The sequence below is a fragment of the Kitasatospora sp. NPDC085895 genome, from assembly GCF_040702125.1.
Lineage (GTDB): Bacteria > Actinomycetota > Actinomycetes > Streptomycetales > Streptomycetaceae > Kitasatospora > Kitasatospora arboriphila.
The window spans coordinates 1-54,721 of the sequence record NZ_JBFBJY010000059.1 but is presented as its reverse complement, the minus strand read 5'-3'; the positions used below and the strand labels follow the sequence as shown (position 1 = coordinate 54,721).

43 protein-coding genes and 2 pseudogenes are annotated in these 54,721 nt (G+C 74.5%); 20 read left to right on the top strand and 25 right to left on the bottom strand.

Features of this window, described 5'->3' with window-relative positions; translation table 11 throughout:
• Positions 1-131: 131 nt before the first annotated feature.
• Positions 132-911, bottom strand: a complete 780-nt coding sequence (locus AB0442_RS29395) for a polysaccharide deacetylase family protein (RefSeq protein ID WP_366166615.1) — start codon at positions 909-911, stop codon at positions 132-134.
• Positions 912-1,124: 213 nt separating this feature from the next.
• Here AB0442_RS29395 and AB0442_RS29390 point away from each other — a divergent pair, with 213 nt between their 5' ends.
• A complete protein-coding gene (locus AB0442_RS29390; protein ID WP_366166614.1) occupies positions 1,125-1,568 on the top strand; it encodes a nitroreductase family deazaflavin-dependent oxidoreductase in 444 nt (147 codons plus the stop codon).
• 60 nt (positions 1,569-1,628) lie between these two features.
• On the opposite strand, the gene AB0442_RS29385 is transcribed toward AB0442_RS29390, so the two are convergent.
• Both AB0442_RS29385 and AB0442_RS29380 read right to left on the bottom strand, forming a co-directional pair.
• On the bottom strand, positions 1,629-2,633 hold the full coding sequence (locus tag AB0442_RS29385) for a YdcF family protein (protein WP_366166612.1): 1,005 nt from the start codon (positions 2,631-2,633) through the stop codon (positions 1,629-1,631).
• A gap of 112 nt (positions 2,634-2,745) precedes the next feature.
• Complete coding sequence (locus AB0442_RS29380) at positions 2,746-3,954, bottom strand: FAD-dependent monooxygenase (RefSeq protein WP_366166610.1); 1,209 nt, start codon at positions 3,952-3,954, stop codon at positions 2,746-2,748.
• 180 nt (positions 3,955-4,134) lie between these two features.
• Between AB0442_RS29380 and AB0442_RS29375 the strand changes: the two genes are divergently transcribed.
• Both AB0442_RS29375 and AB0442_RS29370 read left to right on the top strand, forming a co-directional pair.
• Complete coding sequence (locus AB0442_RS29375) at positions 4,135-5,133, top strand: TetR/AcrR family transcriptional regulator C-terminal domain-containing protein (protein WP_366166608.1); 999 nt, start codon at positions 4,135-4,137, stop codon at positions 5,131-5,133.
• A gap of 44 nt (positions 5,134-5,177) precedes the next feature.
• Positions 5,178-5,537, top strand: coding sequence for a cupin domain-containing protein (locus AB0442_RS29370; protein WP_366166620.1), 360 nt, complete (start codon positions 5,178-5,180; stop codon positions 5,535-5,537).
• A 13-nt stretch (positions 5,538-5,550) separates the two neighbouring features.
• Here AB0442_RS29370 and AB0442_RS29365 read toward each other — a convergent pair whose 3' ends face one another.
• The 11 genes and pseudogenes from AB0442_RS29365 to AB0442_RS29315 form a co-directional block, all read right to left on the bottom strand.
• Entirely contained in the window at positions 5,551-5,751 is a 201-nt protein-coding gene (locus tag AB0442_RS29365; protein ID WP_359984734.1) for a hypothetical protein, read from the bottom strand.
• Positions 5,752-6,020: 269 nt separating this feature from the next.
• Positions 6,021-6,704, bottom strand: coding sequence for a response regulator (locus AB0442_RS29360; RefSeq protein WP_366166607.1), 684 nt, complete (start codon positions 6,702-6,704; stop codon positions 6,021-6,023).
• A 66-nt stretch (positions 6,705-6,770) separates the two neighbouring features.
• Positions 6,771-9,323, bottom strand: a complete 2,553-nt coding sequence (locus AB0442_RS29355; RefSeq protein WP_366166605.1) for a sensor histidine kinase KdpD — start codon at positions 9,321-9,323, stop codon at positions 6,771-6,773.
• A gap of 185 nt (positions 9,324-9,508) precedes the next feature.
• On the bottom strand, positions 9,509-10,108 hold the full coding sequence (locus tag AB0442_RS29350) for a superoxide dismutase (RefSeq protein WP_366166604.1): 600 nt from the start codon (positions 10,106-10,108) through the stop codon (positions 9,509-9,511).
• A gap of 300 nt (positions 10,109-10,408) precedes the next feature.
• Positions 10,409-11,646: pseudogene (locus AB0442_RS29345) on the bottom strand (AbfB domain-containing protein); the annotation flags it as partial.
• A 43-nt stretch (positions 11,647-11,689) separates the two neighbouring features.
• Positions 11,690-12,748 carry an aldose epimerase family protein gene (locus tag AB0442_RS29340; protein WP_366166602.1) on the bottom strand — a complete coding sequence of 353 codons (1,059 nt, stop codon included), beginning with the start codon at positions 12,746-12,748 and terminating at the stop codon, positions 11,690-11,692.
• A 194-nt stretch (positions 12,749-12,942) separates the two neighbouring features.
• Positions 12,943-13,956: a LacI family DNA-binding transcriptional regulator gene (locus AB0442_RS29335; RefSeq protein WP_366166600.1), complete on the bottom strand. Its 1,014-nt coding sequence runs from the start codon at positions 13,954-13,956 to the stop codon at positions 12,943-12,945.
• 37 nt (positions 13,957-13,993) lie between these two features.
• Complete coding sequence (locus AB0442_RS29330) at positions 13,994-15,052, bottom strand: ABC transporter permease (protein WP_366166598.1); 1,059 nt, start codon at positions 15,050-15,052, stop codon at positions 13,994-13,996.
• Positions 15,049-16,017 carry an ABC transporter permease gene (locus AB0442_RS29325; protein WP_366166596.1) on the bottom strand — a complete coding sequence of 323 codons (969 nt, stop codon included), beginning with the start codon at positions 16,015-16,017 and terminating at the stop codon, positions 15,049-15,051. Before AB0442_RS29325 ends, AB0442_RS29330 begins: the two co-directional genes overlap by 4 nt.
• Positions 16,014-17,660 (bottom strand): sugar ABC transporter ATP-binding protein, encoded by a 1,647-nt coding sequence (locus tag AB0442_RS29320; RefSeq protein ID WP_366166594.1) that lies wholly within the window; start codon positions 17,658-17,660, stop codon positions 16,014-16,016. The genes AB0442_RS29325 and AB0442_RS29320 overlap by 4 nt, the downstream gene beginning before the upstream one ends.
• 180 nt (positions 17,661-17,840) lie before the next feature.
• Positions 17,841-18,932: an ABC transporter substrate-binding protein gene (locus AB0442_RS29315; RefSeq protein WP_366166592.1), complete on the bottom strand. Its 1,092-nt coding sequence runs from the start codon at positions 18,930-18,932 to the stop codon at positions 17,841-17,843.
• A 412-nt stretch (positions 18,933-19,344) separates the two neighbouring features.
• Here AB0442_RS29315 and mutA point away from each other — a divergent pair, with 412 nt between their 5' ends.
• The 4 genes from mutA (at position 19,345) to AB0442_RS29295 (ending at position 24,860) form a co-directional block, all read left to right on the top strand.
• Positions 19,345-21,228: a methylmalonyl-CoA mutase small subunit gene (mutA, locus tag AB0442_RS29310; RefSeq protein ID WP_366166590.1), complete on the top strand. Its 1,884-nt coding sequence runs from the start codon at positions 19,345-19,347 to the stop codon at positions 21,226-21,228.
• Positions 21,225-23,423, top strand: a complete 2,199-nt coding sequence (scpA, locus tag AB0442_RS29305) for a methylmalonyl-CoA mutase (protein ID WP_366166588.1) — start codon at positions 21,225-21,227, stop codon at positions 23,421-23,423. The genes mutA and scpA overlap by 4 nt, the downstream gene beginning before the upstream one ends.
• A gap of 11 nt (positions 23,424-23,434) precedes the next feature.
• Positions 23,435-24,424 (top strand): methylmalonyl Co-A mutase-associated GTPase MeaB, encoded by a 990-nt coding sequence (meaB, locus tag AB0442_RS29300; protein ID WP_363541521.1) that lies wholly within the window; start codon positions 23,435-23,437, stop codon positions 24,422-24,424.
• 220 nt (positions 24,425-24,644) lie between these two features.
• Positions 24,645-24,860, top strand: coding sequence for a heavy-metal-associated domain-containing protein (locus tag AB0442_RS29295; protein ID WP_363541520.1), 216 nt, complete (start codon positions 24,645-24,647; stop codon positions 24,858-24,860).
• A gap of 91 nt (positions 24,861-24,951) precedes the next feature.
• On the opposite strand, the gene AB0442_RS29290 is transcribed toward AB0442_RS29295, so the two are convergent.
• A complete protein-coding gene (locus AB0442_RS29290) occupies positions 24,952-26,613 on the bottom strand; it encodes a protein kinase (RefSeq protein WP_366166585.1) in 1,662 nt (553 codons plus the stop codon).
• Positions 26,614-26,743: 130 nt separating this feature from the next.
• Between AB0442_RS29290 and AB0442_RS29285 the strand changes: the two genes are divergently transcribed.
• Complete coding sequence (locus AB0442_RS29285) at positions 26,744-27,313, top strand: Uma2 family endonuclease (RefSeq protein WP_366166583.1); 570 nt, start codon at positions 26,744-26,746, stop codon at positions 27,311-27,313.
• On the opposite strand, the gene AB0442_RS29280 is transcribed toward AB0442_RS29285, so the two are convergent.
• From AB0442_RS29280 to AB0442_RS29270, 3 genes and pseudogenes are all read right to left on the bottom strand, one after another.
• Positions 27,301-29,598 (bottom strand): molybdopterin dinucleotide binding domain-containing protein, encoded by a 2,298-nt coding sequence (locus tag AB0442_RS29280; protein ID WP_366166581.1) that lies wholly within the window; start codon positions 29,596-29,598, stop codon positions 27,301-27,303. The two genes, AB0442_RS29285 and AB0442_RS29280, sit on opposite strands and share 13 nt — an antisense overlap.
• Before the next feature lie 156 nt (positions 29,599-29,754).
• The gene (locus AB0442_RS29275) at positions 29,755-30,360 is read right to left on the bottom strand and encodes a TetR/AcrR family transcriptional regulator (RefSeq protein WP_366166580.1); all 606 of its coding nucleotides are present in this window, start codon (positions 30,358-30,360) and stop codon (positions 29,755-29,757) included.
• Positions 30,361-30,420: 60 nt separating this feature from the next.
• Positions 30,421-30,792: pseudogene (locus AB0442_RS29270) on the bottom strand (molybdopterin cofactor-binding domain-containing protein); the annotation flags it as partial.
• Positions 30,793-31,046: 254 nt separating this feature from the next.
• Here AB0442_RS29270 and modA point away from each other — a divergent pair.
• The gene (gene modA / locus AB0442_RS29265) at positions 31,047-31,856 is read left to right on the top strand and encodes a molybdate ABC transporter substrate-binding protein (protein WP_366166578.1); all 810 of its coding nucleotides are present in this window, start codon (positions 31,047-31,049) and stop codon (positions 31,854-31,856) included.
• Between the two features lie 212 nt (positions 31,857-32,068).
• Here the strand turns inward: modA and AB0442_RS29260 are convergent, their stop codons facing one another.
• Complete coding sequence (locus AB0442_RS29260; protein WP_366166577.1) at positions 32,069-34,288, bottom strand: NADP-dependent isocitrate dehydrogenase; 2,220 nt, start codon at positions 34,286-34,288, stop codon at positions 32,069-32,071.
• A gap of 234 nt (positions 34,289-34,522) precedes the next feature.
• On the opposite strand from AB0442_RS29260, the gene AB0442_RS29255 reads away from it, so the two are divergent.
• Positions 34,523-35,854 carry a diacylglycerol kinase family protein gene (locus tag AB0442_RS29255; RefSeq protein WP_366166575.1) on the top strand — a complete coding sequence of 444 codons (1,332 nt, stop codon included), beginning with the start codon at positions 34,523-34,525 and terminating at the stop codon, positions 35,852-35,854.
• A 55-nt stretch (positions 35,855-35,909) separates the two neighbouring features.
• Here the strand turns inward: AB0442_RS29255 and AB0442_RS29250 are convergent, their stop codons facing one another.
• The gene (locus AB0442_RS29250; RefSeq protein ID WP_366166618.1) at positions 35,910-36,443 is read right to left on the bottom strand and encodes a hypothetical protein; all 534 of its coding nucleotides are present in this window, start codon (positions 36,441-36,443) and stop codon (positions 35,910-35,912) included.
• 311 nt (positions 36,444-36,754) lie between these two features.
• Positions 36,755-37,150 carry an SgcJ/EcaC family oxidoreductase gene (locus tag AB0442_RS29245; RefSeq protein WP_366166573.1) on the bottom strand — a complete coding sequence of 132 codons (396 nt, stop codon included), beginning with the start codon at positions 37,148-37,150 and terminating at the stop codon, positions 36,755-36,757.
• Positions 37,151-37,277: 127 nt separating this feature from the next.
• On the opposite strand from AB0442_RS29245, the gene AB0442_RS29240 reads away from it, so the two are divergent.
• The 3 genes from AB0442_RS29240 (at position 37,278) to AB0442_RS29230 (ending at position 41,065) form a co-directional block, all read left to right on the top strand.
• Positions 37,278-38,165: a LysR family transcriptional regulator gene (locus AB0442_RS29240; protein ID WP_366166571.1), complete on the top strand. Its 888-nt coding sequence runs from the start codon at positions 37,278-37,280 to the stop codon at positions 38,163-38,165.
• A 205-nt stretch (positions 38,166-38,370) separates the two neighbouring features.
• Positions 38,371-39,042 carry an enoyl-CoA hydratase-related protein gene (locus AB0442_RS29235; RefSeq protein WP_366166569.1) on the top strand — a complete coding sequence of 224 codons (672 nt, stop codon included), beginning with the start codon at positions 38,371-38,373 and terminating at the stop codon, positions 39,040-39,042.
• A 1,201-nt stretch (positions 39,043-40,243) separates the two neighbouring features.
• On the top strand, positions 40,244-41,065 hold the full coding sequence (locus AB0442_RS29230; RefSeq protein WP_366166567.1) for a class I SAM-dependent methyltransferase: 822 nt from the start codon (positions 40,244-40,246) through the stop codon (positions 41,063-41,065).
• On the opposite strand, the gene AB0442_RS29225 is transcribed toward AB0442_RS29230, so the two are convergent.
• The gene (locus AB0442_RS29225; RefSeq protein WP_366166566.1) at positions 40,999-41,706 is read right to left on the bottom strand and encodes a TetR/AcrR family transcriptional regulator; all 708 of its coding nucleotides are present in this window, start codon (positions 41,704-41,706) and stop codon (positions 40,999-41,001) included. The genes AB0442_RS29230 and AB0442_RS29225 overlap by 67 nt on opposite strands.
• Before the next feature lie 214 nt (positions 41,707-41,920).
• Between AB0442_RS29225 and AB0442_RS29220 the strand changes: the two genes are divergently transcribed.
• From AB0442_RS29220 to AB0442_RS29190, 7 genes are all read left to right on the top strand, one after another.
• Positions 41,921-43,375, top strand: coding sequence for an APC family permease (locus tag AB0442_RS29220; protein ID WP_366166616.1), 1,455 nt, complete (start codon positions 41,921-41,923; stop codon positions 43,373-43,375).
• A gap of 90 nt (positions 43,376-43,465) precedes the next feature.
• A complete protein-coding gene (locus AB0442_RS29215) occupies positions 43,466-45,103 on the top strand; it encodes an amidohydrolase (RefSeq protein WP_366166564.1) in 1,638 nt (545 codons plus the stop codon).
• A gap of 119 nt (positions 45,104-45,222) precedes the next feature.
• On the top strand, positions 45,223-45,720 hold the full coding sequence (locus AB0442_RS29210; protein WP_366166562.1) for a hypothetical protein: 498 nt from the start codon (positions 45,223-45,225) through the stop codon (positions 45,718-45,720).
• The gene (locus tag AB0442_RS29205; RefSeq protein WP_366166561.1) at positions 45,687-47,108 is read left to right on the top strand and encodes a hypothetical protein; all 1,422 of its coding nucleotides are present in this window, start codon (positions 45,687-45,689) and stop codon (positions 47,106-47,108) included. The genes AB0442_RS29210 and AB0442_RS29205 overlap by 34 nt, the downstream gene beginning before the upstream one ends.
• Positions 47,105-48,481, top strand: a complete 1,377-nt coding sequence (locus AB0442_RS29200) for a VWA domain-containing protein (protein ID WP_366166559.1) — start codon at positions 47,105-47,107, stop codon at positions 48,479-48,481. The genes AB0442_RS29205 and AB0442_RS29200 overlap by 4 nt, the downstream gene beginning before the upstream one ends.
• Positions 48,482-48,528: 47 nt before the next feature.
• Entirely contained in the window at positions 48,529-49,641 is a 1,113-nt protein-coding gene (locus AB0442_RS29195) for an AAA family ATPase (protein ID WP_366166558.1), read from the top strand.
• Positions 49,638-52,448 (top strand): hypothetical protein, encoded by a 2,811-nt coding sequence (locus AB0442_RS29190; RefSeq protein ID WP_366166556.1) that lies wholly within the window; start codon positions 49,638-49,640, stop codon positions 52,446-52,448. Before AB0442_RS29195 ends, AB0442_RS29190 begins: the two co-directional genes overlap by 4 nt.
• A 70-nt stretch (positions 52,449-52,518) precedes the next feature.
• Here AB0442_RS29190 and AB0442_RS29185 read toward each other — a convergent pair whose 3' ends face one another.
• The 3 genes from AB0442_RS29185 to AB0442_RS29175 all read right to left on the bottom strand — a co-directional run.
• Positions 52,519-53,505: a tellurite resistance/C4-dicarboxylate transporter family protein gene (locus AB0442_RS29185; RefSeq protein WP_366166555.1), complete on the bottom strand. Its 987-nt coding sequence runs from the start codon at positions 53,503-53,505 to the stop codon at positions 52,519-52,521.
• A gap of 162 nt (positions 53,506-53,667) precedes the next feature.
• Positions 53,668-53,907: a hypothetical protein gene (locus AB0442_RS29180; protein WP_366166554.1), complete on the bottom strand. Its 240-nt coding sequence runs from the start codon at positions 53,905-53,907 to the stop codon at positions 53,668-53,670.
• Positions 53,908-54,484: 577 nt separating this feature from the next.
• A partial coding sequence (locus AB0442_RS29175) for a hypothetical protein (protein ID WP_366166553.1) occupies positions 54,485-54,721 on the bottom strand: 237 nt, incomplete at its 5' end.

Below are 54,721 nucleotides of genomic sequence, written 5' to 3'. Positions count from 1 at the left end.
GCCGGCTGAGCGCGGCGGGTCGGGTCGGCCGGGGTCGGCGAGGCCCAGCGGGTCGTCCACCCTGCCAGGCCCGGCCGCCCACGGCGGGCAACCTGCCGGATCCCGTGCCGCCGGGGCGGATCGACGGTGCGTCAGACGAGCGAGGCCAGGTCGATGACGGTGTAGCCGCGGGACTCCACGGCGTCGACGACGGCGGGCAGGGCGCGGGAGTCGACGTTCGGCCCCGAGGTCTCGGTGGAGCCGAGGTGCATCTGGAGGATCGTGCCGGGCCGGATCGCCCGGACGGCGCGGTCCACCGCGTCCTGGACGCTCACGCCGCCACCCTCGCCGAGGTAGCCGAGGGTGTCGTCGGTGAACTCGATGTCGGCGTAGCCGAGCGCGTTGACCTGGGCGATCGCGGACGGGCTGGTCTCGCTGTAGGGGAAGCGGTAGAAGGGCAGCGGGTCGGTGCCGGTGGCCCCGCGGATCGCCTCGGCGGCGCGCTCCACCTGCTCGCGCAGGCCGGCCGCGTCGAGGTCGGAGAGTTCGGGGTGGTCGTAGGAGTGGCCGGCGACGCCGTGCTCGGCCGCGATGGCTGCGGCCGCCTCCGGGTCGGCCTCCGCGAACTGCCCGGTCAGGAAGAAGGTGGCGGGGACGCCGCGGCCGCGCAGCTCGTCGAGGACGGCGTCGATGCCGTCCTCGTTCCAGGCGGCGTTGAAGGTGAGGGCCACCACCGGGTCGTCGGTGGGGATCAGCCGGATCTCCTCACCGAAGAGGTCGGCCAGTCCGCGGCGGGCCGGGAGCGGCCGGGGCCGGTCCGGGCCGGGACCGGCGGGACGCCGGAAGTCCGCCGGGCTGCCGAGCGGGAGGACGAGGGCGGCGCCCGCGGCGAGGAACGTCCGCCGCCGGAGCGGCTGCTGAGGGTGCGTCATCAGCGCAGTATCCGGCCGTTCCGGGACGCCCGGCGCCCGACACGCCTGTGTGGCGGGCGGGCCGTCCGCCGGTGGGGTGCGACACGCTCGGCGGGTGGGCGGGGCGTGACTCGCCGTGCGGCGGGTGATAGGCCGGAGGCTGTGCGGGGAGGCGCTCCCCGCCCGGGCGGCGTCCGACGGCGCCCGGGTGCGACGGCAGACGGGATGGTGGGCATGCCTCTGGAGGGCGAGTACGAGCCGAGTCCGGAGCAGTGGGTGCGGGACCAGGTGGAGCTGTACGAGAGCTCGGGCGGCACGCGGGGCACCACCCTGCGGGGCATGCCGGTGGTCCTCCTCACCACGCTCGGCGCACGCAGCGGCAAGATCCGCAAGACCCCGCTGATGCGGGTCGAGCACGACGGCAGGTACGCGGTCGTCGCCTCGATGGGCGGGTCACCGCGCCACCCGGTCTGGTACCACAACGTGGTGGCGAACCCGCTGGTCGAGCTGCAGGACGGGCCCGTCCGGCAGGAGATGTCCGCCCGTGAGCTCGGCGGCGCGGAGAAGGCCGAGTGGTGGGAGCGCGCCGTGGCGGCCTTCCCCGACTACGCGGCGTACCAGAAGCGGACGGATCGGGAGATCCCGGTCTTCGTGCTGGAGCCCGTCGGCGGTGGCTGACCGCTCGGCGGCTGACCGGTCAGGTGCCGCCGACCGGTCGGCGCGCGGCGGGGACGGACGTCAGGGCCGCCAGCCGGCGGTGGCGCCGAGGACGACGAGCAGCAGCACCGCGCCCGCGTTCGTCCGCGGGTAGCAGAGCAGCAACGCGCCGAACTCCCGCAGGACGGCACCGGGCCAGAGCACTCCGGCCGTCGGCGCGCCGACCACCTGCCCGGACACGCCGGCCCGCCGGGCCTCGACGGCGGTGCGCAGCACGTGGAAGTTGCTGGTGACCACGGTGCACCGGTAGTCGGACCGGTGGTCTCGCATCAGCCGGTCGCTGAACCGCAGGTTCTCCGCGGTGTTGCGGGAGCGGTCCTCCCGCAGCACCGCGGCGGCGGGCACGCCCCGGTCGGCGGCGTACCGGGCCATCGCCTCGGCCTCGCTGAGCTGCTCGTCGGTGCCCTTGCCGCCGGAGACCACCAGGACGGGCGCCGGCGGCCCGTGGCGCTCCTGCTCGGCGCGGAGTCCGAGGGCGCGGTCTAGCCGGGCGGCGAGCAGCGGCGACACCCGGTCGTCGTCCAGTCCGGCGCCGAGCGCCACCACGAAGTCGACCTGCCGGGGCGGCGGGATCCGGCCGTACAGCGCCGAGTACCCGAGGCAGCACAGCAACAGGAACGCCAGGTAGCCGGCGACCAGCAGGGCGGCCGCGGCGGCCGCGTGCAGCGGCCGGGAGTCGACCCGGGCCGCCGTCCACAGCACCCCGATCAGCACCAGCCCGGCCGACCCGGCGAGCAGCGGCAGCAGGTGGACGGGGCTGCCGCCCGCCCGGCGCACCATCAGCACCCCGTTGCCGACCAGCAGCACGGCCACGGCCAGCGCGGCGAGCAGGGTGGCGACCGGCAGTGCGTCGGCGACGGCCCGGGCCGTGCCCGGCGGCAGCCGGTCCAGCTCGCCCAGCAGACCGGCGGCCGCGGCCGCCACGGCCAGCCCGAGCAGCACCGCGTTGCTCAGCCGCCGCAGGTCCCGCGCGGCGCCGATCACGAAGAGGACCAGCAGAACGGCGGCGAGCAGGAAGGCGACCATGCCGCGATGGTAGGCGCCCGCACCCGAACGGCGGCACGGCCGGGACCCAGGAGAGGTCTCTTCAGCGGCGGGCTCAGGTGTGTGGCATCCCGTACGCCTTCGAAGACACGTCCTAGCGGGCGGCCGGGAGACCGTACTCGGGCAGGGCGATGTCGCCGGCCTTGGCGAACTGGGCGGCCAGCAGCTGCCGCATCGGCCAGCGGTTCATCGACCGCATCGACATCGTGCGCAGCCGGATCGCCAGCGCGCTGTTCGGGGCGAATCCGCCGGCGCCGCCGGGCGGCAGCTCCTGGGCCTTGGTGACGTACGGCCGCATCACCCGGTCGTAGCGCCGGAACGCGGCGGCGAGGTCGCCGTCGGCGGCGGCCGCCTCGCCGGCCAGGACGTAGGCGCCGACCAGGGCGAGGCTGGTGCCGAGGCCGGTGAGCGGCGAGGGGCAGTGGCCCGCGTCGCCGAGCAGCGCGACCCGGCCGCGGGACCAGGTGTCCAGGTGGACCTGGCCGAGCGAGTCCAGGTGGAAGTCGGTGGAGCGGCGCATCGCGTCCAGCAGCCTCGGCGTCTCCCAGCCGACGCCGGCGAACCGCCGTGCCACGAGCTCCTGCTGGGCGGCGGTGTCCCGGCGGTCGAACTCCAGCGGTCCCGAACGGAAGCCGAAGCCCGCCTTGACCTCGCCGGGCAGGCGGCCGGGGCGCACCGAGGCGACCAGGCCGCCCGGCGCGTTGTGCATCAGGTACCAGCCGTCCAGGTCGAGCTCGGTCTCGGCGGTGAACCAGGCGAGGTAGAGGTCGAGCGGCCGCACGCACTGCGACTCCGGGCCGAAGGCCAGGCCGCGGACCACCGAGTGCATGCCGTCGGCGCCGATGACGGCGGCGTAGCGCCGCGTCCCGGCCCGTTCGAAGTCGACGGTGACGCCGTCGGCGTCCTGGGCGAGCGCGGTGACGGTGTCGTCGAAGAGGTACTCGGTGTAGGGCGCGGTGTCCTCGTACAGCAGGCCGGCGAGGTCGCCGCGGAGGATCTCGATCTCGGAGACGATGCCCTCGCCGCCGAAGGCGTCGGCGGGCAGCCGGGAGGTGATCCGGCCCGCCGCGTCGACGGTGGCGATGCCCTTCTGGTCGAGGCTCAGTTCGCGGGCCCGCTCCATCAGGCCCATCCGCGAGATGACGGTGCGTCCGGCGCCGCGGAGGTCGACGGTCTGGCCGCCCGGGCGCGGCGCGGGTGCGCGCTCCACGACGGTCACCGTGAAGCCGGCCGCGTGCAGCCAGTGGGCGAGGGCCGGACCGGCGATGCCGCCGCCGGAGATCAGGATGTCTGTGTTCCCCATGCCGTCGAATGTACGATGTACGCATCACGCCACGCAAGCCTGAAATCGCCTTCCCAACAGGGCATTTACCCCTGGTGCACTAGTGCTCCTGACGGGTGGTGCACTGCTCTCGGGCGGTCCGGGCGCAGGTGTGGCTAGGCTGACCGGCAGAGCAAGGTGCACTAGTGCGGAGGGGACGGCATGGACCGGACCGACGGATCGCGGTACCGCAGGATCGTCGATGAGCTGCGGGCCAGGATCGAACAGGGCGAACTGGCCCCGGGCGACCGGGTGCCCTCCACCCGGGAGATCACCCGGCAGTGGGGCGTCGCCATGGCGACCGCGACCAAGGCGCTCACCGAACTCCGCCGGACGGGGCTGGTCCGCGCCGTCCCGGGCATCGGCACCGTCGTGGCCGCGCCGCAGGCACCGTCCCCGGCCGGTCCTCCCCCGGCGGCCCCTCTCCCGGCCCCCGTGAAGGCTCCCCGCACCGGCGCCACCGACCCCCGCGGCAGCCGGGACGCCGCCCTGACGGCGGACCGGATCGTGGCCGCCGCAACGGCGGTCGCCGACGCGGAGGGCCTCGCCGCACTCTCCATGCGGCGCGTCGCCGCCGAACTCGGCGTCGCCACCATGTCGCTCTACCGGCACGTGGCCGACAAGGACGACCTGCTGCTGCGGATGCTCGACACCGCCCTCGCCGAGTTCGGCTTCCCCGACGAACGGCCCGACGGCTGGCGCGAACCGCTCGCCCTCGCCGCCCGGATGCTCTGGGACACCTGCCGCCGCCACCCCTGGCTCGCACCCGCGCTCTCCATGACGCGGCCCCAGATCGTCCCCTCCGCCATGCCGTTCACCGAATGGGTGCTCGGCGCCCTCGACGGCCGCGGCCTCGACCCGTGGACGGTCTTCACCACCCACCTCACGCTCTTCAACTACGTCCGCGGCACCGCCGTCAACGTCGAGTCGGAGAGCACCGCCATGGCCGACAGCGGCCTCGACGCCGACGAGTGGATGGCCACCCAGGAACCGGCCCTGCTGGCCCTGATGGACACCGGCCGCTTCCCCCTCCTGCAACGACACGTCACCGACGGCTACGACTTCGACCTCGACCGCCTCTTCGAGTTCGGCCTGCAACGCCTCCTCGACGGCATCGCCGCCCTGGTCGACGGCCCGCGCCCCGGCCCGGCCACCGCGTAGCATCGGCCCGTCCGCTGTAGGAGGCTCAGGAGGCCGTCGTGGAGATGTTCCGGTTCGACCGCGCGGAGACGGTCGTCGACCGGTTCGGCAGCACGGGCACCGCAGCCACCGGCGTCGCGGCGGGCGAGGGGGCGGTGCGGCTGACCTGCCTGACGATCGCACCCGGCGGCGTCCTCGGCGCCCATCCGGCCCCGGTGGAGCAACTGTTCCTGGTCGTGGCCGGCGAGGGCCGGGTCGCCGGCCCGGACGGCACCCGGGTGCCCGTCTCCGCCGGGGACGCCGTGCACTGGGCCACCGGCGAGGAGCACGGCTCCGGCAGCACGACCGGGCTCACCGCCCTTGCGCTGGAAGGGCCGTCGGTGCGGCACCTCGCCCCGGCGGCGGGTGGGCCTGCGGCGGGGTGAGGGCGGGTGGGGATCAGGCGGTCGGCTCGGAGAAGGTGAGGCCGCCGGCGGCGAGGGGGCGGCGGTCCGCGGCGGTCGGGGCCTCCTGGCCGGGCGGGGGCAGGAAGAGGGCACGGTCGATCGGCGGCAGCGGCCGCCGGTCGGGGACGCCCGGCGCGTCGGTGTGCGGGGCGGAGAAGACGGGCAGGCCCAGCGGGCGGCGATCATCGGTCACGAGCGGCAGCCTGTCCCATCGGCCCCCTCCCGGGCAACGGGATTCCCCCGGGAGTCCGCGCAGATGCTGTGAAGACCCACCGGACGGAAGGCGGATCAGGGGCGCGTGGGGGCACCTCCCGGCCGAAGGCCGGGGAGAGCTGCGCAACCCGGATGCGGCTCAACGATGGACTCGGGCCGAGCCTGGTCCTGTACGGAAACCCACCCCCGGACTGCGCAGTTCCCCGCGCCCCTGATGGCGGTGCCGCTGGTCCGCTGCCCCTGGGGGCCTCACGGCTCGAAGCGGTAGCCCATGCCGGGTTCGGTGACGAAGTGGCGGGGGCTGGAGGGGTCGTCCTCGAGTTTGCGGCGGAGTTGGGCCATGTAGACCCGCAGGTAGTTGGTCTCGGTGCGGTAGGCCGGCCCCCACACCTCCTGCAGCAGTTGCTTCTGGCTGACGAGGCGGCCGGCGTTGCGCGCGAGCACCTCCAGCAGGTGCCACTCGGTGGGCGTCAGGCGGACGTCGGTGCCGCCGCGGTGGACCTTCTTGGCGGCGAGGTCGACGGTGAAGGACCCGGTGGTGAGCACGGCCTCGGCGCCGCCGGCGGTCACCGGTTCGGCGCGGCGGACGGCGGCCCGCAGCCGGGCCAGGAACTCGTCCATGCCGAAGGGCTTGGTGACGTAGTCGTCGGCTCCGGCGTCGAGCGCCTCGACCTTCTCGTCGGAGGCCTGCCGGGCGGAGAGCACGATGATCGGGACGCGGGTCCAGCCGCGCAGGCCGCGGATCACCTCCGTGCCGTCCATGTCGGGCAGGCCGAGGTCGAGGACGACGACGTCCGGGGGCCTGGCGGCGGCCGCGGCGAGGGCGGAGGCGCCGTCGTGGGCGGCGTCCACCTCGTACTTCCGTGCCTTGAGGTTGATCACCAGGGCGCGGACGAGCTGGGGTTCGTCGTCCACCACGAGGACCCGGGTCATGGGGTGTGCGCCGCCTTTCTGCGGTTGGCTGTGCTGTGCCCCGGCGGTGGCCGGGGCACGGGTGGTTCAGGAGGTGCTGGGGGTGGGTTCGCGGGGTACGCGCGCGGTGCGGGCGGCGGCCAGCGAGACCACCATGGTGAGTCCGCCGCCGGGGGTGTCCTCGGCGGTGATGCTGCCGCCCATGGCTTCGGCGAAACCGCGGGCGACGGCGAGGCCGAGTCCGACGCCGTTGCCGCGCGGGGCGTCGCCGTGCCGCTGGAAGGGCGCGAAGATCCGTTCCCGGGCCTCTTCGGGGACGCCGGGGCCGCGGTCGGCGACGCGCAGTTCGACGCGGTCGCCGCCGGGCAGCCGGAGGGCGTCGGCCCGGACGGTGACGGGCAGGTCGGGCGGGCTGTACTTGACGGCGTTCTCGACCAGGTTGGCGACGACCCGTTCCAGCAGTCCGGAGTCGGCGCGCACCAGCGGCAGGTCCTCCGCGACGTCGAGCCGGACGGCGCCGGCGGGCACTCCGGCGAGGGCGAGCGGGACGACCTCGTCGAGGTCGACGTCGCGCTGCAGCGGGGTGACGCTGCCGGTCTGCAGCCGGCTCATGTCGAGCAGGTTGTTGATCAGCTGGTTGAGCCGGTCGGCGCCCTCCTCGATGCCGGCGAGCAGTTCGGCCTCGTCCTCGGGGCTCCAGGCGACGTCCTCGGAGCGCAGTGAGGTGACGGCGGCCTTGATGCCGGCGAGCGGGGTGCGCAGGTCGTGCGAGACGGCGGCGAGCAGCGCGGTGCGGATCCGGTTGTTGTCGGCGAGCCGGCGGGCCTCTGCGGCCTCCTCGGCGAGCCGTTGCCGTTCGAGGACGGCGACGGCCTGGGCGGCGAAGGCGCCGAGCATCCGGCGGTCGCCGGCGGGCAGCACCCGGCCGGTGAGGACGAGGGCGAGCCGGTCGCCGACGGGGACGTCGACGGTGGCGTCCTCGGGACGGGCGGCCGGGCGGTGGCCGACGGCGGCGCGGGTCTGCCAGGAGCCGCGGTCGCCGGGGCGTTCCAGCAGGGCGACGGACTCCATCTGGAAGGTCTCCCGGACGCGTTCGAGCAGGTTCTCGGGTCCGTCCTGGCCGCGCAGCGCGCTGCCGGCGAGGAAGGCGAGGGTCTCGGCCTCGGCCCGGCTGCGGGCGGCCTGCTGGGAGCGACGGGCGGCGAGGTCGACCACCGAGGCGACGGCGATGCCGACGCCGACGAAGACGCCGAGGGCGAGGATGTTGGCCCGGTCGGTGATGGTGAAGGTGTGGGTGGGCGGGGCGAAGTAGTAGTTCAGCAGCGCCGAGCCGACCAGGGCGGAGGCGATCGCCGGGAAGACGCCGCCGGCCAGGGCGGCGCCGACGGTGAGGGTGAGGAAGAGCAGGACGGCGGTGGGCAGCCCGACGCCGGGGCCGAGGGCGAGCAGCAGCAGGGTGAGCAGGACGGGGCCGAGGCAGCCGAGCAGCCAGCCCGCGACGGTGCGCAGCCGGCCGAGTTTGACGGGGAGTCGGCCGGGCAGGCCGGGTCGGCCGCGGGCGGCGTGTTCGTGGGTGACGACGTGCACGTCGACGTCGCCGGACTCGCGGATGACGGTGGCGCCGACGCCGGGGTAGAGCAGGGAGCGCCAGGCGCGGCGGCGGCTGGTGCCGATGACGACCTGGGTGGCGTTGACGCCGCGGGCGAAGTCGAGCAGGCCGGCGGGGACGTCCTCGGCGAGCACGGCGTGGTAGCTGCCGCCGAGTTCCTCCACGAGGCGGCGCTGGGCGGCGAGTTCGCCGGGGGCGGCGGGGGCGGCGGGGCCTTCGGGGCGGACGATGTGCACGGCGAGCAGTTCGCTGCCGGAGCCGCGGGCGGCGATCCGGGCGGCGCGGCGGATCAGGGTGCCGCCCTCGGGGCCGCCGGTGAGGCCGACGACGATGCGTTCGCGGGCGGGCCAAGTGGCGGCGATGCCCTGTTCGGTGCGGTAGCGCTGGAGGTACTCGTCGACCCGGTCGGCCGTCCAGAGCAGGGCGAGTTCGCGCAGGGCGGTGAGGTTGCCCGGGCGGAAGTAGTGCGAGAGGGCGGCGTCGACGCGGTCGGGCGGGTAGACGTTGCCGTGGGCGAGGCGGCGCCGGAGCGCTTCGGGGGACATGTCGACCAGTTCGATCTGGTCGGCGCGGCGGACGGTCTCGTCGGGCACGGTCTCGCGCTGGCGGACGCCGGTGATGCCCTCGACGACGTCGCCGAGGGATTCGAGGTGCTGGATGTTGACGGTGGAGACGACGTCGATGCCGGCGGCGAGGAGTGCCTCGACGTCCTCCCAGCGCTTGGCGTTGCGGCTGCCGGGGACGTTGGTGTGGGCGAGTTCGTCGACCAGGGCGACGTCGGGGCGGCGGGCGAGCACCGCATCGAGGTCCATCTCGGTGAAGCGGGCGCCGCGGTGTTCGACGGTGCGGCGGGGGACGGTCTCCAGGCCGGTGGCGAGTTCGGCGGTGCGGGCGCGGCCGTGGTCCTCGACGAGGGCGACGACGACGTCGGTGCCGCGGGCGGCCCTGCGGTGGGCCTCGCCGAGCATGGCGTACGTCTTCCCGACCCCGGGGGCCGCCCCGAGGTAGATCCGAAGCCTGCCGCGCGCCATGTGCACCATTCTCGTTCCGCCGCGGCGCCCGCCGTGGGTCCGGACGCCTGTTCGCGCCTCCGAGCCTAGGTCCACCGGTGGGCGCGGCACCCGGTTTGTCCGGTTCGCCGGGTGGATCCTGGCGTTTTCTTGACGCGTACGGCGGCATGCCGCCGTACGCGTCACGAGTGCCCCCGCGCCGCGGGTCAGCCCTGCGCGGCGGCGAACCGGGCGGCGACGTCCTGCCAGTTCACGACGGACCACAGCCGCTCGACGTAGTCGGGGCGGACGTTGCGGTACTGCAGGTAGTAGGCGTGCTCCCAGGCGTCGAAGGCGAGCAGCGGGGCGGTGCCCTGGCCGACGTTGCCGTGGTGGTCGTAGACCTGCTCGACGATCAGGCGCCGACCGAGCGGCTCCCAGGAGAGGACGCCCCAGCCGCTGCCCTGGACGCCGACGGTGGCGGTGGTCAGCTGCTTGCGGAGGGCCTCGAAGGAGCCGAAGTGCTCGGCGATCGCGTCGCCGAGGGCGCCGTCGGGGCGGTCGCCGCCCTCCGGGGAGAGGTTCTGCCAGAACAGCGAGTGCAGGACGTGGCCGGAGAGGTGGAAGGCGAGCGTCTTCTGCAGGCCGACGAGGCCGCCGTACTGCTCCTTGTCTCGCGCCTCGGCGAGCTGTTCGAGGGTGTCGTTGGCGCCCTTGACGTAGGCGGCGTGGTGCTTGGAGTGGTGCAGCTCCAGGATCTCGGCGGACATCGCGCGCTCGAGGGCGGAGTAGTCGTACGGCAGGTCGGGAAGCGAGTAGGCGCCCATGGCGGGACACGGCCCCTTTCGACGGACGGTGGTGATCGTGCGGGGCCACACTATTGCGCATATCTTGCAAGAGCGAATCTTATGCTTCAGCATGTTGAGTGCGAGGTCGGCCGGTCGGCCGTCCGGGGCGCCGTGCGCCCTTCCTGACCGACGATCGTCTTCCCGACCGGCGCCCGCCGGGACGCGGCCGACCCCGCGTCACGGCGTGCGCCCGGGAGCGCACGCCCCGCAGCCGCCGGCCGGCGGGTGCCCACGGGTGGGTGGGTCCGCCGGCCGGCTTCCGTGCGGTCGCGCCTCCGGTCAGGGCGCCCAGGGCACGTCGACGGACCGGGTGGTGTCGGCGACGAAGCTCGGCGTGTTGCCGTCCCAGGCGTTCGGCCCCCCGTAGGCGGCGATCCAGACCTGCGAGTCGATGTGCCGCAGGTAGCGGTCCGGGTAGTTGCAGGCGGTGAACCGGACGCCGCCGCTGCCGGGCCGGGCGCAGAAGGTCGCGTCGGCCTGGAAGAGCGCGCCGCTGCCGGCCTCCCGGTACACCCGGCTGTCGCGGTGCCGCAGGTACTGCCCCGGGTAGTTGCGCGACTCGAAGGAGTAGCAGCTGCCGTCGGCCGGGCCCGGGACGACCCTCCAGGTGGCGTCGGCCTTCAGCAGGGCGCTGCTGCCCGCGTCGACCGGGTCGGTGTCGGCGAGGCCGTCGTGGTACCGCAGCGGGTGGTGCAGCACGGGGTGGTGACCCGCAGCGACGTGTAGGCGCCCGTCTGCAGCACCGGGTTGCCGGGGGTCGTCCGGGGCGCCTCGATCAGCGCCAGGTTGGCGCTGCGCACGCGGTCCCGGTCGACCTTGACCACCTGACGGTCGTAGCCGAGCAGGCCGTTGGCCTCGTTCTCCACGTCGGTGATCCCGGTGTGGACCGAGGCGGAGAGGCCGGCCGGCATCCGGTTGAGCCGGATCGGGTCGAGCAGGCCGGTGAAGCGGTCGTTCAGCGCCGCGGTGCTCGGCTGGTCCTCGTAGCTGAACCCGCCGCCGGGGAACCACTCGTGGCCGGCGACGCGCCGGCCCAGGCCGCCGTACTCCCCGAGGACGGCGGCGCGGGTGGCGGTGGTCCGGGTCGCGCCGGGGCCGACGTGGACGCGGTTGTCGACCACGTCGCCGTTGCCGCCGTCCACCGAGCCGCAGCAGTTGACGCCGCTCACGTTGTCGACCAGCCGGGACGGGTCGCAGGCCTTCACGTCGTCGGCGATCCGGGCCTGGTCGTACCGGCCCCGGCCCTCGTTCTCGTCCACCCACTGGATCAGTGCGGGCGGGCTGCGGTGCCGGTCGACGATCCGGCGGTACTCGGTCTCCCCCTGGGTGCGGCGGCGGCGTCCGGGGCGCGGGTGTCCATCGCCGGCACGTCCCGCCGGATCAGCAGGCCGAGCCGGTCGGCCCAGTAGAACCAGCGCTGCGGCTCGACCTTGATGCGCTTGCGGACCGTTCAGCACCGGCCGCTTGACGCCGTTGACGGTGGCGACGGCGATCGAGCGCATGCCGGTGCAACTGCCGACCGGGTCCCTGTCCAGACCTCCGACAGCATCTGACGATTCGTCAATTCTTCGTGCTGAAGCGGAACTCGGTGCGGCTGTGGAAGATCCGGCCGGGTCGCAGCACCGTGCTCGGGTACTCGGGACGGTTGGGCGAGTCCGGCAGGTGCTGGGTCTCCAGGCAGATCCCGGCGTGCTGCGGCAGCGGCCGGCCGTCCGCGCCCGGCAGGGTGCCGTCGAGGTTGTTGCCGGTGTAGACCTGCACGCCGGGCTCGGTCGTCCAGACCTCCATCCGGCGGCCGGCCGAGGGCTCGGCGAGGGTCGCGGCGTGCCGCAGCTCCCCCCGTTCGGCGGCCCGCAGCACCCAGCAGTGGTCGAGCCCGCCCGCGGCCCTGACCTGCGGGTGCCCGTCGGCGATCCGCCCGCCGAGCCGGACGGGCCGCCCGAAGTCGAAGGGCGTGCCCGCCACCGGTTCGGGCGGGCCGTACGGGATGCCGTCGGTGGTGACCGGCAGGTAGTGGTCGGCGGACACCTCCAGCAGGTGGTCGTGGACGGTGCCGTGCCCGGCCAGGTTGAAGTACGCGTGGTTGGTCGGATTGACCACCGTCGGGCGGTCGGTGACGGCCCGGTAGTCGACCGCCAGCGTGCCCGGGCCGGCCAGCCGGTAGGTGGCGGTGAGGTCGAGCGCGCCGGGGAAGCCCATGTCGCCGTGCGGGCTGTGCAGGCTCAGCTCGACCCCGGTGCCGTCGGCGGTCGGCGCGGCCCGCCAGACGCGGCGGTGGAAGCCGTCCGGCCCGCCGTGCAGGGCGTGGCCGCGGTCGTTCGCCGGGACGCGGTGCTCCGTCCCGTCCAGGGTGAAGCGGCCGTGCGCGATGCGGTTGGCGTACCGGCCGACCACCGGGCCGAGGTACGGGTGGTCCCCGGCCCGGACGCTCAACGAGGGCAGGCCGAGCACCACCGGGCCCGGCGACGCGCGCGGGGCGGGGGCGGTCAGTGCGGCCAGCGAGGCGCCGAGGGTGAGGACGGTGGCCCGCAGGCCGCCGGTGGCCTCCAGCGTCCAGGCGTGCACCGCCCGGCCGTCGGGGGTGGTGCCGTACGCGTCCTGCCGGACGGTGGGTGACATTGCCTCGCTCCTGCAACTGATGGACGGATGAGGGCAGGCATCCCAGGGGCGGGGGAACTGCGCAATTCGGGTGCGGGCCACCGAATGAACCGGGGGTCGGCGATCCTGCACGACACCCACTCCCGGACTGCGCGGTTCTCCCCCGGCCTTCGGCCGGGAGGTGCCCCCACCCGCCCCTGAGGTGACCACCGCTCCTAGCGGGTCCGCCCGACGGTGGAGTCGCGCACGACCAGGCGGTGGCCGGGGCGGGCGCGGCGTGGTTCGGTCGCGGCGGTGCCGGCCAGCCGGTCGACCAGGCAGTCGACGGCGAGCCGGGCGATCGCCTCCTTGTCGGGGGCGATGGTGGTGAGCGGGGTGTGGGCGAACCGGCTCTCGTCGATGTCGTCGAAGCCGACGACGGCGACGTCCTCGGGCACCCGCAGCCCGCGGTCGGCGAGGGTGCGCAGCGCGCCGACCGCCATGGTGTCGTTGTAGGCGAACACGGCGTCCGGGCGGGGGCCGCGGTCGAGCAGGGCGGCCATCGCCCGGGCGCCGTCCTCCCGCCCGTACGCCTCGGTGGCGACGACCAGGTCGTCGCCGGCCGGCAGTCCGGCCGCGTCGAGCTCTTCCCGCCAGCCGCGCAGGCGCAGGTGGGCGGGGCGCCGGGCGCTCTCCTCGCGGGCGCCGAGGAAGGCGATCCGGCGGCGGCCGGTGTCGACGAGGTGGCGGACGGCGAGTCTCGCCGCGGCGACGTTGTCGATCGCGATGTGGTCGTACGGCGCGTCGTACTCCCGCTCACCGAGCAGCACGAGCGGGGAGGTGTCGGTGCGGGCGAGCAGGTCCTCGGACTCCAGCTCGATGGGGCTGAGGATGAGCCCGTCCATGACGTGCGCCCGGAAGCCCTGGCAGACGAGCAGCTCCTGGTCGCGCCGGCCGCCGGTGTGGTCGAGCAGGACGGTGTAGTCGTGCCGGGCTGCGGCGTCGATCACCGCCCCGGCGAGCTCGGCGAAGTACGGGTTGCCGAGCTCGGGGACGGCCAGCGCGATGATGCCGGTGCGGCCCTTGCGCAGGTGGCGCGCCGTCAGGTTGGGCCGGTAGCCCAGCTCGTCGATGGCGCGCTGGACGCGTTCGCGCATCGCCGGGGTGACGTGCTGGTAGCCGTTCACCACGTTGGAGACTGTCTTGATCGACACTCCGGCGCGCTGTGCGACGTCCTTCAGACTGACCACGGTGTTCCCTCTCGACCGACGGTTTCTCGGGTCATTTCTACGGGGTTGGACGCGCGCGGAAGAGGTACCGCTGCGCGAGGACGACCACGATCAGGAAACCGCCGCTCACCACGGACTGGTAGGAGGAGTTCAGCGAGCCGATCTGGTTGATGAGGTTCTGGATGACGGCGAGCAGCAGGACGCCCCACAGGGTGCCGCCGACGGTGCCGGCGCCGCCGGTCAGCAGGGTGCCGCCGATCACCACCGCGGCGATCGCGTCGAGCTCCATGCCGACGCCGACGATGGTGACGCCGGAGGAGAGCCGGGCCGCGCTGAGCGCGCCGGCCAACCCGGCGAGCAGACTGCTCAGCAGGTAGACCAGGACCCGGGTGCGGGCGACGGGCAGGCCCATCAGGGTGGCGGCGTCGCTGCTGCCGCCGATCGCGAAGACGCTCTGGCCGAAGGGGGTGCGCTGGAGCAGCACGCCGCCGAGTCCGAAGAGGGCGAGTGCGATCAGCACCGGGTGGCCGAAGCCCCGGACCGTGCCCTGGCCGAGTTCGGCGAAGGCGGAGCCGCGGGGCACCAGGTAGGTGGTGGCGCCCTCGTGGGTGACGGCGAGCAGCAGGCCGCGGGCGGCGAGCAGGGTGGCCAGGGTGACGATGAACGGCGCCATCCCGGCCCGGGCGACCAGCAGTCCGTTGATCGCGCCGATCGCGCCGCAGACCGCGAGCGGCAGCAGCAGCGCCGGGACGATCCCCCACGGGGAGGCCCAGGCGGCCAGCACGCCGCCGAGCGCGAAGACCGAGCCCACGGAGAGGTCGATGCCGCCGGTGAGGATGACCAGGGTCATGCCGAGGGCGACGATCGCGAGGAAGGAGGTCTGCACGGTGATGCTGCGGGCGTTGTCGAGCGTCCCGAAGGAGGGGAACAGCATCGAGGAGACCAGCACCAGCAGGCCGAGCACGGCGGGCACGGCCTGGCGCTGGAGCCGGCCGAGCAGCCGGGCGGCGAGGGCACCGCCCTCGGTGGCGGGGCGGGTGGCGGTGGCGGCGGGTGCGGGACGGGGCCCGGCGGGCGCGGCGGCCGGCACGGGTGTGAGCAGGGCGGGCTTCTTCATCGCGACCGGCGCTCCCGGGCGGTGTAGACGGCGGCCAGGATGATGGCCGCCTGGGCGATCTGGGCGGTGGAGTCGGGCAGGTCGTGCTTGACGAGGGTGGCGCGCAGCAGCTGCATCAGCAGGGCGCCGGTGACGGTGCCGAGGACGCGGACCGAGCCGCCGGTGAGCGGGGTGCCGCCGACCACCACCGCGGTGATGGCGGACAGCTCCATCAGGGTTCCCAGGGCCGACGGGTCGCTGGCGGTGAGCCGGGCGGTGGCCAGCACGCCGGCGAGGGCGGCGAACACCCCGCAGATCACGTACACCCCGCACAGGATCCGGCGGACGGGCAGGCCGGCCAGTCCGGCGGCGGTGCGGTTGCCGCCGACGGCGACCAGGCGGCGGCCGAAGGTGGTGCGGTGGACGAGCCCGGCGACGAGCAGCGCGAGCGCCCCGGCGATCAGCACCGTCCACGGCACGCCGAGCAGGCTGCCGGAGCCGAGGGCGAGCAGGTCGGGGTTGACGATCTGCTTGAGCCGGCCGTCGGCGACGACCAGGGCGAGGCCGCGGCCGCCGACGAACAGGGCGAGCGTGGCGACGATCGGCTGCAGTCCGACGACGGACACCAGGGTGCCGTTGACCAGGCCGACGGCGATTCCGGCGAGCAGGGCGATCAGCAGGGCCGGGACGAGCCCGTAGCCGAGGTAGAGCGGCAGGAGCGCACTGGCGAGGGCCATGGTGGAGCCGACCGACAGGTCGACGCCCTCGGTGCCGATGACCAGGGCCGTGCCGAGCGCGACGATCACCACGGGGGCGACCTGGACGAGCTGGGTGCGCAGGTTGTCGGCGGTCAGGAAGTGCTCGGTGAACAGGGCGTTGAACAGCAGCAGGACGGCGACGGCGAGGTACACGCCGTACTTCTGCAGCCAGGCGGCGTCGGGCAGCCGCAGCGCGGCGGGGCGCCCGGCGAGGGCGGGCGGGGTCATCGCTTCTCCTCGGGGGCGGGCTCCGCGGCCGGGCCGTCGGCCGCAACGGGCTCGGCGCTCTCGGCGCTCTCGGCGCTGTCGGCGCTGTCGGCGCTGTCGGCGAGCAGGGCCAGCAGTTCGGACTCGGTGACGTGCTCGCCGGTGAGTTCGCCCGCGACGGCGCCGGCGTGCAGCACGGTGATCCGGTCGGCGCCCTCGACGAGCTCCTCGATGTCGGAGGAGATCAGCAGCACCGCCAGCCCTTCGCGGGCGAGCTCGTCGATCAGCGCCTGCACCTCGGCCTTGGCGCCGACGTCGATGCCGCGGGTGGGCTCGTCGAGCAGCAGCACCCGGGGCTCCAGACAGAGCCAGCGGGCGAGCAGCACCTTCTGCTGGTTGCCGCCGGAGAGTTCGCCGACCTTCTGCTCGGGGCTGGACGCCTTGATCCGCAGCCGCTTCATGAAGACCTCGACCAGCCGGTCCTGGCGGCGCCGGGAGACCAGGCCGAAGCGGGAGAGCCGGGGCATCGCGGCGAGCACGATGTTCTCCCGGACGGACAGCTCCGGGACGATCCCCTCGGCCTTGCGGTCCTCCGGCAGCAGGCTGATGCCGGCCCGGATCGCGGCGGCCGGGGAGCGCCGGGCGAGCGGGCGGCCGGCCACCTCGACGGCGCCGGAGTCCAGCGGCAGCGCGCCGGCGAGCGCCTTGGCGGTCTCGCTGCGGCCGGAGCCCAGCAGTCCGCCGAGGCCGAGCACCTCGCCGGGGCGCAGTTCCAGGCCGACCCCGTGCAGCTGGTGGCGCCTGGTCAGGCCGCGGGCGGTGAGGACGGGTTCGCGGTCGGCGCGGTGGCCGTCGCCGAAGCCGGTGACCCCGTGCCGGCGGACCTCGGCGACGTCCCGGCCGAGCATCATCGAGACCAGGTCGAGCCGGTCCAGTCCGGCCAGTTCGCCGGTGTGCACCAGGCGGCCGTCCCGCAGCACGGTGACCCGGTCGCAGAGCCGGTACAGCTCGTCCATCCGGTGGCTGACGTAGAGGATCGCGATGCCCTGCGCGTGCAGGTCGCCGACCACCCGGAAGAGCGTCTCCACCTCGCGCGGTTCCAGGGCGGAGGTGGGTTCGTCCATCACGACCACCCGGGCGTCGACGGAGACCGCGCGGGCGAGGGCGACCATCTGCTGGGCGCCGATGCCGAGGGCGTGCAGCGGGCGGCGCGGGTCGACGGTGACGCCGAGGCCGGCCAGCAGTTCGGCGCTCTCCGCGTGCATCCGGGCGAAGTCGATCAGGCCGAAGCGGGTGCGCGGCTCGCGGCCGAGGAAGACGTTGCGGGCCACGCTCATCAGCGGGACGAGGTTGACCTCCTGGTAGATCGTCGAGACTCCGGCCTGCTGGGCGTCGAACGGCCGGTGCAGGGTGACCGGACGGCCGGCGATCCGCAGTTCGCCGGCGTCGGGGCGGTGCACGCCGGTGAGCACCTTGATCAGGGTGGACTTGCCGGCGCCGTTCTCCCCCACCAGGGCGTGGATCTCGCCGGGTCGCAGGGTGAGCGAGACGTCGTCGAGGGCGACGACGCCGGGGAAGCGCTTGGCCACGCCGACGGCCTCCAGCGCGGGCGGCGCGGCGGCTCCGTCCTCGGGCGGGGCGGCCGCCTGGGCGGGTGGGGCCATGGGTGGGACCTCCGGGGCATACGGGGTGTACGGGGGCGCACAGGTGCGGGGCGGGGGAAGGGCGGGAGGGCTGGTCCGGGGCGCGCGGGGCGTGAGGACGTGTCTTCAAGGGCGTACGGATGCCACACAGGGACGCGTGGGGGCACCACCCGAGCGCCCTTTGAGGACCGCTCCTAGTGCTCAGTACGCGCCGGCGACCGAGGCCGCGGCGTTGCCCGGCTCGTAGGCGCGGTCGGTGATGATCACGCTGTCGGCGATGGGCTCCCCGGCGAGGAACTTCTGCAGGGTCTCGAAGGCCAGCGGGCCGAACCGCGGGTTGGACTCGATGACGCCGTTGTAGTCGCCGGCGGCGAGCGCCTGGACGGCGTTGCGGGTGCCGTCGATGGAGACGATCTTGACGTCCTTGCCGGGCTTGCGGTTGGCGCTCTTGAGGGCGGTGACGGCGCCGAGGCCCATCTCGTCGTTCTCCGCGTACACCGCGGTGATCTCCGGCTTGGACTGGATCAGTTGCTCCATCACCTGCTGGCCCTTGTCCCGGGCGAACTCGCCGGTCTGCTGGGCGACGATCTCCATGCCGGGCGCCTTGGTCTTCAGCTGCTCGACGAAGCCGTTGGTGCGGTCGGTGGTGACGTTGTTGCCGGAGGAGCCGAGCAGGATGGCGACCTTGCCGGTGCCGCCGGTGGCCTGGATCAGCGCGTCGGCGGCCCGCTTGCCCTGCTCGACGAAGTTGGAGCCGATGAAGGTCAGGTAGTCCTTGCAGGCGGTGGCGTTGACCTTGCGGTCGATGGTGATCACCGGGACGTGCTTGGCGGCCGCGGCGGCGAGCGCCGGCTGCAGGCCGTCGGAGTTCAGCGGCGCGACGACGAGCAGCTGCGCGCCCTGGTTGAGCATGTCCTGGATGTCGCTGATCTGCTTCGAGAGCTGGGACTGCGCGTTGGTGGTGATCAGCTTCTTGACGCCGAGCCTGGCGGCCTCGTCCTTGATCGACTGGGTCTCGGCGATGCGGAAGGGGTTGGCCTCCTTCTCCGACTGGGAGAAGCCGACGACCGCGCCCTTCAGGTCGATCTTGGGGGTGCCGGTGCCCTGCAGGGTGCAGCCCGCGCCGGCGGCCGGGGCGGAGGCGGCCGCGCCGGTGGCGGCCTGGGCGGCCTGGCCGTCGCCGGAGCCGGCGGCCGGGGTCTCCTCCTTGGCGCAGCCGGTGAGGACGAGGGCGGCGGAGGCGAGCAGCGCGGCGGAGGCGAGCAGGCTGCGGGATCTGCGGATGCTGGTCATGCGAGGACGCTCCTTGACGGGTGGGACGGCGCCGGCCGGGGGGTTCCGGGCGTGCCGGGGCAGTCCGGGACGCGCCGGTGGCGGGCCGGTTCGGGGGAGGCGGGGGAAGACTTCGCTGACGTGCAGGACGAGCGGCCCGGCGGGGAGATCGCGCTCTCCGTCGGGCGTTTACAACGTTATACAACCGGCGTTGCAGGGCCGACAAGAGTCACGGCACGCCCTGTCGAATCCGTTGCCGCACGCGTCCCGGGCCGAGTTGACGGGACGGCAGCCGCCCCGGGCCGACCCCCGGGGGCGGTTCCCGACCCGCCGCCCGGGACCGCTGCACTCCCCGTCACCTGGAGTGCAGCGAGGGAAAGGTCACACTGGATTGATCTGCTGCCGGCCTGCTAACGGGCACTAACCTGCACTCATGACGGTCCAGCCCGAAGGGCTTCCCCTGGCCGCCGAGTTCCCGGATGCGACCCGCGAGCAGTGGCAGCGCCTCGTCGAAGGCGTGCTGCGCAAGTCGGGTGTGCAGGACGCGAGCGGCGTTCAGGCGGAGGAAGCGCTCACCACCAAGCTCCAGGACGGGCTCAGCGCCCGCCCGCTGTACACCGCCGAGGACGCGCCGGCCGACGCCGGCCTCCCCGGCTTCGCCCCGTACGTGCGGGGCGGCCGGCCGCACGGCTCCGCCGTGTCCGGCTGGGACGTACGGCAGCGCCACGCCGACCCGGACGCGGCACGCGCCAACGAGGCGGTCCTCGCCGACCTCGAGAACGGCGTGACCTCGCTCTGGCTGACCGTCGGCGACGGCGGCCTGCCGGTGGCCGCGCTGCCCGCCGTGCTGCAGGGCGTGTACCTCGACCTCGCTGCCGTCGTCCTCGACGCGGGCGCCGAATTCCGGCCCGCCGCCGAGCAGTTGTTCGCGCTGCTGGCCGAGCGCGCGGTGCCCGCCGACGTCGCCTCCGGCAACCTCGGCGCCGACCCGCTGGGCCTGCTCGCCCGCACCGGCGACGACTCCGCCACCACCGCGCAGCTCGCCGAGGCCGCCGACCTGGCCGCGCACTGCGGCCGCACCTACCCGAACGTCCGCGCCCTGGCCGTCGACGCCCTCGTCTTCCACGACGCCGGCGCCTCGGCCGCCCAGGAGCTCGGCTGCTCGCTGGCCGCCGGCGTCGCCTACCTGCGCGCGCTGACCGCCGCCGGGCTCACCGCCGAGGAGGCCGCCGGCCAGCTGGAGTTCCGCTACGCGGCCACCGAGGACCAGTTCCTCGGCATCGCCAAGTTCCGCGCCGCCCGGCGCCTGTGGGCCCGCGTCGCCGAGGTCTCCGGGGTGACCGGCCCGGCCGCCGCGCAGCGCCAGCACGCCGTCACCTCCTCGGTGATGATGACCGCCCGCGACCCGTGGGTGAACATGCTGCGCACCACCGTCGCCTGCCTGGCCGCCGGTGTCGGCGGCGCCGACGCCGTCACCGTGCAGCCCTTCGACGCCGAGGCCGGCCTGTCCGACGCCTTCGCCCGCCGGATCGCCCGCAACACCCAGGCGATCCTGCTGGAGGAGTCCAACCTGGCGAAGGTCGTCGACCCGGCCGGCGGCTCCTGGTACGTCGAGGCGCTCACCGACGAGCTCGCCCGGGCCGCCTGGGCCTTCTTCCAGGAGATCGAGCGGGCCGGCGGCCTGCGCGCGGCCCTCGCCTCCGGCCTGGTCGGCGAGCGGATCGCCGCGACCTGGGCGGAGCGCACCGCGAAGATCGCCAAGCGTCGCGAGCCGGTCACCGGCGTCAGCGAGTTCCCGAACCTGGGCGAGCAGCCGCTCGTCCGCGAGCCCGCGCCCGCCCGCCGCGGCGGCGGCCTGCCGCAGGTCCGCCGCGCCGAGGCGTACGAGGCGCTGCGCGACCGCTCGGACGCGCACCTGGCCGCCACCGGCGCCCGGCCGAAGCTGTTCCTGGCCTCGATCGGCACCGCCGCCGCGCACACCGCGCGCACCACCTTCGCCGCCAACCTCTTCCAGGCCGGCGGCATCGAGACCGCCGCCCTCGAAGGTACCGACCCGGCCGCGCTGGCCGAGGCGTTCGCGGCGAGCGGCGCCACCGTCGCCTGCCTGTGCTCCGGCGACGCGCAGTACGCGGAGCACGGCGAGACCGTCGCGAAGGCGCTGAAGACCGCGGGCGCCGCGAAGGTGCTGCTGGCCGGACGCCCCGGCGAGCTGCGCGAGGCGCTGGAGCGCGCCGGCGTGGACGCCTACGTGTTCGCCGGCTGCAACGCCGTCGAGGTCCTGACCTCCCTCCTGGACGAGATCGGAGTGGCCCGATGATCCCCGACTTCACCACCATCGGGCTGGGCTCCGGCACGCCCGCCGGCGACGGCGGCCAGTGGCGCGACGCCTGGCAGCAGGCGACCGGCAAGGACGTCGACGAGCAGGTCTGGGAGACCCCGGAGGGCATCGGCGTCAAGCCGCTGTACACCGCGGAGGACCTGGCCGGCCTGGACTTCCTCGGCACCTACCCGGGCATGGCGCCGTTCCTGCGCGGCCCCTACCCGACCATGTACGTCAACCAGCCGTGGACGGTCCGCCAGTACGCGGGCTTCTCCACCGCCGAGGAGTCCAACGCCTTCTACCGCCGCAACCTCGCGGCCGGCCAGAAGGGCCTCTCGGTCGCCTTCGACCTGCCGACCCACCGCGGCTACGACAGCGACCACCCGCGGGTCACCGGCGACGTCGGCATGGCCGGCGTGGCCATCGACTCCATCTACGACATGCGCCAGCTCTTCGACGGCATCCCGCTGGACCGGATGTCGGTGTCGATGACCATGAACGGCGCGGTGCTGCCCGTGCTGGCGCTGTACATCGTGGCCGCCGAGGAGCAGGGGGTGCCGCCCGAGAAGCTGGCGGGGACCATCCAGAACGACATCCTCAAGGAGTTCATGGTCCGCAACACGTACATCTACCCGCCGCAGCCCTCGATGCGGATCATCTCGGACATCTTCGCGTACACCTCGCAGAGGATGCCGCGGTACAACTCGATCTCCATCTCGGGCTACCACATCCAGGAGGCCGGAGCCACGGCCGACCTGGAGCTGGCGTACACCCTCGCGGACGGTGTGGAGTACCTGCGGGCCGGCCTCGGCGCCGGACTCGACGTGGACGCCTTCGCGCCGCGGCTGTCGTTCTTCTGGGCGATCGGCATGAACTTCTTCATGGAGGTCGCCAAGCTGCGCGCGGCCCGGCTGCTGTGGGCCAAGCTGGTCAAGCAGTTCGACCCGCAGAACGCCAAGTCGCTGTCGCTGCGCACCCATTCGCAGACCTCCGGCTGGTCGCTCACCGCGCAGGACGTGTTCAACAACGTCACCCGCACCTGCGTGGAGGCGATGGCGGCGACCCAGGGCCACACCCAGTCGCTGCACACCAACGCCCTCGACGAGGCACTCGCCCTGCCGACCGACTTCTCGGCCCGGATCGCCCGCAACACCCAGCTGATGCTGCAGCAGGAGTCCGGCACCTGCCGGGTCATCGACCCGTGGGGCGGCTCGGCGTACGTCGAGAAGCTCACCCACGACCTGGCCCGCCGCGCCTGGCAGCACATCCAGGAGGTCGAGGCGGCCGGCGGCATGGCCAAGGCGATCGACGCGGGCATCCCCAAGCTGCGCGTCGAGGAGGCCGCCGCCCGCACCCAGGCGCGGATCGACTCCGGCCGCCAGCCGGTGATCGGCGTCAACAAGTACCGGGTCGCCAACGACGAGCAGATCGACGTCCTCAAGGTCGACAACTCCTCGGTGCGCGCCCAGCAGATCGAGAAGCTCCGCCGGCTGCGCGCCGAGCGCGACGAGCAGGTCTGCCAGGACGCCCTGCACGCGCTCACCCGGGCCGCCGAGGCCGGCCCGCAGGGCGCCTCGCTGGACGGCAACCTGCTGGCGCTCGCGGTGAACGCCGCCCGCGCCAAGGCCACCGTCGGCGAGATCTCCGACGCACTCGAGAAGGTGTACGGCCGGCACTCCGGGCAGATCCGTACCATCTCCGGTGTGTACCGAGACGAAGCAGGCCCCTCCACCTCGCTGCAGCGCACCCGCGACCTCGTCGAGCGCTTCGAGGAGGCCGAGGGCCGCCGCCCCCGCATCCTGGTCGCCAAGATGGGCCAGGACGGCCACGACCGCGGCCAGAAGGTGATCGCCACCGCCTTCGCCGACCTCGGCTTCACCGTCGACGTCGGCCCGCTGTTCCAGACCCCCGCGGAGGTCGCCCGGCAGGCCGTCGAGGCCGACGTGCACATCGTCGGCGTCTCCTCGCTGGCGGCCGGCCACCTCACCCTGGTGCCGGCGCTGAAGGCCGAACTCGCCGAGGCCGGACGCGAGGACATCACCATCGTGGTCGGCGGCGTGATCCCGCCGCAGGACATCCCGACGCTCCTGGAGATGGGCGCCGCCGCGGTCTTCCCGCCCGGCACCGTGATCCCGGACGCCGCCCACGACCTGCTCACCTCGCTCGCCGCCGACCTCGGCCACGAGCTGTGAGCCGCTGAGCCGTGGCCCGGACGATCGACCTCGACCAGTACCGGCAGGGTGTCCTGGACGGCTCGCGTGCCTGGATCGCGCGGGCCATCACCCTCGTCGAGTCCATCCGGCCCGACCACCGCGAGCTCGCCCAGCGGCTGCTGGTCGACCTGCTGCCGCACTCCGGCCGGGCCGTCCGGGTCGGCATCACCGGTGTCCCCGGTGTGGGCAAGTCGACCTTCATCGAGGCCCTCGGCACCATGCTCACCGGCATGGGGCACAAGGTCGCGGTGCTCGCCGTCGACCCGACGTCCAGCCGGACGGGCGGCTCCATCCTCGGCGACAAGACGCGGATGGAGAAGCTCTCCGTCGACCCGAACGCCTTCGTCCGGCCCTCCCCCACCTCCGGGACGCTCGGCGGCGTGGCCCGCGCCACCCGCGAGTCCATGGTGGTGATGGAGGCCGCCGGCTACGACGTCGTCCTGGTGGAGACGGTCGGCGTCGGGCAGTCGGAGACCACCGTGGCGGGCATGGTGGACTCCTTCCTGCTGCTCACCCTCGCGCGCACCGGCGATCAGCTCCAGGGCATCAAGAAGGGGGTCCTGGAGCTGGCCGACCTGGTCGCCGTCAACAAGGCGGACGGCCCGCACGAGCGGGACGCCAAGGCCGCCGCGCGCGAACTGGCCGGCGCCCTGCGGCTGCTCCAGCCGCCGGACGCCGCCTGGACACCGCCGGTGCTCACCTGCAGCGGCCTCGGCGGCCTCGGGCTGGACGTCCTCTGGGACCGCCTCCAGCAGCACCGCAGCCTGCTCGACGCCACCGGCGCCCTGGACGCCAAGCGGCGCGACCAGCAGGTCGACTGGACGTGGGCGATGGTCCACGACCAGTTGCTCGCCCGGCTCCGCGAGCACCCCGAGGTGCGGCGGCTCGTCCCCGTCGTGGAGGAGCAGGTCCGGCAGGGCACCCTGACCGCCACCCTGGCCGCCCAGCGCATCCTGGACGGCTTCGGCACGGCGAACTGACCCCGCGGCAACGGCCGGTGGGAGCGCGGCACGCGCCCCGCCGGCCGTTGCCGTCCGGGGGCGCGCCGGCGGGGCGCACGGCACTCCGTTCGGGGCGGAACCACTCGAAGGGGGCACATCCGCGGCGTGTCCCCGGCACGTCCGGCTCCGGCTGCGCTGTCCTGGTCGGCACCGAGGGCGGCACACCGCCGCCGACCCGTCCGTTCCCGGAGGTTCCCCCATGTCCACGACCGCCGTCTTCAGTGTCGAAGGCATGAGCTGCGGCCACTGCGAGCGGACCGTCACCGCGGGCCTCGCCGCCCTGCCCGGCGTCACCGACGTCAACGCCCACGCCGCCACCGGCCGGGTCACCGTGGAGTCGGCCGGCGACCTCGACGAGTCCCTGGTGCGCAGCGCGGTCGGCGAGGCCGGCTTCACCCTCGTCGGCCGGGTCTGAGGCACGGCCGTACCGGCGTTCCCCGACCGGCGTTCCCCGACCGGCGTTCCCCGACCCGCGTTCCCCGACCGGCGTGTTCAGGCGGGCGTGTTCAGGCGGGCGTGTTCAGCGCATCGGGGGCCGGTTCCGGTCCGGCGGCGCGGCCGGGGAGCAGTGGCGTCAGCACCGCCGCCAGGCCGCACCAGGTCAGCAGGCCGAGCCCGTTGGCCTTCAACACGCCGAGGCCGGCGGCCTCGACGTAGAACCCGGTCGCGACGGCCGCGTTCACCAGGGCCGCGCTGACCGCCATCTGTGCCTCGGCCTCGTGGCGGCCGAACACCCGGCCGAGGCCGCGGGCCAGCGGCTTCTGCAGCACCAGCAGGACGGGGCACATCGCCACCGTCATGATCAGGGCCACCCACCAGGCCGTCCGCGAGGAGAACAGCAGCAGGACACCGGAGAACAGGGTGACCACCACCGCGGCGAAGAGCCCGCCGGTGCCCCGGTCGAGCTGCGGCGAGGGCTTGTCGATCCACAGCAGGGCGGCCACCACGAGGAAGGCACCGACCCCGGCCAGCGCGGCGGCCCACGGCGTCCAGGAGTCGAAGGCGGCCAGCTGAACGGCGACGGCGACGCTGCCCGCGAGGGCGCTGCGGAGCAGCGCGGAGGTCCGGGCGGTCATCGGCCGTCCCGGCTCGGCGGGCAGGCCGGCCGGGTCCCCGGTGGGCGGGATCCCGGCGGGCCGGGCGGGGTGCGGCGTCGCGGGTGCGTCCGTGTACGGGGTCGGGCCGGCGGTGGCGGCCGGCCCGGTGGTCGGGGCCACGGGTGCGTGGACCCGGCTCGGGGAGCCGTCGAGGGCCGTCGACGGGTGCGGAACCGACGGGGACGGGCGCCCCGCGCCACCGCCCGGACCGGCGGGGGCGGGCTGACCGCCGGGGGCGGGCCGGGCGGCGAGCAGCGCGCCGATGATGTCGGCGACCTGCTCGGCGCTGCCGGGCCGCTGCGCCGGTTCCTTGGCCAGCAGCGCGAGGACCAGGGCGTCGACCTCGGCCGGGACCTCGGGCCGCACTCCGCCGGGCGCCTCGGGCTGCCGGGTGAGGTGCTGGTGGAGGACGGCCAGGGGCGCGCCGGTGAACGGCGGACGGCCCGTCAGGAGGGTGTGCAGCAGGCAGCCGACGGCGTAGAGGTCCGCGGCCGGGCCGATGCCGCGGTCCCCGCGGGCCTGTTCGGGCGCCATGTAGGCGGCGGTGCCGATGGCATGGCCGGTGCCGGTGAGCGAGAGGTCCTCGTACAGGTGCTTGACGATGCCGAAGTCGAGGATCTTGACCGTGCCGTCGGGCAGCAGCATGGCATTGGCGGGCTTGATGTCGCGGTGGACGAGGCCGGCCCGGTGGGCGGCGGCCAGGCCTGTGCAGACCTGCCGCGTCCAGTCGAGGGCCAGGGCGACCGGTGGCAGCGGTCCCTCGGCGAGGACGTCCTCCAGGGCCCGGCCGTCGAGGTGCTCCATGACGAGGAAGGGCGCGCCGCCGTGCGCGGGCCCGGCCCGGCCGAAGTCGTGGACGGTGACGATGTGCGGGCTGCTGAGGTTGCCGGCGGCCCGGGCCTCGGCAGCGAACCGCTCGACGCCGGAGGTGCTGGTGTCGGCACCCGTGAGCAGCTTCACCGCGACGGGCCGGCCGACCCGTTCGTCGAAGGCCCGCCACACCTGGCCCATCCCGCCGGACCCCAGTACCGCCTCCAGCCGGTACCGGCCGTCCAGTTGCTCGCCCTGCATGCCCACCCCCGTCGTGCCCGGGGCGCGACTCGTACGGACACCCCCCACCGCCCCGGCACTCTACCGGGCCACCCACCCCGCCCGGGGCGCCGTCGACCGGACGCACGGCCCGGGATGGAAGGATGGCGGCATGTCCGACTTCGAGATCCCCGAACGTCACGCCCAGTTGCTCGAGTACGCGCAGAGCCTGACCCCGCCGTCGGGATGGAAGATCGAAGTGTCCGGGGACGAGATCATCATGATGGCCGGTCCGTCGGTGATCCACCAACGCAATCTCCTGGTCGTCCGCGAGCAGTTCGACGCCCACCGCCCGGCCGGGCTGATGCCGAGCGAGAACACCGACCTCGCCTCGCCGAACGTCGGCAAGCTGCGCAATCCGGACCTCACCTACATCCCGTTCTCCGTGGTGGAGCTGGGCGGCAGCGAGGTACCCGCGGAGCTCGCCGAAATCGCGGTGGAGGTGGTCTCGCCCTCCAATCCCGAGAACGACCTGGTCGGCAAGGTCCGCGACTACCCGCTCATGCGGATCCCGCTGTACCTGCTGATCGATCCGCGCGAGGGCACGATCGTGCTGTTCTCGGAGCCGGACGACGGCGTCTACCACCGGCAGTGGCGTGGGAAGTTCGGCGACCCCGTGCCCGTTCCGGCGCCCTTCTCGTTCGAGCTGGCGACCGGTGAGCTGATCCGCTACCCCGCCTGAGCGGACGTCAGGGCGGGCCCGGCGGCCGCTTCGACGGCGCTCACGGGGACGGTCGCGGGGGTGGGTCCGGGTGCCGGGCGGACCCGGACCGGGACGCCGTTGAGGATGGCGGTGCCGGAGAGCGGGTCGAGGGCGTCGGGGTCGGTGAGCCGGTTGACGTTGACGCCGGGATCGCCGGCGGCGGTGCGCAGCCGGGTACCGGGCCGGTCGTGGCCCCAGCCGTGCGGCAGGCTGACGACGCCGGGCATGACGTCCTCGGTGATCTCGACGGGGGCGGTGAGCTCGCCGGTGCGGCTGCTGACGAGGGCGCTGCCGCCGTCGGCGAGCCCGAGGGCGGCGGCGTCCGCGGGGTGGACGTGCAGGGTGCACCGGTTGCTGCCGCGGGTCAGTGCGGGCAGGTTGTGCAGCCAGCTGTTGTTGGAGCGCAGGTGGCGGCGGCCGACCAGGACGAGGCCGTCACGGCGCTCGGCGAGGGCGGCGCGCAGCCGGTCGAGGTCGGCGGCGAGCGGTGCGGGGCAGAGTTCGACGGTGCCGGAGGGGGTGCGCAGCACCTCGGGCAGCCGGGGTTCGAGCGGGCCGAGGTCGATGCCGTGCGGTGCGGCGAGCAGCCGGGCCAGGGTGAGGCCGTCCGGGTCGGCGCCGAAGCCGTCGCCGTAGGCGCCGAGGCGGAGCATCAGGTCGACCTGGCGTTCGCTGCCGCTGTCGCCGTGCAGGGCGGCGGCGAGTTCGGCCGGGTCGCGGCCGTGGACGGGCGAGGACGGGTCGGCGACGGCCTTGGCGAGGACGCCGGCGATCACCGTGTCGTCGAGGGCGTACGGGTTCGCGGCGGCCGCGGCGCCGCGGCCGGCGGCGATCATGGTGAGCCGGGAGAGGATGCGGCACTCGTCGAGTTCGCCGTCCTCCGGCGGGAGGGGTGCCGGGGACCAGCGGGCGGTGTTGCGGATCGCGAGGTCGCCGAAGGCCAGGTCGAAGTGCGGGGAGCGGCCGGGCGGCGGGGGCGGCAGGACGACGTGGGCGTGCCGGGTGGTCTCGTTGAGGTAGGGGTCGACGCTGACCATGAAGTCGAGGCCGGTGAGGGCCTCGTCGAGGCGGTGGCCGCCGGGGGTGGAGAGCACCGGGTTGCCGGCGACGGTGATCAGGGCGCGGACCTGCCCGTCGCCCGGGGTGGTGATCTCCTCGGCGAGGGTGACGGCGGGCAGTTCGCCCTTGATCTCGGGCAGGCCGCGGACCCGGCTGTGCCAGCGCCCGGTGGTGAAGCCGCGGCCCCGGCCGGTGCCGCGGCGGCGCCGGGCGGCGAGCGGGAACATCGCTCCGCCCGGGCGGTCGAGGTTGCCGGTGAGGGCGTTGAGGACGTCGACCAGCCAGCTGGCGAGGGTGCCGAACTCGACGGTGCTGGTGCCGATCCGGGCGTAGACGGCGGCGGTGGGGGCGGCGGCGAGTTCGCGGGCGAGGTCCTTGATCGACTCGGCGGGGATGCCGCAGGCGTCGGCGACGGCCTCGGGCGGGAAGGGCTCGACGAGCCGGCGGACGTCCTCGGCGCCGGTGAGGTGCGGGCCCGGTGCAGTGAGCTCCTCGGCGAAGAGGGTGTGCACCAGGGCGGCCAGCAGGTAGGCGTCGGCGCCGGGACGGATCGGCAGGTGGCGGTCGGCGAGGGCGGCGGTGCGGGTGCGCCGCGGGTCGACGACGACGAGGCGGCCGCCGCGCCGGCGCAGGGCCTTGAGCTTGCCGGGGAAGTCGGCGGCGGTGCACAGGCTGCCGTTGGACTCGACGGGGTTGGCGCCGAGCATCAGCAGGAGGTCGGTGCGGTCGAGGTCGGGGACGGGGATCGCCAGCGGGTCGCCGAAGAGCAGGCCGGAGGAGACGTGTTTGGGCATCTGGTCGACGGTGCTGGCGCTGTAGACCTGGGTGCTGCCGACGGCCTTGGCGAGGGCGCCGGCGTAGAGGCCGCCGGCCAGGGTGTGGACGTTGGGGTTGCCGAGGTAGGTGGCGACGGCCTGCCGGCCGTGCCGGTCGATGACGGAGGTGAGGCCCGCCTCGACGGCGGCGAAGGCCTCCTCCCAGTCGACCTCGCGGTGACCGGTGGCGGTGCGCAGCAGCGGGCGGCGGATCCGGTCGGGATCGTTGTCGAGCTGGCCGAGGGCGGCGCCCTTGGGGCAGACGAACCCTCGGCTGAAGACGTCGGCCCGGTCGCCGCGGGCGGCGGTGATCCGGCCGGTGTCCAGGGTGAGTTCGAGTCCGCAGGTCGCCTCGCACAGCGGGCAGACGCGGTACGCCTTCTCGGTCATGCCGACTCCCATCGCCGCGGGTTCTCGCCACCGCTCCGCAGGTTTTAGCGGAACGATAAACCACACCGGGCCGCTTGTCTCCGGTCCCGGCGATTCCGGTGTCGCGCACTCCGGGTGGCTTTCAGCGTTCTGCTAGAAATCCGGGTGGCGTCGGCCTCAGGGGCGGGGCTGCCTGGACACCATGGCGTCCAGGCAGCGGGCCACCCGGCCGTCCAGTTCCTCCACCGGCACGTCGATCTCCCGGGCGAGGTGCTCACGGAACAGCGCGTAGCCGTACACGGCGGAGGCGACGGCCGCCTGCAGGGCGTCGGTGTCGTCGACGGGCAGTTCGCCGCGGGCGGCCTCGGCCTCCAGTAGCCGGTGCTCGTGGGCCCGACCGGGCATCGGCCGGGGCCGCTCGTCGCCGTCCAGGACGAGCAGGGCCATCAGCCGGATCGGGCCGGGGCGGCGCAGCGCCGTCCAGAAGAACCGGGAGAGCCGCTTGCGGAGCGGGAGTTCCTCGGAGGCGGCCGCCGCCGCGTCCTGCACGCTCTCCTGGCCCTGCGACCACAGGGCGGAGCGCAGCAGGTCGCGGCGGGAGCCGAAGTACTGGTAGACGAGGCCGCGGTTGACGCCGGCCTCGTCCGCCACCTCGCGGAGGTTGAGTCCGGCGAGCACGCCCTGCTTCTGCAGCAGGTCCAGGGCCGCGCTGCGCAGGGCCTCCTCGGTCGCCGCCCGGTCGTGCGACGAGCGGGTGCGCTGCGGCGTCCGTGGGGTGCTCACCGGGGGCCTCCGCGGGTGGGTTCGGCGCCGCTGCCACCGGCGCGGCCTGCGACGACGACTCTACGGCCTCGGCCCGCCCTGCCGGCGGTGGGCGTCGATCGCCTGCCGGACCCGGTCGCGCAGGAACGGCGCCTCGGTGAAGCGGATGCCGGTGGCGTCGCGCAGGGCGTCGGCGAAGGCGGGCGGCCGGTAGCGGCGGAAGGCGGCGGTGGTGACCTCGCCGCGCTCGTCGAGCAGCACCTGTTCGACGAGGGTGGCGCCGAGTGCCCGGGCGACGCCGCCCTCGACCTGGCCGCGGCACTGCAGCGGGTTCATCACCCTGCCGGCGTCGGCGCCGTGGACGCTGCGCAGGATGCGGATCTCGCCGGTGTCCGGGTCCACGGCGATCCGGAACCACTGCGAGTTGAAGGCCACCGAGCGCGGCGAGCCGCCAGGTGTCGCGCCGCCGCGCGTCACGCACCTCCACCATCGTGTTCAGGTCCACGTCGTCCCACCGTCCTCGAAAGCCGACACGGTGATCGAAGCCGACGCGGACGGGCCGCCACGACTGGTGCGACCCACGGCCGCCACGGCCCCGGCCTGGGCGATCGACCAACGGACGGCGCCGAGCGCCGCACTCCTGCAGACGGGCGAAATCCAGGGAGAGGCGCCTCTGCGGCTGGCAGATGCGGCCCTAGGCTCGCCGCGTGAAGCGAATCCCGGGCCGTCCCGCCCTGCGCCTGGCCGCGGCCGGTGCGGCCGTCCTGCTCGCCCTCGCCGGCTGCGGTTCGGACCGGGCCCCGTCCGCCGGGTCCACCGGTCCGGCGGCCTCCGCGTCCGTCTCGGGCACGGTCACCGTCTTCGCGGCCGCCTCGCTGAAGGAGGCCTTCACCGAACTGGGGCGGAGGTTCGAGGCGGCCCACCCCGGCAGCCACGTGGGGCTGGACTTCGCGGGCAGCGACGCCCTCGCGGCGAGCATCGTCGCCGGCGCCCCCGCGGACGTCTTCGCCGCGGCGAGCCCGGCCACCATGAAGACCGTCGGCGACGAGGGCGGGACGGCAGGCGACCCCGTCACCTTCGCCCGCAACCAGCTGGAGATCGCCGTCGCACCGGACAACCCGCAGCAGATCACCACCCTGCAGGACCTCGCCCAGCCGGGCCTCAAGGTGGTGCTCTGCGCCCAGCAGGTGCCCTGCGGCGCCGCGGCCCGGAAGGCCCTCACCGCCGGCAACGTCCAGCTCACCCCGGTCAGTTGGGAGCAGGACGTGAAGGCCGCCCTGACCAAGGTCGAACTGCGCGAGGCCGACGCCTCGCTGGTCTACCGGACGGACGTGAAGGCCGCCGCGGGCAAGGCGGACGGCGTGCCCTTCCCCGAGGCCGCCCGCGCGATCAACGACTACCCGATCGCCGTCCTCGCCCGCGCCCCCAACACCGCCGGCGCCCGCGCCTTCGTCGCCCTCGCCGAATCCCCCGAAGGCCGCCGGGTCCTCACGGACGCCGGCTTCCTGAGCCCGTAGGGCGCCGAGGGCGTTCGGGAGGTCACCCCGGGAACGCCGCGTGGGGCCCCTCCCGGCCGTCTCCCGGGCCGCCGGCGGCGCCGCGGGGACGGCGAAGGCCCCGCCGGGGGCGGCGAAGGCCCCGCCGGGGGCGGCGAAGGCCCCGCCGGGGACGGCGAAGGCCCCGCCGGGGGCGGCGAGGCCTTCGGTCACTCCGGGGAGTGCGGGGTGGGTCAGCCGAGGGCGGCGACGGCGTCGTTGAAGGTCTTCGACGGGCGCATCACGGCCGCGGCCTTGGCGGCGTCGGGCTGGTAGTAGCCGCCGATGTCGACCGGCGAGCCCTGGACGGCGATCAGCTCGTCGACGATCGTCCGCTCCTGCTCGGACAGCGCCTTCGCGAGACCGGCGAACGCCTGGGCGAGCTCGGCGTCGGCGGTCTGCTGCGCCAGCTCCTGGGCCCAGTACAGGGCCAGGTAGAAGTGGCTGCCGCGGTTGTCGATGCCACCGAGGCGGCGGCTCGGCGACTTGTCCTCGTTGAGGAAGGTGCCGGTGGCGCGGTCCAGGGTGTCGGCCAGCACCTGGGCGCGGGCGTTGCCGGTGGTGGTGGCGAGGTGCTCGAAGCTGACGGCCAGGGCGAGGAACTCGCCGAGGCTGTCCCAGCGCAGGTAGTTCTCCTTGACCAGCTGCTGGACGTGCTTCGGGGCGGAGCCGCCGGCGCCGGTCTCGAAGAGGCCGCCGCCGTTCATCAGCGGGACGACCGACAGCATCTTGGCGCTGGTGCCCAGCTCCAGGATCGGGAAGAGGTCGGTCAGGTAGTCGCGCAGCACGTTGCCGGTGACCGAGATGGTGTTCTCGCCGCGGCGGATGCGCTCCAGGGAGAACTTGGTCGCCTCGACCGGCGAGAGGATCTCGATCTGCAGGCCCTCGGTGTCGTGCTCCGGCAGGTACGCCTTCACCTTGGCGATCAGCTGGGCGTCGTGCGCGCGGCCCTCGTCCAGCCAGAAGACGGCGGGGTCGCCGGTGGCGCGGGCGCGGGTGACGGCGAGCTTGACCCAGTCGCGGATCGGGAGGTCCTTGGTCTGGCACATCCGGAAGATGTCGCCGGCGCCCACGACCTGCTCCAGCACGACGGCGCCGGAGGCGTCGACGACGCGCACGGTGCCGGTGGTGGCGATCTCGAAGGTCTTGTCGTGGCTGCCGTACTCCTCGGCCTTCTGCGCCATCAGGCCGACGTTCGGGACGGATCCCATGGTGGCCGGGTCGAAGGCGCCGTGGGCGCGGCAGTCCTCGATGACGGCCTGGTACACGCCGGCGTAGCTGCTGTCCGGGAGGACGGCGAGGGTGTCGGCCTCCTGGCCGTCCGGGCCCCACATGTGGCCGGAGGTGCGGATCATGGCCGGCATGGAGGCGTCGACGATGACGTCGCTCGGCACGTGCAGGTTGGTGATGCCGCGGTCGGAGTCGACCATCGCCAGGGCGGGGCCGGCGGCGATCTCGGCGTCGAAGGACGCCTTGATCTCGGCGCCGTTGGCGAGCGCCTCCAGGCCCTTGAAGATGCCGCCGAGGCCGTCGTTCGGGCTGAGGCCCGCGGCGGCGAGGTCGGCGCCGTAGGTGGCGAAGGTGTTCGGGAAGAACGCGCGCACGACGTGGCCGAAGACGATCGGGTCGGAGACCTTCATCATGGTGGCCTTGAGGTGCACCGAGAACAGCACGTCCTCGGCCTTGGCGCGGGCGACCTGGGCGGTCAGGAACTCGCGCAGGGCGGCGACGCGCATCACCGAGGCGTCGACGACCTCGCCGGCGAGCACCGGCACCTTCTCGCGGAGCACGGTGGTGGAGCCGTCGTCGCCGTGCAGCTCGATGCGGAGGTCGCCGGCCTCGGCGACGACCGCGGACTTCTCGGTGGAGCGGAAGTCGTCGACGCCCATGGTGGCGACGTTGGTCTTGGAGTCGGCGCTCCAGGCACCCATGCGGTGCGGGTGGGCCTTGGCGTAGTTCTTCACCGAGGCGGGGGCGCGGCGGTCCGAGTTGCCCTCGCGCAGGACGGGGTTGACCGCGCTGCCCTTGACCTTGTCGTAGCGGGCGCGGGTCTCGCGCTCCTCGTCGGTCTTCGGGTCGTCCGGGTAGTCCGGCAGGGCGTAGCCCTGGGCCTGCAGCTCGGCGACCGCGGCCTTGAGCTGCGGGATGGAGGCCGAGATGTTCGGCAGCTTGATGATGTTGGCGCCGGGGGTCTTGGCCAGCTCGCCGAGCTCGGCGAGGGCGTCGTCGATGCGCTGCCCCTCCTCGAGACGCTCCGGGAAGCTCGCGATGATGCGCCCGGCGAGGGAGATGTCGCGCGTCTCCACCTTGACGCCCGCCGTCGAGGCGTACGCCTGGACCACGGGCAGGAAGGAATACGTTGCCAGGGCCGGGGCCTCGTCAGTGTGCGTGTAGATGATGGTCGAGTCAGTCACCGGGTACTCCGCTTCACGTGTACAACGTCTCGACGTCAAGATATCTCGTCCGGGACCCTTTTCGACACCGCCCCCCGGATCGAGTTCTCCCGCGGCACCGGAGGCGGCCCGCCGCACGAGGAGTCCGCCGCCACCCTATGACCGTTCCGCGGCCACCGCGCCGCGGCCGCGCCGGGGCCCGGAGACCGCTGCGGAGTCCACCCCTCCGGCGCCCGGCGGTGCCATCATCGGGTCATGACGGGATCACCGGACGCGATCGGGCACGGGGACGGCACCCGGCGGCGCTGGGCGGCACGCCTGGCCTTCGCCGCCGTGGGCGGCGCCATGGCGGTGCTGCTGATCGTCGGCGGCCTGAAGTCGCTGGGTCTGCTGATCGCCGGGCTGCTCGCGCTGGCCGTGGCCGTGGCGGGCCTCTGGTGGGCGCTCACCCACCGCGGCACCCGGCGCCTGCTGGCGATCGGCCTGGCCGTCGGCGCGGTGACCGCCGTCCTGGTCGGGTACGCGCTGGTCGACCTGCTCTGGGCCGTGCTGCTGGTGCTGGCGCTGTGGGCGGTCGCGGTGGCGGCCGGGAGGTCCGCCCTGTCCCGCGGCACCAGCAAGCCGGTCGAGCACCGCACGCCGGCACCCGCCCGGCCGTTCCTGATCATGAACCCGCGCTCCGGCGGCGGCAAGGTCGAGCGGTTCGGGCTCGCCGAGCGGGCCCGGGCGCTCGGCGCGGAGGTCGTCCTGCTCGACCCCGGGCACCACCAGGACGTCGCCGAGCTGGCCCGGGCCGCGGTGGCCCGCGGGGCCGACCTGCTCGGGGTCGCCGGCGGCGACGGCACCCAGGCGCTGGTCGCGGGCGTCGCCGCCGAGCACGGCGTGCCCTTCCTGGTGATCTCCGCCGGGACGCGCAACCACTTCGCGATGGACCTCGGCCTCGACCGCACCGACCCGGGCACCTGTCTGGACGCCCTCACCGACGGCGTGGAGGTGCGCATCGACCTCGGCCTGATCGGCGACCGGGTCTTCGTCAACAACGCGTCCTTCGGCACCTACGCGGCCGTGGTGCAGAGCCCGGCCTACCGGGACGACAAGGTGCGCACCGTCCTCGACATGCTGCCCGACCTGCTGACCCACCAGAGCGGGCCCCGGCTGGTGCTGCGCGCCGGCGGCACCGCGGTGGACGCCCCGCAGGCCGTCCTGGTCAGCAACAACCCGTACGCGCCCGGCGACGCGGGCGGGCTGGGGCGGCGTCCGCGGCTGGACACCGGGGCGCTCGGGGTGCTCGGGGTCAAGGTCGACAACGCGGCCCAGGCGGTCGGCCTGCTGCGCGGCGGCAGCGCGACCGGGCTGACGGCGCTCGCCGCCCGCGAGGTGGTGGTCGACGCCGACGCCCCCGAGATCCCGGTCGGGGTGGACGGCGAGGCGCTCGTCCTGCCGACGCCGGTGGTCTGCCGGATCCGTCCGGCCGCGCTGCGGGTGCGGGTGCCGCGGCACCGGCCCGGCGTGCCGAGCGCGCGGCCGCCGCTGGACTGGCAGCGACTGCGGGAGATCGCCTTCCCGCCGCGCGACTCCGCCGGCTGACGCCCCGGCTCCCCGCGGACCGCGCGGGGGCTCCCGCCCCGGTCCGGTGCCCGGTTCAGTGCCCGAGGGCGGCCTTGGCCGCGACGATGATCAGGCCGAGCAGCAGGTTGGCCACGCCCTCGCCGACCGCCATCCGGCGGGACGCGCCGGCCCGGACGGCGCCGAGGGTCGCCCAGGTGACCTGCTGCGCCACCGCGACCGCCAGCGCGAGCCAGGCCGTTCCGGCGAGGTCGAGGCCGAGCAGCGGGCTGACCGCCACCGCCACGGCGGGCAGGACGGCGGCCTCCACGATGGACCACTCGTGCCCGGCCACCCGCCGCAACTCCCGGCGGTCGATGACCTTGCCGACGATCCGCTCGCCGGCGACCTGTGCGTAGACGTGGGCCGCCCAGAAGACCACGCCGGTGACCAGCAGCAGTCCGATCAGCTGCAGCCGGGGGAACTCCCCGGCCGTACCGGCGGTCGCGACGACGGACGCGGCGAGCAGCGAGCCGTACACCGCACCGGCGTAGTCCGTCCGTCCGGCGTGGGGCCGTTCCTTGTGCACGGGCCGCCCGGTCGGGGCGGGAGTACTGGTCACCCGACCCAACATAGGCGCGCGAACCGGACATTCCGGGGAGCGACGCTGCCCGCCCGCCGGCCCGGACCGGTCCGGCGGGTGCGGTCAGGGGCCGGCGCCGCCCCGCTCGGCGCCGGTCCGGCGGGTCAGCTCGTCGAACCGAGAATCGCCAGTACGACGAGTCCGATGAGCGCCAGCGCCCAGGCCCACCAGGTGTCCTTCAGGTCCATGTACATCCTCCCGGAAGTGTTGCGCCGATCAGAGCACTACTGTGACGGACGGTCAACACTTCTGACAGAGGGTCGCGGCCGATCACCGGAACAGACCGCCCCGGCGGCCGCTCAGCCCGCCGGGTTGACGAACTCCGGCTGGTCGAGGACGCGCAGCCAGCTCCCGTCCGGCTGACGGCGCACCACCTGGGCGCGCGCCCCGGCGCCGTCCCGCGGCGGGGTCGAGGTCAGGGCGACGTCCCCGCTGACCAGGGTCGGCAGCGGCGCCTCCGGCTCGAAGTGCGGGCGGTTCGCCAATACCTTCTCCCAGAGTGCCCGGATCGCCTCCCGGCCAACCGTGAACGACCCCGGAGGATAGGCCAGCACGGCATCCTCCGTGTACAGCGCGGCGACCCCGGCGGCGTCACCGGCGTTGGAGCGCTCGACGAACAGACGGGTGATGTCCTCGGGCCTCGCGGCCTTCTCGTAGCGCGCGTAGTCGGTCCGCTGTTGCTCGGTCTCCGGCATGACGCCCTCCCGGCGATTGATCCGTTCCTGGGTTCCGCGGCCGCCCTCCGGCCCGGTGCTTCCAGCCTCGCCCCGCGGTGATCAGAAGTCCAACAGCTGGATCTGCTGGAAGCTAGAATCACAAGTCATGGAATTGCGGCAGCTGGAGTACTTCGTCGCGGTGGCGGAGGAGCGGAGTTTCACCCGGGCGGCGGAACGGGTGCAGATCAGCCAGTCCGGGGTCAGCGCCCAGATCCGACAGCTGGAGCGGGCGCTCGGCGCGGAACTCTTCGACCGGTCGGCGCGGGCCGCGACGCTCACCGTGGCGGGCAAGGCGGCCCTCGACCACGCCCGCGCCACGCTGGCGTCGGCGGCGGCCGTCCGGCAGGCGGTGGGCGAGGTGACCGGCCTGATCCGGGGGCGGCTCACGGTGGGCATGGTCGTCGGCTGCACGGTCACCCCGCTGTTCGACGCGCTCGCCGCCTTCCACCGGGCCCACCCGGGGGTGGAGATCACGCTGCAGGAGGACAACTCGGAGCGGCTCGCCGGCGCCGTGCGCAGCGGCACCGTCGACCTCGCCCTGGTCGGCACGGCGACCGCCGCGCCGGAGGGCCTGGAGGCCCTGACGATCGTCAGCGAACCGCTGGTCGCGGCCGTCCCCGCGGGCCACCCGCTGGCCGGGCGCGGCCGCCTCGCGCTGGCCGACCTGGCGGAGCACGCGGTGATCTGCATGCCGCGGGGCACCGGGATCCGCACGGTGCTGGACGGGGCGTGCGCCGCCGCCGGCGTCCGGCCGGCGATCGCGCTGGAGGCCGGGGCGGCGGACGCCGTGGCCGACCTGGCCGCGCGGGGGCTCGGGGTGGCCGTGCTCAGCGTCTCGATGGCCGCCGCGCACGCGGACCGGCTGACCGCCCTGGCGATCGAGGACGCCACCGAACCGGCCCTGCTCGCGCTGGTCTGGCGGCCCGCGCACGGCCCGGCCGTCCGCGAGGCCGTCCGCGCGTGCCGCCGGGCGTTCGCCGCGGGGCCGGCCTGACCTGCGTCCGTCGCGGTGCACCCGCGACCTTCGCGGACGCGCCCCGGGCCGGGTTCTCACGGATCGTCGTCCGATCACCGCGGGCACGGGGGCAGACAGCGCGCCCACCGCCGGGTACGATCCCGGACACCGTAGTTACCAGCCAGTAGCTTCCAGCCCGGTCCCCGTGCGGCTCGGTCCACCGCGGCTGCCCGAAGGAGATGCCATGCCCGCACTCGAGCGCATCGACGACGTCTTCGTCCTCGATCTCGGCGACACCGAGAACCGCTTCCACCCCGACTGGGTCGCCACCGTCGACGGCCTGCTGGACGAGGTGGAGAAGGCCGAGGGCCCGCGCGCCCTGGTGACCACGGCCACCGGCAAGTTCTACTCCAACGGCCTCGACCTGGACTGGCTGTTCGCCAACACCGACCGGGCGCTCGAGTACGTCTCCTCCGTCCAGGAACTGCTGGCCCGGATGCTGACCCTGCCCGTGGTCACCGTCGCCGCGCTGCAGGGGCACACCTTCGCGGCCGGGGCGATGTTCTCGCTGGCGCACGACTTCCGGGTGATGCGCGGCGACCGGGGCTACTGGTGCCTGCCCGAGGCCGAGATCAACATCCCCTTCACGGCCGGCATGTCGGCCCTGATCCAGGCCCGCCTCCACCCGGGGACGGCCCACGAGGCCATGATCACCGCCCGCCGCTACGGCGGCCGCGACGCCCTCGCCGCCGGCATCGTCGACCGCACCGCCGACGAGGGCTCCCTCCGCCGCACCGCCCTCGACCTCGCCGCCACCCACACCACCAAGGCCGGCCCCACCGTCGGCACCATCAAGACCCGGATGTACGGCCCCGCCCTGGCCGCCCTCCGCGAGAAGGACATCCCCCTCGGCTGAGCCGCCCCGCCCGGCCGGAACGCGAAAACCGGTCGCGGCGACCGCGGTCCGGCCGGGAAGCCCGACCCGTGCACCTGAAACCCGACGGGGAGCCGTCTTCAAAGGGCGCTCGGTGGTGACTCCAGGGGCGCGTGGGGGCACCTGTGCGGCATCCGTACGCCTTTGAAGACACGTCCTGGGTCACCCCGGTGCCGCGAGCGACGTTGATCAGCGAGTGCCTGCCCCGACCCGACTTCCGGGGCGTACTGGACCGGGGCGGTGTTCGTCGCGGCGGGCGACCGGCTCGCCCACGAGGACGGCGACCTCGTGGGACCCGCCCCTCCGGGGATCAACGCAGGCGCCCGGCCCGCGACAGCCACTGGATCTGCCGCTGAGGCACCGGGGGCGGCACACGGGCCCGTCCCGCCACTCGACCCGGAATCCGCCGTGGGCCGCGGCGCGGGTCAGGTGGTCGACCCACTCGTCCCAGCGGGGATGCTCCGCGAACGTCCCGGCCTTGGCCTCCTCGGGCTGTGCCGCGAGGGCGGCCAGGGCTGCACGGATCTCGGCGGGTGTCACGATCCAGCCGTCGTTCGTGCCGCCGATCTTGTGGTCCGGGATACCGGTCGGCGGCTCCGCATGCCACGCGGCCACGGCCCGGCAGGCGGCTTCGTAGGTGCGCATCGCCTCCGAGACCCGACCGTCCGCCGCATCGACGAAGTCGGCGGACGTCAGACCGAAGTGGCCGACTTCGGCCACGCAGGCGGCTCGTGACCGTACGACAGCATCCCCAGCCGGTCCATGGCCCGCAACGCCGGCCCCATGCTCGACATGTTGAGTCGGAACTCGGGATCCCCCGCACCCTCCGGCCGTTCGATCGTCATGTCCCAACCCACGTCCCACCCCCGCGTCCGACCTGCACCTTTGCCGGCATCACCGTAGGGCACGCACCGCTGCCCGGCCCACCGGTTTCCCACCCCTCCGCCAGGGGCCGCAGCACCGGAAATCCGCTCGAAGAAGTCCGCCCGGCCCGACCCCGGACGGCCCTTTCGCGGCCCCCCGCGGGGGCGTGAACAGCAGCGGGCGGGCTCGGCGGGGTGCCGCCCCGTCCGGCCCTTCCGCGGACCCGCCACGGGGCCTGCGCGACTCCACCACACCAGCCCTGACCTGGTCTTTCTTCACTCTCAGGGGTAATCTGACGACCTGTCGGAAGGGGGGCCGGATGGACCGGACCGTACGTACTGTCGATGACGTTCTCGCTCTCCTGGACGGGCTGTTCGCCAGCCGGGACGGCCGGTTGGCCACCGGGGACGGCGCGGGCTACTGGGACCGCTTCTACGCCGACCGGTCGAAGCCCGTCCCGTTCTTCGCGGACAAGCCGGACGAGAGCCTGGCCGCCCACGTCGACCGGGGGCTGATCGCTCCCGGCCGGGCCCTGGACCTCGGGTGCGGGCCGGGGCGCAACGCGGTGTTCCTGGCGTCCCGGGGGTTCGAGGTGGACGCGGTCGACCTCTCCCCCGCCGCCCTGGCGTGGGCCGGGGACCGGGCGCGGGAGGCCGGCGTCGAGGTCCGCCTCCTCTGCGGCGACGCCTTCCGGCTCGCCGGAACGGAACTGACCGGCCCGTACGAGCTGGTGGTGGACTCGGGGTGCTTCCACCACCTGCCGCCGCACCGCCGCGTCAGTTATCTGGCGCTCCTCGCCGGGGTGTTGGCGCCCGGCGGCCACCTCGCGCTGACCTGCTTCGCCGCCGGCGCGATGGGCTCGGAACTCTCCGACGCGGACCTCTACCAGGAGGGCCGGCTGGGCGGCGGCCTCGCGTACACCGCGGAGTCGCTGCGCCGGATCTTCGCGGACCTGACGGAGGTCGAGCTCCGCCGGATGAACGACGAACCGGCCGACTCGCCGCTGTTCGGCGAGGCCTTCCTGTGGACGGCGCTGTTCCGCCGCGACGCACCGGCGCACCCGGAGGGCCGGCCTCAGCCGGCGGCGGTGTCGAGGCGGGCGGCGATCGCGTCGAGGAGGAGTTCGAGCGCGGTGGGATAGCCGCTGCGCCGCATGTCGACGGCGAGCAGGGGCGCGGTCGCCGCGATGTTGGGGTGCGTGTCGGCGGAGAGGGTGCCGTAGGTGGCGTGCCAGACGGCGAGGTCGGCGGCCTGGGCGGCCGCGGGGAGGGCGAGGGCGGCGGCGTCCAGGGCGGCGAAGCCGAGCGCCTGGTCGACGAAGGCGTGGTAGATCCGCACCGCCTCGCCGTCCGGGAGTCCGGCGGCGCGCAGCACGCCGAGGATCGCCTCGACCACCCGGACCTCGTGCTCGCGGCCGGTGGTGCGGTGGGCGGCGAGCACGGCGGCCTGCGGGTGGGCCTGGTAGCAGGCGTGGATCCGGCGACCGATCTCCCGCAGGTCGGCGCGCCAGTCCCCGGTGGCCCGGTAGCCCTGCTGGGCGCGGCCGATCATCTCGTCGGTGAGGGCGAGCATCAGGGCGTCGGAGCTGTGGAAGTAGCGGTAGATCGCGCTGGGGTCGGCGCCGAGGGCGGCGCCGAGTTTGCGCACGGTGAGGGCCTGGGCGCCCTGCTGGTCGACGAGGTGCAGGGCCGTCTCCACGATCGTCCGCTCGGAGAGCACGGTGCCCCGGCGGGTGGGGCGCCTGCGCCGGCGGCGGTCTTCCGGTACCACGCGTTCGGTCATGGCCGGGGAGCTTATGACAACAGCATTGACGTGTGAAGTGCCCGGCCGGTTTCATTCCGGCCACCGGCACAGCGCCACCGGCCACCGGCTCTCCGGCGTCCTCCCTCCCCGCCGGTCACACCCCCACAGTTGAGGCGGTTCTCCCTTGGCATCACCGCTCAAGCCCCCCGGCCGCACCGCGGGCTCCCCCACCGCGGCCACCGCCCGTACGACGATGCGCAAGTCGGTCGGCATCGAGGGCGGCGTGGTCATCGCCGCTTCGACGACCGCGGCGACCACCAGCATCGGCATCGGCCTCGGCCTGATGGCGGGCGTGGTCGGCCTGCACCTGCCGGCGCTGATGCTGCTGGCCTTCCTGCCGGTGCTCGCCATCGCGGGCGGCTACGGCCGCCTCAACCGGGTCGAGCCGAACGCGGGCAACAGCTACAGCTGGATCGGCCGCACCCTCGACCCGTGGCTGGGCTTCCTCTCCGGCTGGGTCAACATCGTGGGCACGGTCGTCTTCCTGGCCTACACCACCGCCGTGACCGGCTCCGCGGTGCTGCAACTGCTCGGTCTCGCCGGGCTGCACCGGATCGGCGGCCTCGCCCTGGACCCGGACTCCACGCTGCAGACCACCGTCATCGGGCTGACCGTGCTCGCCGCGGCCACCGCCGTCGCCGTCCGCGGGCTGGACCTCTCCGCCCGGCTGCAGAAGTACCTGCTGCTCTTCGAGTACGCGGTGCTGCTGGTCTTCTGCGGCTACGGCCTGTTCGCCGGCGACCAGCCGTTCTCGCTCGACTGGTACAACCCGTTCACGATCCCCTCGATCCCCGCGCTGGCCCAGGGCATGGTGCTCGCGGTGTTCTGCTACTGGGGCTTCGAGTCGGTGTTCAGCATCGGCGAGGAGGTCCGCGACCCGCGGGACGCCTCGCGCGGCGGCTTCATCGCGCTGACCGTCATCGTGCTGCTCTTCCTGCTCGCGGGAACGGCCTTCCAGCGGGTGCTGCCGCTCTCCGAGCTGGCCGACAACGGCGCCCAGGGGCTGACCTACTTCGGGGCGAAGCTCGCCGACCAGCCGCTGGCCGCGCTGCCGCTGGTGGCGCTGCTGTTCTCCGCCGCGGCCTCGCTGCAGGCCGGCATCATCCCCACCGCCCGCGGCATGTTCGCGATGGGCCGCGACGGCACCCTCGGCCCGGTGTGGACGCGGCTGCACCCCCGGCACGGCACCCCGGCCGTCGGCACCGTGCTGATCGCCGCGGTCGCGACCGTCCTCGCCGTGCTCTCGACCGCCGTCCCCACCGTCAGCGACCTGATCTCGGCCGCGGTCAACGCCAGCGGCATCCTGGTCGCCCTGTACTACGCGCTCACCGCGCTCGCCGCCGCGGTGCGCTTCCGCGGCCTGCTGCGCACCGCGCCGTGGGAGGGGCTGCGGGCAGTGGTGGCACCGCTGCTGGGCGCGGTCGTGCTGCTCGCCGTCGGCGGCCACCTGGTGTGGACCTTCTGGTCCTCCGCCGACCACCTCGAACTCGGCGCCGACAACGGCTGGTTCCAGCTGCTGGTGCCCGGGCTGATGGTCGGCACCGGCCTGCTGGCGGCCGCGTGGGCGCGCTGGGTGCGCCGCTCCCCGTACTTCGACCGCCGCTCGCCGGACCCCGCCGCCGAGCCGGTCCTCGAACCGACCGTCTGATCCCGGTCCGGGCCTGCCCGCCGCGGGCCCGGACCGCAACACCCCCCTCTCCACCCGCGGCGCCGCCGCCCGAGCACTGGAGCACCACCCATGGCCCAGGCCGATCTGGTCTTCACGAACGGCCCCGTCCACACCAACGACCCGGCCCGCAGCCGGGCCACCGGCCTCGCCGTCACCGCCGGGCGGATCACCGCCGTCGGCCATGACGAGGTCCGCGAACTGATCGGTCCGCGCACCCACGTCGTGGACCTGGACGGCCGGTTGCTGATCCCCGGCTTCCAGGACGCGCACGTCCACGCGGTGTATGGCGGGACGGAGCTCGCCGAGTGCGACCTGTCCGGCACCACCGGCGTCGACGAGTACCTGCGCCGCGTCCGCGACTACGGGGCGGCCCACCCGGAGCGGGAGTGGATCACCGGCAGCGGCTGGTCGATGGAGAGCTTCGAGGGCGGCCTGCCGAGCCGGCAGCTGCTCGACTCCGTCTGCGCCGACCGCCCGGTGTTCCTGCTGAACCGGGACCACCACGGCGCCTGGGCCAACACCCGCGCCCTGGAGCTCGCCGGGCTCACCGCCGGCACCCCGGACCCGGCCGACGGCCGGATCGAGCGCGAGGCCGACGGCACCCCCAGCGGAGTGCTGCAGGAGGGCGCGACCGGCCTGGTCTCGCGGCACGTCCCGCCGAGCACCGCCGCCGACCGGCTGGCCGGCCTGCTGCGCGCCCAGGAGCTGCTGCACTCGCTCGGCATCACCGGCTGGCAGGACGCCCTGCTCGGCGTCTTCAACGGCCAGCCCGACGTCTCGGACGCCTACCGGACGGCCGCCCTCGACGGCACGCTCACCGCCCGGGTCACCGGCGCCCTCTGGTGGGACCGCGGGCGCGGCGCCGAGCAGATCCCCGAACTGGAGGCGCGGCGCAAGGAGTTGAGCCACGGCCGGTTCCGCGTCGGCACTGTGAAGATCATGCAGGACGGCATCGCGGAGAACTTCACCGCCGCCATGACCAGCCCCTACCTCGACCGCTGCGGCTGCGCCACCGCCAACAGCGGGATCAGCTTCGTCGACCCGCTGCGGCTGCGCGAGCACGTCACCGCCCTCGACGCCCTCGACTTCCAGGTGCACTTCCACGCCCTCGGCGACCGCGCCGTGCGCGAGGCGCTGGACGCGGTCGAGGCCGCCGTCGCCGCCAACGGCCGGCGCGGAAACCGGCACCACCTCGCCCACCTCCAGGTCGTCCACCCCGACGACCTGCCGCGCTTCGCCAGGCTCGGCGCGATCGCCAACGTCCAGCCGCTGTGGGCCGCCCACGAGCCGCAGATGGACGAGCTCACCATCCCCTTCCTCGGACCCGAACGCGCCTCCTGGCAGTACCCGTTCGGTTCGCTGCTGCGCGCCGGCGCCACGCTCGCCGCGGGCAGCGACTGGCCGGTCAGCAGCCCCGATCCGATCGCCGGGCTGCACGTCGCCGTGAACCGGTCCGAGCCCGGCGCCACCGACGGCCGGGTCTTCCTGCCCGAGCAGCGCCTCGACGTGGCCACCGCCCTCGCCGCGTACACCGCCGGCTCGGCCCACGTGAACGGCCACGACGACGCCGGCAGCCTGCGCCCCGGCCACCTCGCCGACCTGGTCGTCCTGGACCGGGACATCCTCACCGCACCGCCCGCGGAGATCGCCGACGCCCGGGTCGAACGCACCTACGTCGGCGGGGAACTCGTCCACCCGGCCGGCTGACACCGGCGGCCCCCGGTGCGCACGGCCGGCGCACCGGGGGCTGTCAGTGATCGCCACTAGCTTTCTCAGCGTCCCGCCGATCCGGCGCGGCACACCCCCGGACGCAAGGAGAAGGTGCATTGTCTGCCTGGGAGGGGTCGAGCACGGCGCGCGTGGTGCCGCCCGCGCGGCCGCGCAAGCTCGCCAAGGTCCCGTTCGTCGAACTGGCCGACGGCCGGCTGCAGGGCGTGGTGTCCAGCGGCTCCGACATCGAGCGGGTCTACGTGTCCTCGGTCGCCGCCGGCGACTTCGCGTTCGCCTGCAGCACCAACAACAACCGGCCCTGCGGCGGCGCCCGCGGCTCGTTCTGCAACCACATCGGCGCGCTGGTCACCGAGGCGGTGCTGCAGTACGGCGCCGAGCGGGTCTCCCGCTACCTGCGGGTCGAGGCCGCCGACGACGCGGCGGCGATCGCCGGGGCGATGCGGGCCACCCTGCCGCCGGCCGCGGACCGGGCAGCCGCCGCCCAGGTGTTCAGCCGGTTCCTGCGCCACCTGGCGTACCTGGAGCTCGCGCCGACCACCGCGCCGCTGCCCGAGATGCAGTGGTTCCCGCCGACCCGGGCGGCGGTGGCCTGATGCGCGCCGACCTGCTCACCGATCCGGTCGACGGCCTCGACGAGGCGCTCGCCGCCGTCGACGGCTTCGACCGGGTGCTCGCCGCCGGCGTGCTCCGGCCTCGACCCGACCAGGCCGCCGGACTGCTCGCCCTGGCCGCGGCCGTCGCCGGCTCGCCGCTCGCCGCCCGGGTCGCCGAGGCCGCCGAGAAGACCGCCGCCGGCATCGGGGACGAAGGCCACCTCACCGCCCTGGCCGCCGCCCGCTGCGCCCTGCTCGGCTCCGTGCACGACGCGCTGACCGCGCGGATCGACGGGGCGACCGGCCGCGACCGCACCGCCTTCCCGGCCACCGCGCCGGGCGCCCCGCAGGCCGCCAACCTGCTGGCCGCCGCCCGCGCCTGGCTCGCCGACCTCGCCCGCGCCGGCTGGCAGGGCATCGACCACGACCTCGTCGCCGGGGCCGCCCCGGTGGTCAGCGCGATGCTGCCCAACCCGGCGCTGCGCCGCCTCGCCACCCTGCTGGACGGCTTCGCCGCCGAACTCGCCGCCTCCTGCCCCGGTGCCACCCTGGAGCGGGTGCCGCTGCGCCGCTGGGCCGACCTGTGGTCGCGGGCCCTGGTGCTCACCGTGCCGGGCGCGGCCGACGCACCGCCCGCCGAGGCCGTGACGGGCCGTCTGCTGCCGCTCGGCATCGACCTGCAGGAGCACGCGACGGCCGTCCAGGCCCAGGTGCACGCCGTGCTGGAGCCCGCCGACGGCGGCACGCCGCGGCTGGTGCGCGCCTCCGTCTCCGTGCCCAAGCCGGACACGGTCGTCGGGACGGGTGTCTGGCAGCTGCTGCGCCCGCACACGGCGCTGCTCGCCGCCGTCGGCGAGGGCCGCTCGATGGAGCTGACCGACATGCCCGCGACGGCCGGGGGCGACCTGCTCTGGAGCGAGGAGCACGCCCGCCCGGGCGCCCCCGCCGACGCCTTCGGCACCGCCCGGGTCGTGCTGGCCACGGCCGAGGCAGCCGCCACCGCACCGCTGGACCGGCACCCGACGGCGATCGCGGTGCCGGTGCTGCTGGAGGGCTACACCGCCCGGCAGGACGGCGACGCGCTGGAGTTCGTGCTCGCCGGGCAGCCGCTCGCCGTCGACACCGACCGGATCCCGGCGGCCGGCCCGCTCACCCCGGAGGCCGTCGCGGCCTCCGCCGCCTGCATCGGCCTGCTCCGCTGGGACGCCGGCCGGTACCTGCTGCAGCCGATCGCCGTCGAGACCACCGTGCGGAAGAAGGCCGTCGCCCTGCACGCCGGGGCCTGGGCCGGCAGCACCACCGACAAGCTGGGCGTCAAGGCGGAGAAGGCCGCCACCGACGCCGTCGCGGTGCTGCGCGAGCGCGCGGGAAGGCTGCTGCGGAAATGACCGAGCCGAACGCCGAGCCGAACGCCGAGCCGGTCCCGGATGCGGACGAGAACCGCCGTCAGGTCCTCTACTGGCGGCTGCTCGCCCGCCTCTTCGACCCGGAGGAGCAGCACGCCCTGGAGTCCGCGAGCCTCGCCGTGGTCGAGGACATCGGCCTGCCGGCCGCCCTGCTCGACCCGCAGACCTCCGTCGACTCCGTCGTCCAGCGCCACCCGGAGCTGGCCGCCGAGATCGACGGACTGATGGTGCCGGGCGAGGACGGCGGCCCCCGGGAGGACAGCCGTCGGGACGGCGCCGCCGAGGTGCGCCGCGCCGCCCTGGCGTCGAAGGTGCTGCTGAACGTCTTCGCCACCGGCAGCGGCACCGTCACCGCCGGGCAGCTCGCCCGCTGGCAGTCCGACGCGGGCTGGCTGGAGCGCGCCCTCGGCTGCCGGCCCGGCGGGCTGCGGGCGGGCCGTGGCCCGGCACCCGCCGGCGCCCAGGGCCTCGGGCCCGAGCTCGGCGCGGTCGAGGCCGGCCTGGTGAAGCGGATGCAGCTGCGCGAGGTGCTCGCCGATCCGAAGCTCGCCGCGCAGCTGACGCCGAGCATGTCGCTGATCGAGCAGCTGCTGCGCGACAAGCACAACCTCTCCGGCGTCGCGCTGGCCAACGCCAAGGCGCTGATCCGCCGCTTCGTCGACGAGGTCGCCGAGGTGCTGCGCACCCAGGTCGCCAAGGCCTCCACCGGCCGGCCGGACCGCTCGGTGCCGCCGAAGCGGGTCTTCCGCAACCTGGACCTCGACCGCACGATCTGGAAGAACCTCACCAACTGGAGTCCGGAGGAGGAGCGCCTCTACGTCGACCGCCTCCACTACCGGCACACCGCCCGGAAGACCACGCCGCAGCGGCTGATCGTGGTGGTCGACCAGTCCGGTTCGATGGTCGACTCGATGGTCAACTGCACCGTCCTGGCGTCGATCTTCGCCGGCCTGCCCAAGGTCGACGTGCACCTCGTCGCGTACGACACCCGCGCGATCGACCTCACCCCCTGGGTGGGCGACCCGTTCGAGGTGCTGCTGCGGACCAACCTCGGCGGCGGCAACGACGGCCCGGTCGCGATGGCGATGGCCCGCCCGAAGATCGCCGACCCCGCCGACACCGTGATGGTCTGGATCTCGGACTTCTACGAGTTCGACCGGTCCCAGCCGCTGTTCGAGGCCATCGAGGCGGTGCACCGCTCCGGGGTGAGGTTCATCCCGGTCGGCTCGGTGACCAGCTCCGGCCGCCAGGAGGTCAACCCCTGGTTCCGGGAGCGCTTCAAGGCGCTCGGCACACCGGTGATCTCCGGCCACGTCGGCAAGCTCGTCCACGAGCTCAAGAACTTCCTCGCCTAGGCCCCCGGGCCGGCACCCCCCTCGATCCCTTCCCGAAAGGCCCTGCCATGTCCGACCTGTTGCGCGCCCCCGCCGAGCTCAAGTACGCCGAGGAGCTGGCCTGGCTGGAGTCGATCGACGACAACCCGAAGCCGTTCAGCTGGCGGCTCTCGCCGAAGATGGTGCGGCTGTTCGTGCTCGGCTCCGAGCGTTCCGACGGCCTCGAGCGCGAGGTCGCGCAGAAGTGGTTCGGTGACCGCAGCATCGTCGAGCGCGCCATCGTCACCCTGGCCTCCGACCGCGGCCTGCTGCTGATCGGCGACCCCGGCACCGGCAAGAGCTGGCTGGCCGAGCTGCTCGCCGCGGCGGTCTGCCGCGACTCCACCCTGGTCGTCCAGGGCACCGCCGGCACCACCGAGGACCACATCAAGTACTCCTGGAACGTGTCCATGGTGATCGCCAAGGGGCAGTCCCGGGAGTCGATGATCCCCTCGCCGATCATGACGGCGATGGAGTCCGGCGCGATCGGCCGCTTCGAGGAGCTCACCCGCGCCACCAGCGACGTGCAGGACGCGCTGATCTCGATCCTCTCCGAGAAGTACGTCTCGGTGCCCGAACTCGACAGCGACGGCATCGTGTTCGCCAAGCCGGGCTTCTCCGTCATCGCCACCGCCAACAGCCGCGACCGGGGAGTCAACGACCTCTCGTCGGCGCTGAAGCGGCGGTTCAACTTCGTGCGCATCCCGGTGGTCACCAACAAGAAGAGCGAGGCGGAGATCGTCCGCTTCCGCACCGAGGAGCTGCTGCGCCGCCACTCCATCGAGCTGGAGGTGCCGCCCACCCTGCTGGACGTGCTGCTGCAGTCCTTCGCCGACCTGCGCGCCTCGGCCGCCGCGGCCGGCAGCGACGACGAGAAGCTGGAGTCGGCGCTGTCCACCGCCGAGCAGATCGGCGTGCTGGAGGACGCCGTGCTGCACGGCAACTTCTTCGGCGAGCGGACGCTGACCGCCCGCACCCTGGCCTCCTCGCTGGTCGGTTCGCTGGCCCGGCGCGAGCCGGAGGACCTCGCCATCCTCAACAAGTACCTGCACGGCGTGGTCGAGCCGCGCGGCAAGGAGCAGGGCGGCGAGTGGCCGGAGTTCCTGGAGGGCGGCCGCGACGCGATCGCCACCCTGTCGTGACGGCCGCACCCGCGGGCGCCTTCGACCCGCTGCGGTCCCGGCTCCAGGAGGCGGCCGCCGAGTTCGCCGACGGTCCGGACGCCCTGGAGGGCATCCTGCTCGGCATCGTCGACGACGTCGACCGGGCGGTGCGCGAGCCGCTGGAGATCTTCCCGGTCTGCCACCACTCGCCGGCCTCCGCGGTCGCGATGGCGCGCCGGCTGCGCGAGAAGCAGCCCAAGGTGGTGTACCTGGAGCTGTGCGAGGACATGGCGCCGCTCCTCACCGAGCTGCGCAACTGCCGCCTGCCGGTGGCCGTCCAGGCGTTCGCGACCGAGGTCGACGGCTTCCCCGCCGACTGGGCGCCGCTCTCGGTGGTCGCGCCGATCACCGAGGCCTCCGCCGAGTACCAGGCGATCGCGTACGCGCTGGACACGCCCGACGTCGAACTCGTCCTGGTGGACCGCTCCTCGGACCACGTCTTCCAGTGGCAGCCGCGCGACGGCGAACCGGACGCGCCGGCCGACGCCGGTGCCGGGCCGGAGGCGGCCGCCGCCGACGGGGAGGCCGCGCTGCACGGCGACGCGGTCGGCGTGGAGATCGGCGACCTCCGGCCGCGCTTCGCCGAGTTGGAGGAGCACCTGCTCCGGCACGGCAAGGTCCGGCACTGGTCCGAGTGGTGGCACCAGTACGTGGAGGTGCCGCTCGGCGACAGCGACCACGACACCTACCGCCAGGTCATGCTGCTGATCGGCAGCCTCTTCCGGCGGCTGGCGCCCGGCGACCCGCGCCGGGTCGCGGTCGACGAGGACCGCGAGCGGTACATGTGGACGAGGATGCGCGAGCACCTGGCCGCCACCGGCACCGACCCGGCCGACTGCCTGTACGTCTGCGGCGCCTTCCACGCGGCCAGCCGGGTCGCCGAGTTCGGCGTCGACGGCAGCGACGGCTTCGCGATCCCGCCGCGCTCGGCGACCCGCTGGCAGCACGGCCTGATCCCGTCCAGCCACGCCGCGATCGAGGCCCAGTTCGGCCTGGCCGCCGGCTCGGTGTCGATCGCCGCCGCGGTGTGGGCGAAGAACCTGAAGCGCACCGGGGTCCGACCGTACCGCCTCGCGGGCCGGGCCGGCGGCGCGAAGGGCACCGGCCGGGCCGCCGCGGCGCCCGTGCCGGCCGTCGGCCCCGTGCCCTCCGACCGGCTGTCCGGCTTCCTGCAGCGGCCGCCGGTGCTCGACCCCCTGGACGAGGCCGAACTGCTCGGCTGGTCCGTCGACGTCGTGCGCGCCGCCCGACGCAACGGCTACCTCGCCTCGACCGCCGACGCCATCGCGGTCTTCCAGACCTCGGTGCTGCTGGCCGGGATGCGCGACCGGGCGCGGCCGACCCCGTACGACTTCCAGGACGCCGCGGTCACCTGCATCGAGAAGGACACCGTGCCGGGCCGGCGCGACGTCCGCCGACTGGTCGAGATCATGATGGGCGGCGACCGGATCGGCCGGGTCGGCTACGACGCGCTGCCACCGCTCGCCCGCGACGTGCACGACCGGCTCGCCCCGCTCGGCCTGCGGCTGGAGCAGCGCGGGGTGCAGCGGGCACTGCTGGACCTCGCCGCCCGGCCGGAGCTGAACGCCTGCTCCGACGTGCTGTGGCGGCTGGGCTACCTGCTGCCGCACGGCGCCGCACGGCCGATCATGGGTGAGCGCACGTTCGGCGAGCGGTCCCTCCAGGAGTCCTGGGACCTGGCCCTCGGCACCCACCAGCGCGCCCTGATCGAGCTCGGCTACGAGGGCGTCAGCATCGAACAGGTGCTGGAGCAGCGGCTGCGGCGCAAGGCCTACGGGCCGCAGGCCACCACCGCGGACGTGCTGGGCGCCGTCGAGGACGCCGTCCTCTACCTCGGCAGCCGCCGGCTCGCCGACGAACTCGGCCGGCACGCCCTGGAGGTGTTGGCCACCGAACGGAGCGTGGACGGCGCACCGGAGGTGCTGCGCCGGGTCCGCCGGCTGCTGGCCCACTACCGGACGAGCGAGCCGGTGCTGCCCGGCTGGATCGAGTCCTTCGTCCGGACGGGGTACGCGCACTACTGCACCCTGCTGCCGACGGCGTTCACCGACGAGGACGCGACGGTCCGCCAGGTCGCCGCGACGCTGGGCTTCCTGTTCGGCATGGAGGGCCTGGCCCTGTCGCTGGGCTGCGACCGGACGCAGCTGGAGCTGGCGGTGGCCCAGTCCCACCCCGAGGAGCCGTCCCGGGTGGCGCTGCTGTGGGCCGCCCAGCTGCAGCTCGGCCGGCTCTCCCGGGCGGAGCTGCGCGAGCGCTGCGCGGACCTGCTGGCCAACCCGTTGGCGCTGCCCGCCTATCCGCGCTACCTGAGCGGATTCGTGCAGGCGCTGGAGCCGGTGCCGGGCCTGGCCGACTTCGTGGTCGAGGCGGTGTCCCGGGCGTTCGGGCAGCTGCCGGACGCGGTGCTGCTGCCCTGGCTGCCCGCACTGATCACCGGCCTGCGGGCGGACGGCGCCGAACTGGCGCCGCTGCTGATCCGCGAGGCCGGGCGGATCTTCCCCGGCCGGCTCGCGGCGCTGGACACCTGGGTGCCGCCGTGGCGCGCCCCGCGGCCCGACCCGGCCGCCCTGCCGGGCCCCGCCCGGCGCGGGGGCGGCGGCGCCGCCCTGCTGGCGGCCCACCCCGCGGCCTGCGACGCCCTGGCCGGGCTGCTGGGCTGCGAGGACGGCTGGGAGTCCGTGGACGCCGTCCCCGGTGGTACGGCCCTGCTCGGCCGCCACCCCGGCACCGCCGACGCCCTGGAGGCGCTGCTGGCGGCCCGCTGACCGGCCCGGACCGCCCGGCGGCCGCACCCCCCTGCCGGGTGCGGCCGCCGCGTGCCGTGGGCCCGGTCCCTCAGGTACCGCCGGAGGGCGCCGTCCGGCGGGCCCGGGCGAGGTCGCGGGCGAGGGCGAGCGCGGTGATCAGCCAGGCACCGGCGGCGATCCACAGCAGCGGGTGGCCGAGCCCGTTCAGCCAGGGGAGGTGCGCGGCGGAGCCGGTGGAGAGGGTGGCGACGGCGCTCATGCCGAGCGGGAAGACGGTCGCCCAGCGGCGGATGTCGTACCGCAGCCTGGGGTGGCGGATCTCGGCGGCGAGCAGGACGAGGTAGCCGGCCAGGTCGAGGGTGAGCAGGACGAGGGTGGCGTCGCGCAGCACGGTGTGCCCGGCGCCCGTCCACTCGGGCCGGGCGGTGAGCTTGGAGCCGGCCAGGGCGCAGATGGCCAGCGCCCCCGCGGAGATCCACTGGTCGCCGGCGCCGGTCAGGACCTGGCGGACGTCGAAGCGGAGCAGCGCGGCGACGTAGAGCACCAGGCCGAGCGCGAAGGCGGCCAGGGCCGCCGGGGCGAGCCAGTCGCCGCTGCCCGCCAGCGCCAGGGTGCCGGCCAGCACGGCGAGCCCCTCGGTGGCGACGCAGACCAGGAAGGCGACGCCCGGCAGGTGGTGCTTCCAGTGCCGCAGGACGGAGATCAACAGCGGCGGCCAGGCGGCCGCGGCGACCGCGAGCAGCACCGCGGCGGTGCTCTGCCAGCCGGCGAGCGAGAAGCGGGTGCCGACCACCGCGGTGGCGGCGACGGCGGTGAGTGCGGGCGGGGTGGCGGCGGTGGCGGCCCAGCGGTCGCGGTCCCGCAGCAGGGTGAGGGCGAAGGCGAGGGCCAGCACCAGCCAGCCTGCGGCGGCCGGCGCCAGCAGGACCTGCGAGGAGGTCTCGCGCCCGACCAGGTGCAGCCCCACGGAGACGATGCCGGTGGCCATCACCGCGGAACCGGCGGCGGGCGGCACCTTCGTCCACCAGCGCGCGGCCGGCCGGTCGTCGGCCCGGTTCAGGGTGGGGAGGTCCATGCTGCCCATCGCAGCGCAGCGCGGCCGGTGCTGCCAGCGGACCGCGCCGGGGGCCACTCGGCCGGGTGCAGCCGGGGTGGTCCGCCCGGTGCGGCGGGAGAGGCGCCGCACCGGGCGGGGTCGGGGCGGGGCGGACGGTCGCCGGGCCGCCGGCCCGGGGGGTCAGAGCAGCGGGCCGGTGACCGGCAGCACCACCTGGCAGGGGATCGGCCGCGGGTGCGCCGGGTCCAGGGCGTTCAGCACGTCCGTGAGGGCGATCGGGTCGTAGCCGATCTCCAGGTGGTCGGTGGCGTCCAGCGGGCAGGGCGGTCGCGACAGCCCTTGAGCAGCCGCTCTCGCCCACGCCGCTCCCTTCCGTCGACGGCCTGGATCCTCTGCGTGGCATACGCCCCCGACAGCCATCCATGCCCAACCGTCCTCCGCCAGCCCAGCACAGCCCCCGCCACCGCCCCCGCTCGCCGGGCGGCCCGGCGCAGCCGCAGAAGGGCCCGAGCGGCCCCTGGAGCGGCGTACGAACTCGATGACTGGCTCGTCGTCCACTCCGCTCCACCGCCGCCACCCACCACAACCCACAGGTCGGACAGCGGGTAGCAGGAGAGGGGACAGAAAGAGGGTTGCCGAGACGGCCTTTCTGCCTTGATAGAGGGTGTTGACCTGCGTAAACGCCGAGGTCGGTGCGGAGCCTTGTGGGAGGGGAGGCGGCAGTGGAAACGGCGTAGCCGGGGTTCCTTGACGGGCGTTCCTTGACGGCCCGGTCAGGGGTCTGCTGGCCGGGTTGGCCGGTGGTGGGCGGGACCTGACATGATCCTGGCGCGCCCGGTTCGTCATTGCCTGGGCGCACGCGGCTCCGGGGCCGGGTTCGACGAGGTCATCCGACCCCCGGCCTCGGAGCCACCTTCCCGCGCCGAAGACTGGTCGGCGGCCGCGGGCTGTGCCCGGCGCAGCGGGTTCGCTGCCGGCGGCGGTGCGGGTTTCGGGGTCAAAACGGTGCGGGGCCGTTGCCGCGGATCGTGAGCGTGGCGGTCGGGCGGTCCAGCTCCTCGACGAGGAACGCGGCTTCGGTGTCGTTGATGGCCAGGTGCGGGGCACCGGCGTACAGGACGGTTTCCGCGTCGGCGTCGCTGTCGAAGTGGAGGTGTCCGGCCCACTGCTCCAGGCCGGGGTAGAGGGATGTGCCGTTGCTGATCTGGTCGGTCCAGCAGCGCAGGTTCGCCCG

Excerpts from the sequence above, each read along its gene's own strand:
- AB0442_RS29395 (WP_366166615.1), bottom strand. The coding sequence starts at position 911 with ATGACGCACCCTCAGCAGCCGCTCCGGCGGCGGACGTTCCTCGCCGCG.
- AB0442_RS29390 (WP_366166614.1), top strand. The coding sequence starts at position 1,125 with ATGCCTCTGGAGGGCGAGTACGAGCCGAGTCCGGAGCAGTGGGTGCGG.
- AB0442_RS29385 (WP_366166612.1), bottom strand. The coding sequence starts at position 2,633 with ATGGTCGCCTTCCTGCTCGCCGCCGTTCTGCTGGTCCTCTTCGTGATC.
- AB0442_RS29380 (WP_366166610.1), bottom strand. The coding sequence starts at position 3,954 with ATGGGGAACACAGACATCCTGATCTCCGGCGGCGGCATCGCCGGTCCG.
- AB0442_RS29375 (WP_366166608.1), top strand. The coding sequence starts at position 4,135 with ATGGACCGGACCGACGGATCGCGGTACCGCAGGATCGTCGATGAGCTG.
- AB0442_RS29370 (WP_366166620.1), top strand. The coding sequence starts at position 5,178 with ATGTTCCGGTTCGACCGCGCGGAGACGGTCGTCGACCGGTTCGGCAGC.
- AB0442_RS29360 (WP_366166607.1), bottom strand. The coding sequence starts at position 6,704 with ATGACCCGGGTCCTCGTGGTGGACGACGAACCCCAGCTCGTCCGCGCC.
- AB0442_RS29355 (WP_366166605.1), bottom strand. The coding sequence starts at position 9,323 with ATGGCGCGCGGCAGGCTTCGGATCTACCTCGGGGCGGCCCCCGGGGTC.
- AB0442_RS29350 (WP_366166604.1), bottom strand. The coding sequence starts at position 10,108 with ATGGGCGCCTACTCGCTTCCCGACCTGCCGTACGACTACTCCGCCCTC.
- AB0442_RS29340 (WP_366166602.1), bottom strand. The coding sequence starts at position 12,748 with ATGTCACCCACCGTCCGGCAGGACGCGTACGGCACCACCCCCGACGGC.
- AB0442_RS29330 (WP_366166598.1), bottom strand. The coding sequence starts at position 15,052 with ATGAAGAAGCCCGCCCTGCTCACACCCGTGCCGGCCGCCGCGCCCGCC.
- AB0442_RS29325 (WP_366166596.1), bottom strand. The coding sequence starts at position 16,017 with ATGACCCCGCCCGCCCTCGCCGGGCGCCCCGCCGCGCTGCGGCTGCCC.
- AB0442_RS29320 (WP_366166594.1), bottom strand. The coding sequence starts at position 17,660 with ATGGCCCCACCCGCCCAGGCGGCCGCCCCGCCCGAGGACGGAGCCGCC.
- AB0442_RS29315 (WP_366166592.1), bottom strand. The coding sequence starts at position 18,932 with ATGACCAGCATCCGCAGATCCCGCAGCCTGCTCGCCTCCGCCGCGCTG.
- mutA (WP_366166590.1), top strand. The coding sequence starts at position 19,345 with ATGACGGTCCAGCCCGAAGGGCTTCCCCTGGCCGCCGAGTTCCCGGAT.
- scpA (WP_366166588.1), top strand. The coding sequence starts at position 21,225 with ATGATCCCCGACTTCACCACCATCGGGCTGGGCTCCGGCACGCCCGCC.
- AB0442_RS29295 (WP_363541520.1), top strand. The coding sequence starts at position 24,645 with ATGTCCACGACCGCCGTCTTCAGTGTCGAAGGCATGAGCTGCGGCCAC.
- AB0442_RS29290 (WP_366166585.1), bottom strand. The coding sequence starts at position 26,613 with ATGCAGGGCGAGCAACTGGACGGCCGGTACCGGCTGGAGGCGGTACTG.
- AB0442_RS29285 (WP_366166583.1), top strand. The coding sequence starts at position 26,744 with ATGTCCGACTTCGAGATCCCCGAACGTCACGCCCAGTTGCTCGAGTAC.
- AB0442_RS29280 (WP_366166581.1), bottom strand. The coding sequence starts at position 29,598 with ATGACCGAGAAGGCGTACCGCGTCTGCCCGCTGTGCGAGGCGACCTGC.
- AB0442_RS29255 (WP_366166575.1), top strand. The coding sequence starts at position 34,523 with ATGACGGGATCACCGGACGCGATCGGGCACGGGGACGGCACCCGGCGG.
- AB0442_RS29245 (WP_366166573.1), bottom strand. The coding sequence starts at position 37,150 with ATGCCGGAGACCGAGCAACAGCGGACCGACTACGCGCGCTACGAGAAG.
- AB0442_RS29240 (WP_366166571.1), top strand. The coding sequence starts at position 37,278 with ATGGAATTGCGGCAGCTGGAGTACTTCGTCGCGGTGGCGGAGGAGCGG.
- AB0442_RS29235 (WP_366166569.1), top strand. The coding sequence starts at position 38,371 with ATGCCCGCACTCGAGCGCATCGACGACGTCTTCGTCCTCGATCTCGGC.
- AB0442_RS29230 (WP_366166567.1), top strand. The coding sequence starts at position 40,244 with ATGGACCGGACCGTACGTACTGTCGATGACGTTCTCGCTCTCCTGGAC.
- AB0442_RS29225 (WP_366166566.1), bottom strand. The coding sequence starts at position 41,706 with ATGACCGAACGCGTGGTACCGGAAGACCGCCGCCGGCGCAGGCGCCCC.
- AB0442_RS29220 (WP_366166616.1), top strand. The coding sequence starts at position 41,921 with ATGCGCAAGTCGGTCGGCATCGAGGGCGGCGTGGTCATCGCCGCTTCG.
- AB0442_RS29215 (WP_366166564.1), top strand. The coding sequence starts at position 43,466 with ATGGCCCAGGCCGATCTGGTCTTCACGAACGGCCCCGTCCACACCAAC.
- AB0442_RS29200 (WP_366166559.1), top strand. The coding sequence starts at position 47,105 with ATGACCGAGCCGAACGCCGAGCCGAACGCCGAGCCGGTCCCGGATGCG.
- AB0442_RS29195 (WP_366166558.1), top strand. The coding sequence starts at position 48,529 with ATGTCCGACCTGTTGCGCGCCCCCGCCGAGCTCAAGTACGCCGAGGAG.
- AB0442_RS29185 (WP_366166555.1), bottom strand. The coding sequence starts at position 53,505 with ATGGACCTCCCCACCCTGAACCGGGCCGACGACCGGCCGGCCGCGCGC.
- AB0442_RS29180 (WP_366166554.1), bottom strand. The coding sequence starts at position 53,907 with ATGGCTGTCGGGGGCGTATGCCACGCAGAGGATCCAGGCCGTCGACGG.